The organism is Ornithinimicrobium panacihumi, assembly GCF_052073805.1.
In the GTDB taxonomy this organism is placed as follows: domain Bacteria; phylum Actinomycetota; class Actinomycetes; order Actinomycetales; family Dermatophilaceae; genus Ornithinicoccus; species Ornithinicoccus panacihumi.
In genome coordinates this window covers 55,330-111,669 of record NZ_JBQGWG010000009.1, presented here as the reverse complement: position 1 = coordinate 111,669, position 56,340 = coordinate 55,330, and the positions used below count along the sequence as shown (strand labels likewise).

The 56,340-nt window shown below is 71.7% G+C and carries 51 protein-coding genes and 1 pseudogene (2 of these 52 cut by a window edge); 35 read left to right on the top strand and 17 right to left on the bottom strand.

The genetic code is table 11. The features are described 5' to 3' along the window. Positions 1 to 763: the 3' portion of a Y-family DNA polymerase gene (locus ACTMMA_RS10370; protein WP_441190051.1), read on the top strand. The gene continues 269 nt to the left of window position 1, outside the view; only the last 763 of its 1,032 coding nucleotides appear in the window; the start codon falls outside the window, past its left edge; its stop codon occupies positions 761 to 763. Positions 764 to 793: 30 nt separating this feature from the next. Here ACTMMA_RS10370 and ACTMMA_RS10365 read toward each other — a convergent pair. Beyond that, a pseudogene (locus tag ACTMMA_RS10365) lies at positions 794 to 1,189 on the bottom strand (alcohol dehydrogenase catalytic domain-containing protein); the annotation flags it as partial. 169 nt (positions 1,190 to 1,358) lie between these two features. On the opposite strand from ACTMMA_RS10365, the gene ACTMMA_RS10360 reads away from it, so the two are divergent. After that, positions 1,359 to 2,693 carry a hypothetical protein gene (locus tag ACTMMA_RS10360; protein WP_441190050.1) on the top strand — a complete coding sequence of 445 codons (1,335 nt, stop codon included), beginning with the start codon at positions 1,359 to 1,361 and terminating at the stop codon, positions 2,691 to 2,693. 15 nt (positions 2,694 to 2,708) lie between these two features. Here the strand turns inward: ACTMMA_RS10360 and ACTMMA_RS10355 are convergent, their stop codons facing one another. Continuing rightward, positions 2,709 to 4,367, bottom strand: coding sequence for a DUF5671 domain-containing protein (locus ACTMMA_RS10355; protein ID WP_441190049.1), 1,659 nt, complete (start codon positions 4,365 to 4,367; stop codon positions 2,709 to 2,711). After that, positions 4,364 to 4,816: an LpqB family beta-propeller domain-containing protein gene (locus ACTMMA_RS10350; protein ID WP_441190048.1), complete on the bottom strand. Its 453-nt coding sequence runs from the start codon at positions 4,814 to 4,816 to the stop codon at positions 4,364 to 4,366. Before ACTMMA_RS10350 ends, ACTMMA_RS10355 begins: the two co-directional genes overlap by 4 nt. A 160-nt stretch (positions 4,817 to 4,976) precedes the next feature. On the opposite strand from ACTMMA_RS10350, the gene ACTMMA_RS10345 reads away from it, so the two are divergent. The 4 genes from ACTMMA_RS10345 to ACTMMA_RS10330 all read left to right on the top strand — a co-directional run bounded on the left by ACTMMA_RS10345 (position 4,977) and on the right by ACTMMA_RS10330 (position 8,372). Further along, complete coding sequence (locus ACTMMA_RS10345; RefSeq protein WP_441190047.1) at positions 4,977 to 5,750, top strand: hypothetical protein; 774 nt, start codon at positions 4,977 to 4,979, stop codon at positions 5,748 to 5,750. Beyond that, positions 5,747 to 6,976, top strand: coding sequence for a TIGR00725 family protein (locus ACTMMA_RS10340; RefSeq protein WP_441190046.1), 1,230 nt, complete (start codon positions 5,747 to 5,749; stop codon positions 6,974 to 6,976). Before ACTMMA_RS10345 ends, ACTMMA_RS10340 begins: the two co-directional genes overlap by 4 nt. A 71-nt stretch (positions 6,977 to 7,047) precedes the next feature. Then, a complete protein-coding gene (locus tag ACTMMA_RS10335; protein ID WP_441190045.1) occupies positions 7,048 to 7,389 on the top strand; it encodes a PadR family transcriptional regulator in 342 nt (113 codons plus the stop codon). Continuing rightward, the gene (locus ACTMMA_RS10330) at positions 7,386 to 8,372 is read left to right on the top strand and encodes an HAAS signaling domain-containing protein (protein WP_441190044.1); all 987 of its coding nucleotides are present in this window, start codon (positions 7,386 to 7,388) and stop codon (positions 8,370 to 8,372) included. The genes ACTMMA_RS10335 and ACTMMA_RS10330 overlap by 4 nt, the downstream gene beginning before the upstream one ends. A 132-nt stretch (positions 8,373 to 8,504) precedes the next feature. Here ACTMMA_RS10330 and ACTMMA_RS10325 read toward each other — a convergent pair whose 3' ends face one another. After that, on the bottom strand, positions 8,505 to 10,976 hold the full coding sequence (locus ACTMMA_RS10325) for a DNA gyrase/topoisomerase IV subunit A (protein WP_441190043.1): 2,472 nt from the start codon (positions 10,974 to 10,976) through the stop codon (positions 8,505 to 8,507). A 186-nt stretch (positions 10,977 to 11,162) separates the two neighbouring features. Between ACTMMA_RS10325 and ACTMMA_RS10320 the strand changes: the two genes are divergently transcribed. The 5 genes from ACTMMA_RS10320 to ACTMMA_RS10300 are packed head-to-tail and all read left to right on the top strand — an operon-like array spanning position 11,163 to position 14,837. Further along, positions 11,163 to 11,495 (top strand): PadR family transcriptional regulator, encoded by a 333-nt coding sequence (locus ACTMMA_RS10320; RefSeq protein WP_441190042.1) that lies wholly within the window; start codon positions 11,163 to 11,165, stop codon positions 11,493 to 11,495. A gap of 8 nt (positions 11,496 to 11,503) precedes the next feature. Then, the gene (locus ACTMMA_RS10315) at positions 11,504 to 12,136 is read left to right on the top strand and encodes an HAAS signaling domain-containing protein (RefSeq protein WP_441190041.1); all 633 of its coding nucleotides are present in this window, start codon (positions 11,504 to 11,506) and stop codon (positions 12,134 to 12,136) included. Positions 12,137 to 12,165: 29 nt separating this feature from the next. Then, positions 12,166 to 12,903 (top strand): 3-hydroxybutyrate dehydrogenase, encoded by a 738-nt coding sequence (locus tag ACTMMA_RS10310; protein ID WP_441190040.1) that lies wholly within the window; start codon positions 12,166 to 12,168, stop codon positions 12,901 to 12,903. 24 nt (positions 12,904 to 12,927) lie between these two features. Further along, the gene (locus tag ACTMMA_RS10305) at positions 12,928 to 13,536 is read left to right on the top strand and encodes an SHOCT domain-containing protein (RefSeq protein WP_441190039.1); all 609 of its coding nucleotides are present in this window, start codon (positions 12,928 to 12,930) and stop codon (positions 13,534 to 13,536) included. Then, on the top strand, positions 13,533 to 14,837 hold the full coding sequence (locus tag ACTMMA_RS10300; protein ID WP_441190038.1) for an MFS transporter: 1,305 nt from the start codon (positions 13,533 to 13,535) through the stop codon (positions 14,835 to 14,837). Before ACTMMA_RS10305 ends, ACTMMA_RS10300 begins: the two co-directional genes overlap by 4 nt. Before the next feature lie 214 nt (positions 14,838 to 15,051). On the opposite strand, the gene ACTMMA_RS10295 is transcribed toward ACTMMA_RS10300, so the two are convergent. After that, positions 15,052 to 16,344 (bottom strand): amidohydrolase, encoded by a 1,293-nt coding sequence (locus ACTMMA_RS10295; RefSeq protein WP_441190037.1) that lies wholly within the window; start codon positions 16,342 to 16,344, stop codon positions 15,052 to 15,054. A gap of 26 nt (positions 16,345 to 16,370) precedes the next feature. Here ACTMMA_RS10295 and ACTMMA_RS10290 point away from each other — a divergent pair, with 26 nt between their 5' ends. The 3 genes from ACTMMA_RS10290 (at position 16,371) to ACTMMA_RS10280 (ending at position 17,772) form a co-directional block, all read left to right on the top strand. Beyond that, positions 16,371 to 17,291, top strand: coding sequence for a PfkB family carbohydrate kinase (locus tag ACTMMA_RS10290; RefSeq protein WP_441190036.1), 921 nt, complete (start codon positions 16,371 to 16,373; stop codon positions 17,289 to 17,291). Next, positions 17,288 to 17,419 (top strand): hypothetical protein, encoded by a 132-nt coding sequence (locus ACTMMA_RS10285; RefSeq protein ID WP_441190035.1) that lies wholly within the window; start codon positions 17,288 to 17,290, stop codon positions 17,417 to 17,419. The genes ACTMMA_RS10290 and ACTMMA_RS10285 overlap by 4 nt, the downstream gene beginning before the upstream one ends. Positions 17,420 to 17,523: 104 nt before the next feature. Beyond that, on the top strand, positions 17,524 to 17,772 hold the full coding sequence (locus tag ACTMMA_RS10280) for a hypothetical protein (RefSeq protein WP_441190034.1): 249 nt from the start codon (positions 17,524 to 17,526) through the stop codon (positions 17,770 to 17,772). Here the strand turns inward: ACTMMA_RS10280 and ACTMMA_RS10275 are convergent. Further along, complete coding sequence (locus tag ACTMMA_RS10275; RefSeq protein WP_441190033.1) at positions 17,753 to 18,379, bottom strand: nitroreductase family protein; 627 nt, start codon at positions 18,377 to 18,379, stop codon at positions 17,753 to 17,755. The two genes, ACTMMA_RS10280 and ACTMMA_RS10275, sit on opposite strands and share 20 nt — an antisense overlap. 183 nt (positions 18,380 to 18,562) lie before the next feature. On the opposite strand from ACTMMA_RS10275, the gene ACTMMA_RS10270 reads away from it, so the two are divergent. From ACTMMA_RS10270 to ACTMMA_RS10245, 6 genes are all read left to right on the top strand, one after another. Further along, complete coding sequence (locus tag ACTMMA_RS10270) at positions 18,563 to 19,066, top strand: RNA polymerase sigma factor (protein WP_441190032.1); 504 nt, start codon at positions 18,563 to 18,565, stop codon at positions 19,064 to 19,066. Continuing rightward, positions 19,063 to 20,865, top strand: coding sequence for a WD40/YVTN/BNR-like repeat-containing protein (locus ACTMMA_RS10265; RefSeq protein WP_441190031.1), 1,803 nt, complete (start codon positions 19,063 to 19,065; stop codon positions 20,863 to 20,865). Before ACTMMA_RS10270 ends, ACTMMA_RS10265 begins: the two co-directional genes overlap by 4 nt. 23 nt (positions 20,866 to 20,888) lie before the next feature. After that, entirely contained in the window at positions 20,889 to 23,573 is a 2,685-nt protein-coding gene (locus ACTMMA_RS10260; RefSeq protein WP_441190030.1) for a bifunctional acetate--CoA ligase family protein/GNAT family N-acetyltransferase, read from the top strand. A 44-nt stretch (positions 23,574 to 23,617) separates the two neighbouring features. Next, a complete protein-coding gene (locus ACTMMA_RS10255; RefSeq protein ID WP_441190029.1) occupies positions 23,618 to 24,196 on the top strand; it encodes a DUF5998 family protein in 579 nt (192 codons plus the stop codon). After that, entirely contained in the window at positions 24,193 to 25,371 is a 1,179-nt protein-coding gene (locus tag ACTMMA_RS10250; protein ID WP_441190028.1) for an alkaline phosphatase family protein, read from the top strand. Before ACTMMA_RS10255 ends, ACTMMA_RS10250 begins: the two co-directional genes overlap by 4 nt. A 118-nt stretch (positions 25,372 to 25,489) precedes the next feature. Beyond that, the gene (locus ACTMMA_RS10245; RefSeq protein ID WP_441190027.1) at positions 25,490 to 26,197 is read left to right on the top strand and encodes a thymidine kinase; all 708 of its coding nucleotides are present in this window, start codon (positions 25,490 to 25,492) and stop codon (positions 26,195 to 26,197) included. Positions 26,198 to 26,384: 187 nt separating this feature from the next. Here the strand turns inward: ACTMMA_RS10245 and sepH are convergent, their stop codons facing one another. Beyond that, positions 26,385 to 28,004, bottom strand: coding sequence for a septation protein SepH (gene sepH / locus ACTMMA_RS10240; protein WP_441190026.1), 1,620 nt, complete (start codon positions 28,002 to 28,004; stop codon positions 26,385 to 26,387). An 80-nt stretch (positions 28,005 to 28,084) separates the two neighbouring features. Here sepH and ACTMMA_RS10235 point away from each other — a divergent pair, with 80 nt between their 5' ends. From ACTMMA_RS10235 to ACTMMA_RS10190, 10 genes are all read left to right on the top strand, one after another. After that, positions 28,085 to 28,753: a trimeric intracellular cation channel family protein gene (locus ACTMMA_RS10235; protein ID WP_441190025.1), complete on the top strand. Its 669-nt coding sequence runs from the start codon at positions 28,085 to 28,087 to the stop codon at positions 28,751 to 28,753. Beyond that, positions 28,753 to 30,030: a ferrochelatase gene (locus ACTMMA_RS10230; protein WP_441190024.1), complete on the top strand. Its 1,278-nt coding sequence runs from the start codon at positions 28,753 to 28,755 to the stop codon at positions 30,028 to 30,030. The genes ACTMMA_RS10235 and ACTMMA_RS10230 overlap by 1 nt, the downstream gene beginning before the upstream one ends. A gap of 1 nt (position 30,031) precedes the next feature. After that, entirely contained in the window at positions 30,032 to 30,967 is a 936-nt protein-coding gene (locus tag ACTMMA_RS10225; protein ID WP_441190023.1) for an inositol monophosphatase family protein, read from the top strand. A gap of 118 nt (positions 30,968 to 31,085) precedes the next feature. After that, positions 31,086 to 31,385, top strand: a complete 300-nt coding sequence (locus ACTMMA_RS10220; RefSeq protein ID WP_441190022.1) for a DUF4193 domain-containing protein — start codon at positions 31,086 to 31,088, stop codon at positions 31,383 to 31,385. 72 nt (positions 31,386 to 31,457) lie between these two features. Next, complete coding sequence (gene dut, locus ACTMMA_RS10215) at positions 31,458 to 31,940, top strand: dUTP diphosphatase (protein ID WP_441190021.1); 483 nt, start codon at positions 31,458 to 31,460, stop codon at positions 31,938 to 31,940. Between the two features lie 7 nt (positions 31,941 to 31,947). After that, positions 31,948 to 32,928, top strand: a complete 981-nt coding sequence (locus tag ACTMMA_RS10210; protein ID WP_441190020.1) for a DUF3710 domain-containing protein — start codon at positions 31,948 to 31,950, stop codon at positions 32,926 to 32,928. Continuing rightward, entirely contained in the window at positions 32,925 to 33,653 is a 729-nt protein-coding gene (locus tag ACTMMA_RS10205; protein WP_441190019.1) for a DUF3159 domain-containing protein, read from the top strand. The genes ACTMMA_RS10210 and ACTMMA_RS10205 overlap by 4 nt, the downstream gene beginning before the upstream one ends. Next, positions 33,650 to 35,026 carry a class I SAM-dependent RNA methyltransferase gene (locus ACTMMA_RS10200; RefSeq protein ID WP_441190018.1) on the top strand — a complete coding sequence of 459 codons (1,377 nt, stop codon included), beginning with the start codon at positions 33,650 to 33,652 and terminating at the stop codon, positions 35,024 to 35,026. Before ACTMMA_RS10205 ends, ACTMMA_RS10200 begins: the two co-directional genes overlap by 4 nt. A gap of 176 nt (positions 35,027 to 35,202) precedes the next feature. Further along, positions 35,203 to 38,037, top strand: coding sequence for an aconitate hydratase (locus ACTMMA_RS10195; RefSeq protein ID WP_441190017.1), 2,835 nt, complete (start codon positions 35,203 to 35,205; stop codon positions 38,035 to 38,037). A gap of 140 nt (positions 38,038 to 38,177) precedes the next feature. Continuing rightward, positions 38,178 to 39,305 carry a YkvI family membrane protein gene (locus ACTMMA_RS10190; protein WP_441190016.1) on the top strand — a complete coding sequence of 376 codons (1,128 nt, stop codon included), beginning with the start codon at positions 38,178 to 38,180 and terminating at the stop codon, positions 39,303 to 39,305. A 175-nt stretch (positions 39,306 to 39,480) separates the two neighbouring features. Here the strand turns inward: ACTMMA_RS10190 and ACTMMA_RS10185 are convergent, their stop codons facing one another. The 3 genes from ACTMMA_RS10185 to ACTMMA_RS10175 are packed head-to-tail and all read right to left on the bottom strand — an operon-like array spanning position 39,481 to position 41,736. After that, positions 39,481 to 40,350, bottom strand: a complete 870-nt coding sequence (locus ACTMMA_RS10185) for a 5-oxoprolinase subunit C family protein (protein WP_441190015.1) — start codon at positions 40,348 to 40,350, stop codon at positions 39,481 to 39,483. Further along, on the bottom strand, positions 40,347 to 40,979 hold the full coding sequence (locus ACTMMA_RS10180) for a 5-oxoprolinase subunit B family protein (protein WP_441190014.1): 633 nt from the start codon (positions 40,977 to 40,979) through the stop codon (positions 40,347 to 40,349). The genes ACTMMA_RS10185 and ACTMMA_RS10180 overlap by 4 nt, the downstream gene beginning before the upstream one ends. Beyond that, the gene (locus ACTMMA_RS10175; protein ID WP_441190013.1) at positions 40,972 to 41,736 is read right to left on the bottom strand and encodes a LamB/YcsF family protein; all 765 of its coding nucleotides are present in this window, start codon (positions 41,734 to 41,736) and stop codon (positions 40,972 to 40,974) included. The genes ACTMMA_RS10180 and ACTMMA_RS10175 overlap by 8 nt, the downstream gene beginning before the upstream one ends. Before the next feature lie 98 nt (positions 41,737 to 41,834). On the opposite strand from ACTMMA_RS10175, the gene ACTMMA_RS10170 reads away from it, so the two are divergent. After that, entirely contained in the window at positions 41,835 to 42,740 is a 906-nt protein-coding gene (locus ACTMMA_RS10170) for a VOC family protein (protein ID WP_441190012.1), read from the top strand. A gap of 4 nt (positions 42,741 to 42,744) precedes the next feature. Further along, positions 42,745 to 44,313: an LLM class flavin-dependent oxidoreductase gene (locus ACTMMA_RS10165; protein ID WP_441190011.1), complete on the top strand. Its 1,569-nt coding sequence runs from the start codon at positions 42,745 to 42,747 to the stop codon at positions 44,311 to 44,313. A gap of 70 nt (positions 44,314 to 44,383) precedes the next feature. Here the strand turns inward: ACTMMA_RS10165 and ACTMMA_RS10160 are convergent, their stop codons facing one another. From ACTMMA_RS10160 to ACTMMA_RS10135, 6 genes are all read right to left on the bottom strand, one after another. Further along, entirely contained in the window at positions 44,384 to 45,535 is a 1,152-nt protein-coding gene (locus ACTMMA_RS10160; RefSeq protein WP_441190010.1) for a DUF2218 domain-containing protein, read from the bottom strand. After that, positions 45,532 to 46,575 carry an iron chelate uptake ABC transporter family permease subunit gene (locus ACTMMA_RS10155; RefSeq protein WP_441190009.1) on the bottom strand — a complete coding sequence of 348 codons (1,044 nt, stop codon included), beginning with the start codon at positions 46,573 to 46,575 and terminating at the stop codon, positions 45,532 to 45,534. Before ACTMMA_RS10155 ends, ACTMMA_RS10160 begins: the two co-directional genes overlap by 4 nt. Beyond that, positions 46,572 to 47,579 carry an ABC transporter permease gene (locus ACTMMA_RS10150; protein WP_441190008.1) on the bottom strand — a complete coding sequence of 336 codons (1,008 nt, stop codon included), beginning with the start codon at positions 47,577 to 47,579 and terminating at the stop codon, positions 46,572 to 46,574. The genes ACTMMA_RS10155 and ACTMMA_RS10150 overlap by 4 nt, the downstream gene beginning before the upstream one ends. After that, entirely contained in the window at positions 47,576 to 48,604 is a 1,029-nt protein-coding gene (locus tag ACTMMA_RS10145) for a siderophore ABC transporter substrate-binding protein (RefSeq protein WP_441190007.1), read from the bottom strand. The genes ACTMMA_RS10150 and ACTMMA_RS10145 overlap by 4 nt, the downstream gene beginning before the upstream one ends. Before the next feature lie 210 nt (positions 48,605 to 48,814). Further along, complete coding sequence (gene ppk2 / locus ACTMMA_RS10140) at positions 48,815 to 49,720, bottom strand: polyphosphate kinase 2 (RefSeq protein ID WP_441190006.1); 906 nt, start codon at positions 49,718 to 49,720, stop codon at positions 48,815 to 48,817. Positions 49,721 to 49,860: 140 nt separating this feature from the next. After that, positions 49,861 to 50,220, bottom strand: a complete 360-nt coding sequence (locus tag ACTMMA_RS10135; protein ID WP_441190005.1) for a hypothetical protein — start codon at positions 50,218 to 50,220, stop codon at positions 49,861 to 49,863. A gap of 442 nt (positions 50,221 to 50,662) precedes the next feature. On the opposite strand from ACTMMA_RS10135, the gene ACTMMA_RS10130 reads away from it, so the two are divergent. From ACTMMA_RS10130 to ACTMMA_RS10120, 3 genes are all read left to right on the top strand, one after another. Then, positions 50,663 to 52,630, top strand: coding sequence for a 13E12 repeat family protein (locus ACTMMA_RS10130; RefSeq protein WP_441190004.1), 1,968 nt, complete (start codon positions 50,663 to 50,665; stop codon positions 52,628 to 52,630). A gap of 198 nt (positions 52,631 to 52,828) precedes the next feature. After that, the gene (gene dxs / locus ACTMMA_RS10125) at positions 52,829 to 54,706 is read left to right on the top strand and encodes a 1-deoxy-D-xylulose-5-phosphate synthase (RefSeq protein WP_441190003.1); all 1,878 of its coding nucleotides are present in this window, start codon (positions 52,829 to 52,831) and stop codon (positions 54,704 to 54,706) included. 83 nt (positions 54,707 to 54,789) lie between these two features. After that, positions 54,790 to 55,764: a diacylglycerol/lipid kinase family protein gene (locus ACTMMA_RS10120; protein WP_441190002.1), complete on the top strand. Its 975-nt coding sequence runs from the start codon at positions 54,790 to 54,792 to the stop codon at positions 55,762 to 55,764. Positions 55,765 to 55,885: 121 nt separating this feature from the next. On the opposite strand, the gene ACTMMA_RS10115 is transcribed toward ACTMMA_RS10120, so the two are convergent. Then, positions 55,886 to 56,340, bottom strand: partial view of a serine protein kinase RIO gene (locus tag ACTMMA_RS10115; RefSeq protein WP_441190001.1) — the final stretch only. It continues 484 nt past the right edge of the window; only the last 455 of its 939 coding nucleotides appear in the window; its start codon lies off the right edge, out of view; it ends in the stop codon at positions 55,886 to 55,888.

Below are 56,340 nucleotides of genomic sequence, written 5' to 3'. Positions count from 1 at the left end.
CGAGCCGGGGTCGATGGAGGAGGCCTTCCTCGACGTGGAGGCCGTGGGCCTGGACCCGGTGGACACCGCCCGCACCCTGCGCGAGCGGGCCCGCGCCGAGCTCGGGCTGCCGGTGAGCATGGGCGTGGGCACGACCAAGCTGATGGCCAAGGTGGCTTCCCGCCGCGCCAAGCCCGACGGGATGGTGGTCATCGGTCGCCGCGAGGACCGGACGGTGCGCCACGCCCTGAGGCTCGAGGAGGTATGGGGTGTCGGTCCGGCCACGGTGGAGGCGCTGAGGCAGCAGGGTTGGCGCACCGTCGGCGACCTCGCCGCGCTGGAGGTCAGGGAGCTGAGCCCCATCGTGGGCACGACGGCAGCCCGACGGCTGGCCGCCGTCGCGGCGGGGCTCGACGACGCCAGGGTGAAGGTGCCGGGGGAGCGGCGCTCGGCCGGGGCGTCCCGCACAATCGCCCCGACCCGCAGCCGCAGCGTGGTGGAGGGCACGGTGCAGGAGCTGCTGGCCGCCGCCGACGGCCGCCTCCCCGCCGCGCTGGAGGTGGCCAGGATCGACCTGGCGCTCCGCTTCGACGACGGCGTGGTCGTCGAGCGCACCCACCAGCTCCGGTCCGCGGTGCGGGACACGGACCTGGTCGGCGGCCTCCTCCGCGAGCAGCTCGCGAGCACCGGGTGGATCGACGACGGGCGCGGCGTCACCTTCCTGGGGATCGGCCTGCAGGGGCGGCCGCGCACCGTCGCCGAGGGTCAGCTCACGATCTTCTGAGCGGCACCCTGCGATCCGTCAGGCGATCAGCGCCGGCGCGGTCATGTATTCCGCCATGCCGCCGTCACGACCCAGGCCGGTGGCCGCATAGCCGACCTCGTGGGGACGCTCGCAGTAGGTGTCCTGGCCGCGCGAGCACGCCTTGCACCGGCCGCAGCCGATCGGCCCGTAGACCAGGTAGGCCTCGCCCTTCTCGAAGCCCTTGACGCCCTCTCCGACCCAGCCGGAGGCCTCGTGGCCGAGGATGAGGGGCGGGGCCAGCAGGCCGTTGGGGTCGGACTCGAAGTCGTGGAAGAGACCGACGTCGGAGTGGCAGGCGCCGGAGCCGGCGACCTTGAGCAGCACCTCACCCGGTCCAGGGGTGGGCCGCTCGACGTCCTTGAGGACGGGGAACTGCTTGTAGGCCTCGAACACGACAGCGCGCATCGCTCACTCCCGGGTCTCCCGGAACGCCGGCGCGGTGGCCCGTGCGACCAGCCGCTGGCGACCGGTCGTTCCGCCTCCATCCTTGGCCTCGGACGCCGCTCCGGCAGGTCGTGCCCCGCCCCGCTGGCTAGGGTGGTGGCCCAGGGCTGCCGACGAGAGGGGATCACCGATGCGGGGTGGTCGCGCTGGCCGGTGGCTGCGGGGGATCGTGGCCGGAGCCGGGGCGTTGGCGCTGGTGGCCTGCCAGCTCAACGCCGGCACCAAGGGCGAGGAAGAGTTCACCGAGCACATCCGCGCAGCCTTCGGTGCCCACGTCTCCGAGATCCCCGTCCGGAGCTCCAACGACATGCCGGGCGCGGGGTCGCTGTGGGGCGAGGTGGTCCTGCGGCCCGACACCCCTGCCGACGTCTTTGCCGAGGTGCTGGACGCGGTGGAGACCTTCGAGCCCACGGCCCGCGTGAGCTACCACCCCGTCGGCGTGCGCGCCAACGGCGTCAGCGTCTGCGTGGACGATCCGCAACGGGCGCGGGCCCAGGCCCTACGCGACGGGCTCCTGGCCAGGTCGGCCTCGCTGCAGGGCGGGTGGGTGTGCGGCCCGCGCAACGCACCCTCCGCCGCGGGCTATCGGGGCACTTTCGGCGCGTTCGTCGCCGACACCGAGCTGGTCAGGAGCATCGGCAGCGACCTGGAGCTGGTGGGCGGGCTGACCCGCCCCGAGGGCCACCTCTCCGGCCGGTGGGTCGAGGTCCCGACGACGGTGGGCCCGGTGGTGGAGACCGTGCGCAGCCGCCACGACCTGGTCGCACTCGCGATCGACGGGCCGAGCCTGCGGATCGCCGTCGATCCCACCACCGACCTGTCCGGGACGGAGGCCGCCGTGGCCACGGTCGCGGGGGAGGGGCTGCGGGTCGAGCTCGCCCAGGGCGCCCTCTCGCCAGACGCTGCGCAGCGGTATGCGGCATTCGGGCCGATCGCGGACCTCGCCCGGGCGCAGCCCGGCGTCGAACGGGCTGCGGTGCGCTCCGTCCACCTGGAGCTCACCGTGCCCGCCGTGGCCGACGTGGTGGAGGTCTACCGCGCCGTGACCGAGGGCGTCGTGGACCGTCCGGACGGCTCGAGCCTGGTCATCATCGTCCCCGGCGCCGACGGGAGGTCGGGGAGCGAGTCGATCTACACGCGGCACGCCTCGGCCAGGGGCGAGAACGTGGAGCTGTTCACCGAGCTGGTGCCCAACCGGGAGATCGCGAGGGTCCGTCTCACCGAGGACTCCGACGTGCAGCAGTGGTGGTTGCAGCTGCAGGTGGCCACCTCCCTGGAGCAGACCCTGCCCACGCTGCGCGGCGTGATCCCGGAGGGTCGGGCCGTGAACCTCTTCGGGGCCGGCCCCGACAGCTCGATCACACTGACCGCCCGCGACCGGCTCACCGCCGAGGACATCACCCGCTCGCGCCTCGACGTCTCGGCCCGGCAGCGGCTGGCCGAGGCCTGGAACGCCGGCGGCTGACCGACGCCCGCGCGCTCAGCCCTTCCGCGCAGCCTCGGCCAGCACCCTTCGCACATACTCCTCGACCGGCACCCCGGCCTCGGCGGCACGGGCCACGAGCCCGTCGCGCACCTCGATGTCGATGCCCGGCACCGTCATCCGGACCGTGCGTGGGTCAGCATCCACGGGAGTCCGCGGCCCGATCCGCTCGGCCTCCGCACGGTCCGCCCGGAAGACGGTCCAGTGGTAGGCCGAGAGCAGCCCGGTCGTGACCAGGATCCCGACCACGAACCGGATCCGCCGCAGGGTCTCGGCGTCCACTCCGCCCTCGAGCACGTCCTCGAGGACCAGGTAGACCAGCATCAGGAGGGCGATCACCGCAGCCACGCCCATCACCCCGAAGAGCACGAGCAGATAGGCGCGACGGGTGGGCGAGCCGACCTCGCCGCCGGGGTCGGCCTTCCTGGCCCGCTGGGCCTGACGCCAGTGCCACCACCACACCGGCAGCCCGACCGCGAGCAGGACGAGCGCGCCGAGCAGGGCGTTGAGCGCCGTGCCGCCGACGACCAGGTCCGCCCCCGAGGCCACCGCCTCGACGATGGTGACCAGCACCATGACCAGCCCTGCGGAAGCCGCGAGGAGGCCGACCGCCGAGAGGAGGTACTCGTAGACCCGGCGGACCTCGGTGCGGGCGTGCCGCGGACGCGCGTCGAGGACCTCGCGGTGGTACCACCAGACCAGCAGCCCCACGACGACGGCGGCCAGCTGGGCCGGGGCGGCGTGGAAGTGCCGCGCGGCGGTCGCGTGGCGGGGATCGCCGACGAGCCAGACCAGCACGTCCCAGCCCAGGATGCTCGCGGTGAGCACGGCCAGCAGCAGCCCGCCGGCGACCCCGGCGAGCAGCACGATCGCCAGCCACCCCGTGTCGCGACGGCTGTGCAGCATGTGGCGGAGCCAGTAGGTGGACCAGGCCAGACCCGCGACGAGGAGCACGGCGGCACCGGCCGCGATCGAGGGCCAGACCGGCCGGCCGACGACGACCGAGGCGTTGAGGCCCAGGAGCTCGCCGAAGGCGGGCGTGAGCACCATACCGAGCCCGATCCCTGCCCCCACGAGCGAGACGAGGGAGCCCAGGAGGTGCAGCGGACGCAGGTGGCTGGTGGGCGTCACCCGGTGGCTCCACCAGTGGTGGCCCAGCCAGACGACGGTCCACACCAGGGTCTGCCCCGGGGGGTCGCCGTGCAGCGGGTGGAGCCCGGCCAGGCCCCCGACCGAGCGGTGCCACCCGACGAGGGCGACGACGAGCGAGACGAGGCTGACCAGGGTCAGGTAGACGACCCACCCAACCGCCCGCGGCTCGGCGGGATCGGTGCGCAGCCGTCGGTGGGTCCACCACGCCAGCGCGGCCCAGAGCGGCAGGGCGATGAAGGTGAAGGTGAGCTGGAGCGCGAGCGCCGTGTCGTCGCGCAGAGGACCCTGGTCGGACTCCAGGAGGCGGCCGACGAGGCCGCTGACGCCGGATGCGGAGGCGAAGAGGAGCCCGGAGAGGAGGGCGTACTGGAAGAACCGCCGGATCGAGTGCCCCGTGATGCCGGGCGAGTCGTACCCGTCGTGGCCGCGACGCGCGGAGAGGACGCCGCCGACGAGCGCGGCGATGATGATCACGACGGCGGCGGAAAGGGTGATGCCGATCATCGTCCGCCCTCCTCGCAGATCTGGAGCGGCCACGGGACCTCGGTGAGCCGCCAGCCGTCTGGTCCGTGCACGAGGACGAAGGTCTGCTCCTCGGTCCAGCCGTCCTGCCCGAACGGGCCGCCGTCGCCGTGGACCACCTCCACGTCGACGAGGGCCCGGTCCGCGCCTCCCGGGTGCCGGGTCCCGCGCAGCACCACGCGGGAGGCAGGGTCGACCCAGACGTCCGCGAACTGACGCGAGCTGCGGCCACCCTCCGGGTCCAGGTATGTGGCAGCCCTCCCGTAGTCCTCGGCGTAGACCGCCTCCAGGTAGGCCTGGACGGTCGCCTCCGGCGAGCCGTCGGGGAGAAGGTCGTTGCCGCGCGTCGTCGACAGGACCGCGCCCACGACGGCGAGCAGCAGCAGCGCCGCAACGGTGATCGCCAGGATCCGTCCTGGTCTGGTGCTCATGAGGCCAGTGTGCTCCCTGCCGGGAGTCCGTGGTGGGATGCGCACGGGTGGGCGGCGGGGCGGACGCGGGGGTGGACGTGGGGCATGTGCACCTTGCCCGCGACGCGGTCCGTGGCTCCCGACAGATGGGTCGGTACCGTTGGGTCGGAGGTGATGTCCGGTGTGGGTGCGCTACCTGATGTTCGTGGGGCTGATGCTGGTGGTCGCCCTCATCGTGCTGGGCGTGCAGGCGGCGCAGCGCCGCCTGGCTGCGGGCTCGAGCACCGAGGATGAGATCGGAGCCCGTCACTCCGAGGCCGTGACGAGCGCCCGCAAGCAGCTCAAGCGCGCCGAGCGCACGCACCGCCGGGGCATCCGCAGGGCTGAGAAGGCCTTGGCGAAGGCCGGGCAGGACCCTGCCCTGGTGTCCGTGGGGCCGGTCGCCCTGCACCCCCTCGCCATCGTCCTGCGCGGTGTCGAGCACCAGCTCAGCGCTCGGACCCGTTTCGAGGTCGAGGTCACCGGCACGGTGCAGAGCCTGGTCAAGAACGGCAACGTCGTCAGCGAGGACCACCGGGAGGTCTACCTCACCGTCACGGACCCGGCCTGGGGCGACGTGGTCAAGCTGAAGCCCGCCCAGCTCGAGGGTGCGCGCCGGCTGGTCGTGGCCGGTGAGGCCGCCGTCCGCAATCTCGACTCCGCGCGGGCGACCAGGGACGAGCGGGTCGCGCTGGCCAGGGCGGAGCTGGAGCGGGTCAGGGCCGACACGACCGCCGTGGACGCCGCCCGCCTCACCCTGGAAGACCTGGAGGGGGCACCCCCGAGGCGGCTGGACCTGCCCGGGCCACCCGAGCTGCCGACACATGACGAGGGCGGGGGCGGTCCGGGAGACGGTCCCCGCAGGATCGACGGCGACGCCGGTGACGAGGTCGACGGTCAGGACGGCGACAGGTGAGCTACGTCGGCGTGGTGGGACCGGGCCAGGGCGCGACGGCCGAGCTGGTGCAGCTGGCGGTCGAGGTGGGCCGGCTGCTGGCGCGCCAGGGCTTCGTCGTGGTCACCGGTGGCCTGGGCGGCGTCATGGCCGGCGCGGCCCGCGGGTGCTCCGAGACGGGCGGGACCAGCATCGGCCTGCTGCCCGGTGACGACCGGGCCACGGCCAACCCGCACCTGACCCTCACGATCCCGACCGGGATGGGCGAGATGCGCAACGCGCTACTGGTCCGCTCCAGCGACGCCATCATCGCCGTCGGCTCCAGCTGGGGGACCCTCAGCGAAATCGCTCTCGCCCGGCGCACCGGGGTCCCCGTGGTGCTCGTCGAGGCCGACCACCTGCTCACCCTCGAGGACGAGACGGACGGCGCGCCGAGCCTGGTCCTGGCGGATGGGCCGGAGCAGGCTGTGGAGCAGGTGTGCGCCCTGCTGCGGCCGGAGAGGTCATCTGCCCCGGCAGCAGATCCGAGCGGCTCTCGCGGGCGGATGGTCGACCCCTGGGTCCTGGGTGCCGACGGCTCGCGAGGTGGCTGGGTCGGGGCGCTGCTGCCGATCTCCGGCACGGGGGAGGTGCGGCTGGTTTCGGCGCCGGACATCCGCACGCTCGTCGACCGGGCCACCCAGCAGGCGACGCTGGCCGCGGTCGGCATCGACACCCCGATCGGGCTGCCCGAGACAGGCCCGCGCCGGGCCGACCAGCTCGCCCGCCAGCGGCTCGGGCACAAGGCCAGCTCGGTCTTCAACACCCCGGTCCGGGACGCCCTCAGCGCCGAGACCTACGCCGAGGCCCGCGCCATCAGCGTCGAGCGCACCGGTGGCACGAGCCTCAGCGCCCAGAGCTACGGCCTGCGCCGGGCCATCCTCGACGTGGACGGGTTCGTCCGCAGCGGCACCCGGCTGCGGGTGGTCGAGGTGCACCCCGAACTCTCCTTCGCCCGGATGGCCGGTGAGCCTCTGCCGACCAAGAAGCGCCAGGTCGAGGGGGCCGTCGAGCGGCTCGGCGTGCTGCGTGCCAGCGGCATCACCGTCCCCTCCTCGGTCGACCTGGAGGGCAGGGACGTCCACGACCTGCTCGACGCGGCCGCCGTGGCCTGGAGCGCGGCGAGGGTCGCGCGAGGTGAGGCGGACCGCATACCGGATCCCCCGGAGCGTTTCGGCGACGGGCTCGACGCAGCCATCTGGGTCTGACCCCGGACCGATCACGGCGATGGTGATCCCCACCTCGCCCAATAGTGTGTGTCACACTGTATAGTGTGAGCATGGGCACCGAGGACACGCTGGCGATCCACGCGCAGGAGCTGCGGCGCGGATCTGTCGTCGTGGCCGTCCTGGCGCTGCTGGGGGAGCCGAAGTATGGCTACTCCCTGCTCCAGGAGCTCGAGGCCGCCGGGATCCACGTGGACGGCAACACGCTCTACCCGCTGCTGCGCCGGCTGGAGGGCCAGGGGCTGCTCTCCAGCGAGTGGAACACCGACGAGTCCCGGCCCCGCAAGTTCTACTCCCTCACCGCCGCAGGGCTGGCGGCGCTCACCGTGCTGACGGGGGAGTGGCGCGCCCTGAGGACCTCGCTGGACCGTGTGATCAGAAAGGCATCGTCATGAGCACGCTGACCGACCGCTATATCGACGCTGTCGCCGCTCACCTGCCCGAGGGGCAGCGGGCCGACATCGCCCGGGAGCTGCGCTCCCAGATCCTGGAGGCCGTCGAGGGCCGGGCTCCGGGGGTGGATCCGGAGGCCGCTGAGCGGGAGGCGATCATGGGGCTGGGGCATCCCGCCACGCTCGCGGCCGGTTATCGAGGCACCCAGCGCTACCTGATCGGGCCGGCGTTCTACGACGCGTGGCTGGCGGTCCTCAAGATCCTCCTGGCGATCCTTCCCGTCACGGTCGCCCTGGTGATCCTGGTCCTGGGGGTGGTCGAGGGCCGGAACGCCGCCGGAATGGTCAGCGACGCGCTCTGGGGCGCAGTGGGGGCGGCCCTGCAGGTGGCCGGCTGGGTCACCCTCGGCTTCGTCATCGCCGAGCGCACCGGCGCCGACCCCGACCAGGTCTCCCACCTCGTGCCCACCCGGGACTGGACGCCCGAGCAGCTGCCGGACGGTCCCCAGGCGCGGCAGGTGGGCTGGGGCGATGCGGCCTGGATGATGGTCTTCACGGTCGTCGGCATCGCCTTGCTGTCGGCCGCCGACCGCCCGCTCCGCTTCGAGGGACGGACCTACCCACTGCTCACCGACACTGCGCTGCAGTGGCGGTGGGTGGCCGTGGCCGGGCTGGTTCTCGGAGTCGTGGCCCTCGCGGTCGTCATGGTCCGGGGGCGATGGAGCATGACTACGGCGCTCATGAACATGGCGTCCAACATCCTCGTCGGGCTGCCGATCCTGGTCCTCCTGGCCACGGGCACGCTCTTCACGCCGGAGGCCTTCGAGCTCGTCCGCCCCGAGCAGGCGCGCGACTGGCTCACCTTCAACGGGTGGATCTTCGGGGTGATCTTCGCACTGGTGCTGCTCTGGGACGTCATCGACCCCTTCCGGCTGATGCGGAAGGCTCGCCGCTCCGGCGACCAGGGCGCCGCCTCCGCCGGCTGAACGGACCAACGTCGCCCAGTGACGCCCCCGTGCCGCCAATTTTTCAGAATCGGCAGCACAGGGGCGTCACTGGGCGGAGTTCTGCTCCGGCTCACCCGGCGCTGAGCCGCGGCACCTGGGTGACGGGCGACCTCAGCCGACCGCGGCGATCGGTGCCTGCGCCGGGACTCCTGAGCCGTCCCGCTTGTCGTTGGTCTCCGGCAGGTCGACCGCGGTGCCCGAGCTGGTCGCCGCCATCGGCGGGGCCGCACCGGTCCACCCCAGGATCAGGGCGGCCTCGCCCTTGAGCAGGCGGTGGCAGCGCACGCCGCCGGTCGCCCGGCCCTTGGCGGGATAGGCCCACAGGTCGGTCACCTTGACGGTGCCGGCCTCGGTCCCGGGCAGGGCGCCCTCGGAGCCGGCCACGGTGACCACGACGTTCTCCACGCCGGTGTCGACGGCGTGGAAGCCGACGACCTTCGCCCCGGCGGCCAGCTTGATGCCGGCCATCCCACCGCCGGCCCGGCCCTGCGGCCGAACCAGCGAGGCGGAGAAGCGCAGCAGGTGGGCGTTGTCGGTGACGAAGACCAGCTCCTCCTCGCCGGTGGTCAGCTCGACAGCGCCGACGACCGTGTCGCCGTCCTTGAGCCCGATGACCTCGAAGGAGTCCTTGTTGCCCGGGTAGTCCGGGTGGACCCGCTTCACCACGCCCGCCCGCGTGCCCAGCGCCAGCCCCGGGCCCTCGCCGGTCAGGGTGCACAGCGCCAGTGCCTTCTCCCCGGGCGGCAGGTCGAGATAGGCCGACAGCGGCGCCCCGCCGGACAGCGAGGGGGAGTCGTTGGTCGGCGGCAGCGTCGGCAGCTCGATGACCGACAGCTTCAGCACCCGCCCGGCCGTGGTGACCACGCCGACCTCGCCACGGGCCGTCGCACGCACGGTGGAGAGCACGACGTCATGCTTCTTGCGCCGACCGCCGCTGCCGAGCTCGTCGTCGGTGGTGGTCCGCGCGAGCAGCCCGGTGGAGGACAGCAGCACCCAGCACGGGTCGTCCGGGACCTCGAGGGAGGCGCCGCCGCCCTTGACGGAAGCGGCGCCCGCGGCGGACTGCATACCCGCCGCCCCGTCGCTCTCCAGGAGCACCGTGCGCCGGGGGGTGCCGTGCTCCTTGGCGACCTCGGCCAGCTCGTCGGAGACCACCCGCAGCAGCAGCTGCTCATCGCCCAGGATCGCCTCCAGGGCCTCGATCTCACGGGCCAGATCGTCGCGCTCGGTCTCCAGCTCGATCCGGCTGAACTTGGTCAGGCTGCGCAGCGGGATCGCCAGGATGTCGTTGGCCTGCACCTCGGAGAGGTCGAAGACCTGCATCAACCGGGTCCGCGCCATCGCCGTGTCGTCGCTGGAGCGGATGAGCTGGATGACCTCGTCGATGTCCAGGATCGCGATGAGGCGACCCTCGACGATGTGCAGGCGCTCCTGCTTCTTGCCCAGCCGGTGCTGGGTGCGCCGCCGCACCACGTCGGTGCGGAAGTCGACGTAGACCTGCAGCAGCTCCTTCAGACCCAGCGTGCGCGGCTGCCCGTCGACGAGCGCGACGTTGTTGATCGAGAAGGACTCCTCCAGCGGGGTCAGCTTGTAGAGCTGCTCCAGCACCGCCTCTGGGTTGAAGCCGGTCTTGATCTCGATGACCAGCTGCAGGCCCTTCTTGCGGTCGGTCAGGTCGATGATGTCCGAGATGCCCTGCAGCTTCTTGGACTGCACCAGCGTCTTGACCCGCTCGCGGACCTTCTCCGGCCCCACCAGGTAGGGCAGGTCGGTCACCACGATGCCCTTCTTGCGGGCGGTGATGTTCTCGATCCGCGCCGTCGCCCGCGTCCGGAACGACCCGCGCCCCGTCTCGTAGGCCTCGCGGATGCCCTCCAGCCCCACGATCCGCCCGCCCAGCGGCAGGTCCGGGCCGGGCACGAAGCGCATCAGCGCCTCCAGATCGGCCTCAGGATTGGCGATGAGGTGGCGCGCCGCGCCGATGACCTCGACCAGGTTGTGCGGCGCCATGTTGGTCGCCATCCCGACCGCGATCCCGGAGGCGCCGTTGACCAGCAGGTTCGGGTATGCGGCAGGCAGCACCTCGGGCTGCATCAGCTGCTCGTCGTAGTTGGGGACGAAGTCGACCGTGCTCTCGTCCAGGCTGGTCGTCATCAGCAGCGCGGCCGGGGCCATCCGGGCCTCGGTGTAGCGGCTGGCCGCCGGCCCGTCGTCCAGCGAGCCGAAGTTGCCGTGCCCGTCCACCAGGGGCAGGCGCATGGTGAAGTCCTGCGCCATCCGGACCATCGCGTCGTAGATCGCGGTGTCGCCGTGCGGGTGGTACTTACCCATCACGTCACCGACCACCCGCGAGCACTTCACGTGGCCGCGGTCGGGCCGCAGCCCCATCTCGTTCATCGAGAAGAGGATCCGCCGCTGCACCGGCTTGAGCCCGTCCCGGGCGTCCGGCAGCGCGCGGGAGTAGATGACCGAGTAGGCGTACTCCAGAAACGCGCCCTCCATCTCGTCCTGGACGTCGATCTCGACGATCTTCTCCTCGACGTCGAAGAGGTCCTGCTCCTGCGGGGGCTTGCGGCGGGCCATGGTGGGGCGGGCGTGCCTTTCGGTGTCGAAGCTGCGCTGTCGTGCCTGCGGGCTGCGCCCGCACCGATTCAGGGTATGCGGTGCCCGCGCCGGTCCCGGGGAGGCTGGGGAGCGCGTGGCGGGGTGACGCACGAGACATCCCCAGATGCTTGCGGTGCAAGGTAGGCATCCAGTACCTTGTGAGACATGAGAGAGGCACCCGCGATGACGCAGCTGCGCAGGGGAGTGATCGAGCACTGCGTCCTCGCCCTGCTCGAGCACGAGGAGCGCTACGGCTACGACCTCGTCACCGAGCTCTCGGAGGCCGGCCTGCTCGCCAGCGAGGGGACGATCTACCCCCTGCTGAGCCGGCTGCGCAAGGACGGGACCGTCCAGACCTCGTGGCGCGAGTCGCCGACGGGTCCGCCCCGTCGCTACTACTCCCTGACCGACCAGGGCAGACGCGCCCTGGCCGACTTCACCCGCTCCTGGACCGACTTCAAGAACTCGGTGGACCAGATCCTCGGAAAGGACCTCTGATGATGAGCATGCTCGACCACCCACTCGTGCGTGACTACCTCGACCGGCTGCACCAGGAGGCGACCCGGCTGCCCGCCCATGAGGGGCGAGAGCTCGAGGCCAACATCCGTGAGCACTTCGCCGAGGCCCTCGGGCCGCAGGCCGACGAGGCCACCGTCCGGGACACGATCGACCGTCTCGGCGACCCGGCCGAGCTCGTCGACGCGGCGGTCGGCGCCCGCCCGGAGCCCGGCCCGGTCCCGGGCACCGACAGGCCCGACACGGGGGCGCGCGAGGCCGCCGCCATCGCGCTGCTCCTCGGTGCCGCGGTGCTCTTCATCCTCTGGCCGCTCGCGATCCCCATGTGGATCGTCGGACTGGTCATGGTCTTCACCGCCCGGCGCTGGACACCGACCCTCAAGGCATGGGCGGGGATCGTCCTGGGCGCCGCCATGCCGATCGCCATGGTCGTGGTCGGCTTCGCGGGCATGACCGCCTGGGAGCAGTGCGAGGTCACCTCCGAGGGGGTGGACACCTGCGCGGACAACGACATCACGACCGTGGGCTGGGTGATCATCGCCCTGCTCATCGCCTACCTGGTGGTCCTGGCGTGGACCGTGGTCAAGCTGGTCCGCGGGATGCGGCTCCCAGATGCACGCTGAGCCCCGCACGATGGTGTAGACCTACTTCCATGACGACACGCACAGTTCTGGTCTCCGGAGGAGCCAGCGGGATCGGGGCGGCCATCGCCCACCGCGCCGCGGCGGACGGGCACACCGTCGTGGTCGCCGACCGAGACGCCGACGCCGCCCAGAAGATGGCTGACGAGGTCGGAGGTCGGACCTGGGTCGTGGACCTCGCCGACACCGCGGCGCTGGAGGACCTCAAGCTCGAGTGCGACGTCCTGGTCAACAACGCCGGGATCCAGCGGGTCGCGCCGATCCACGAGTTCGTGCCCGACGACTTCCGGCTCATCCAGAGGCTGATGCTGGAGTCGCCCTTCCTGCTCATCCGCGCCGCGCTGCCGCACATGTACGAGCAGGGCTGGGGCCGCATCATCAACGTCTCCTCGGCGCACGGCCTGCGGGCCTCGGCCTTCAAGTCGGCCTACGTCTCGGCCAAGCACGGGATGGAGGGACTGTCCAAGGTGACGGCCCTGGAGGGCGCCCCGCACGGCGTCACCTCCAACTGCATCAACCCCGGCTACGTCCGGACCCCGCTGGTCGAGGCGCAGATCGCCGACCAGGCCAGGACCCACGGGATCCCCGAGAGCGAGGTCGTGGAGAAGATCATGCTGACCCGGTCGGCGGTCAAGCGGCTGATCGAGCCGGCCGAGATCGCCGCGCTGGCCTCCTTCCTGATGACCGACGACGCCGGGATGGTGACGGGCACCTCATACACGATGGACGGGGGCTGGACCGCCCAGTAGACCCGTGTGGGGCAGGATGGGGGCGTGCGCGTCGATCCCACCCTGGCCAGGTCCAAGCTCGCCGAGATCCGCACCTCCGCGCAACGTGAGTGCCGCGCGGGGGAGCAGGTGGTCGGGATCTTCGCGCTGTCGCGCTTCAGCGGTGACGTCGAGGTCCTCGTGCTCACCGACGCACGCGTGTTCAGCCTGAGCCCGGTCAGCAACGGCGCCCGCCACCTGGTCGAGTCGCTGGAGCTGTCCGAGCTGCAGGAGGTCTTCGTGCAGCGCAAGGGCGTGCTGCGCTACGGCACGGTCCACGCCGTGCCGCTCGAGGGTGACTCTCTGCCCCTGGGCTACCTGAACACCAAGGCCGAGACGCTGGACCTGTTCGAGGAGACGTGGGCCGCGGCCCGCGCCGGGGGCCGGATGCTCCGCCTGGAGACTCCTGGGCTGGGGCCGCTTCGCCATGGTCCCGACCCGCAGGACCACGACCCCCAGGCCGGTGGCCCGCCGGAGGTCCAGGAGGGCGACGAGCGGGTGGCTCAGGCCGACCTGCTCATCGGCCACCTGACCGAGCTGGGTCGCCTGCGCGAGGCCGGGCTGCTGACCGAGGAGGAGTTCAGCGCCGCCAAGGCGCGGGTGCTGGGGACGTGACGGGGGCCGCGACCGGGGCGCCCCACCCCTCGATGTATCGCCGCCTCCTCTGGCCCGTCCTGGCCCCCTCGGTCCTCTTCGGCGTGGCCGCCGGTGCGACCGTGCCCGTCTCGGTGCTGGCCGCGATGGACCTGGGCGCCTCGGCCTCGCTCGCCGCCCTCATCGTGGCGATCGTCGGCGCGATCTCGTTGGCCACCACCGTCCCGGCCGGCCACCTCATCGACCGCGTCGGCGACCACCGCGCGATGACCCTGGCCACCCTGGCCGCCGCCGCGCTGACCGCGGTGGTCGTGGCGTCGATGGTGTGGGGCGGGGGAGGGGCGCTGGCGCTCTTCATGGCCGCGACCTTCCTGCGCGCCCCCGCGGTCAACGTCTGGAGCCTGGCGCGGCAGGCCTATGTCGCCGAGCGCGTCCCCACCCGCGAGGTCGGGCGGGCGATGACGGCGCTGGGCGGCACGATGCGCATCGGCGCGCTTGGGGGACCGTTGCTGGGCGGGTTGCTCATGCTCGTCGCGCCGCTGTGGTCGGTCTACGTGCTGTCCACGGTATGCAGCCTCCTCGCCGTCGCGATCCTGCTCAGTCCGCGCCTCGGGGGTGAGGCGGCCGAGCAGCGCCTAGCCCGGGCGGCACCGGAGTCCCCGTCGCTGAGCGCCCCGTCGCTGAGCGCCCCACCGCTGAGCGGCCCGCCGCCCACGGGGACGGGGAACGGGTCCCGCTTCATGGGGCGTCTGGACGTGCGGTGGGACGCGGTGCTCCTGGCGGGCATCGCCATCAGCACCCTGGCCGTGGCGCGCGTCGCCCAGCCGGTGCTGATCCAGCTCTGGGGCGTGCACGTCGGTCTGACCGCCTCGCAGATCTCGCTGGCGGTCGCCATCGGTGCCGCGGTCGAGGTCGTGCTGATGTTCCCCGCCGGGCGGCTCAAGGACAGCCTGGGACGCTCGCCGATCCTCATCACCTGCCTGGTCGTCTACGGCAGCGGGTTCCTCGTGCTGCCGCTGGCGCACGGCTGGTGGGGCGTCGTCGCCGCGGTCGTGGTCATGTCGGTCGGCAACGGGCTCGGCGCCGGGATCAACATGACGATCGGTGCCGACCTGAGCCCGGCCGTGGGGCGTGCCCGCTTCCTGGGGATCTGGGCGCTGTTCTCCAGCGTGGGTGTCCTCGGCGGACCTGGCCTGGTCTCCCTGCTGCTCGTCGTCGCCTCCACCCAGGCCGCGGTCCTGGCCGTAGGTGGCCTGGCGCTCGCCGGCGCCGGCTGGATGGCCGTATGGGCCCGCCGCATCGCCCTCCCCAGCCGCCTCTAGGCGAGAGACGCGCTGTTCCGTCCCCGGGCTGAACCTGCCGTCAGCGTCAACCAGCCAGATGTCGGCCCGACCGGCCAGTTATAACCGGCCGGTCGGGCCGGTATCTGGCCGGTTGACGTGCTGGTCAAGCCCTGCGGCACCGCCGATGTCGCCAAACCTGCCCGATGGCGCCAGATCTGGCATCTGCCGAGGTTGCAGTTGGGCGGATCGCCGGTCAGCGGCCCACCCAGGCCATCGTGGCGGCGACCATCGCCCGCACGCCCGTGTCGAGCATCGGCTGCATGACGGGGGCGAAGTAGGGGGAGTGGTTGTCGGGGAAGTCGCCGGTGCGGCCCTCCGCCTCCTTCGCCGCCCACTCGACGGCGTCGAAGGCGCCGAATCCCCAGTAGCAGTAGGGCACGCCCCAGGCGTTGGGCAGCTCGGAGAAGTCCTCGCTGCCCATCTCCGGCTCGAACTCGCGGACCATCTCGGCCCCCAGCTCCTCGGTCAGCGCCTGGCGGACCCGGTCGGTGGTGGCGGGGTCGTTGTCGGTGACGGGCAGGTGGTCGAAGGTCTCGAAGCCCGGCTCCGGGGCGCCCCAGGCGGCGGCCTCGGCGCGGGCGGTCCGCTCGATGACCTCCAGGCAGTGCGCGGCCACGGCGTCGTCGTAGGTCCGCACCGTCCCTTCCAGGACCGCGTGCTCGGGGATGATGTTGGTCTTGGTGCCGGCCACGATCCGCCCGACCGTGACCACCGCCGTCGCCCGCGGCGACACCTGACGCGAGACCACGGTCTGCAGACGCATCACCAGGGAGGCCGCCATCACGACCGGGTCGATCGCGGTGTGCGGCGCCGAGCCGTGACCGCCCTTGCCGCGCAGCGTGATCCGGAAGTCGTCGCAGCTGGCCATGATCGGCCCGCCCGCCACCTGGACCGACCCCGCCGGCCCGGGCAGGACGTGCTGGCCCAGCGCGACGTCGGGGCGGGGGAGCTTGTCGACCAGGCCGTCGGCGACCATCGCCTCGGCGCCGTTGTACTGCTCCTCCGCCGGCTGGAAGACCGCGACCAGCGTCCCCGACCAGCTCTCCGGCTCGGCCAGCAGCAGACGCAGCGACCCGAGCAGGGTCGCGACGTGGGTGTCGTGCCCGCACGCGTGCATCACCGGGACCGTCTCGCCCTCACGGTTGGTCGTGCGCACCGTCGAGGCGTAGGGCAGGCCGGTGTCCTCCTCGACAGGGAGGCCGTCCATGTCGGCGCGGACGAGCACGGTCGGACCCTCGCCGTTGCGCACCACGACCCCGACCCCGGTGCCCCCGATGCCGGTCACGGTCTCGACCTCGGGGCGTGACCCCATACCCGCAGATCCCAGGCCCTCCACGAAAGCCTCCACCTCGGCAACGACCCGAGCGGCCGTCTCGTGCTCGGCCATCGACAGCTCGGGGTGGGCGTGCAGGTGGGTGTAGAGGTCCTCGAGCCAGGGACGGATCTGGTCGAGGCCGGACAGGACGCGGGAGGTAGCGGTGCTCATGGGGACATCGTGGCAGGCTGGCTCCCGTGAGCGGCAGAGTGATCCACACCGGGCAGGCCCTGGTCGACGTCGTCCTCGAGGTCCCCGGCCTCCCGGTGCGAGGGGGCAACGTCAACGCCTCGAGCTACCGGCGCTACGCCGGGGGAGCGGTGAGCATCCTCCTCGCGGCCGCCCGGACCGGTGCCGAGGCGCTGCACGCCGGTGCCCACGGTGACGGACCCAACGGCGAGCTCATCCGCCGCGCGCTGGCCGACGAGGGCGTGGTCGTGACGGCGCCGCCCGTCGAGGGTCAGGACACCGGCATCTGCGTCGTGCTCGTCGAGCCCAGCGCCGAGCGGACGTTCGTGACGACCTACGGCGCCGAGCGGCAGATCAGCGTCGGGTCCCTGCAGACCAGCGCCCCGCGGGCGGGCGACCTGGTGTGCGTGACGGGCTACAGCCTCTACCCGCCCACCCGTGATCCCCTGCTGGCCTGGCTCGAGGGCCTGGAGGAGGGCGTCGACGTCGTGCTCGACCCCGGCGCCGCGCTCGCCGACATGCCGACCGACCTCGCCGGACGGATCCTCGCGCTCACCGACGTGTGGACCTCCAACGCCCAGGAGGCCCGCGAGCTGACCGGCGTCGAGGACGTCGAGGCCTCCTGCGCCGCGGTGGTCGAGCGGCTGCCCGAGGATGCCGTGGTGATCGTTCGCGACGGGCCCGAGGGCTGCTTCGTCCGGGTGGACGGCTCGACGACCTACGTCCCCGGCTTCCCCCGGACGCCGGTCGACACCAACGGGGCGGGCGATGCCCACACGGGGGTGCTGTGCGCCGAGCGTGCGCTCGACACCCCCTGGCTGGAGGCGGCGCGCCGCGCCAACGCCGCGGGGGCGATCAAGGTCACCCGTCGTGGTCCCGCGACGGCGCCGACGCGGGCCGAGGTGGATTCCTTCCTCTCCTTGGTATGAGGAAGCTCACCCCTGCGCGAAGCTCACCACGGGAGCAGCTCACCACCGCCCAGCTCACCACCGCACAGCTCACCACCGCACAGCTCACCCCCGCACAGCTCACCCCCGTGAAGGTCACGTTCCGGTAACGGTTGACCGGGAGGCACAACCAAACCACCCCCTCCGGACATCTATGGGTGTGAGGACGGCGCGCAGGGGGCGTCGTCCCCCACCTCACGGAAGGGGTATCGGCATGACCACCGCAGAGAGCGTCCGACCGCAGCACCGCAGGAACGATTCGATCGCCGCCCAGCTGGCCCATCCGTTCGACCACAGTCCCGAGATCCTGCTCGCGCTCGCCGCGCTGCTCATCGTCGTGGCCGGCCCCGTCATGAAGGCTTTCGCGCCCGACGGTGTGCTCATGAGCGCGGCGTCGGTCCTGGTGCTCGGGGTCGGTGTGGTGCTGGCCGTCGGGGCGGCCGTCAGGATGGTGCGTTCCTGACCCACGGGGTCCCGAACCGCCCCTCGTGGGCCACCTCCTCCACCGGGCGACGCCCGCGCCTCAGCGAGGGGGAGCGCCGGTCGGGCGCCGGGTAGCCCATCGCGACCACGCCGACGAAGCGCCGACCGTCCGGGATGCCGAAGGCCTCACGGACGGTCCCGTGGTGCTCGACCGGGACGCCGAAGAACAGCGCGCCCAGGCCCTCGTCCACGGCGGTGAGCAGCATCAGCAGCGCGGCCATGCCCGTGTCCACGTCCCAGAAGGGGACCGGCCAGCGGCTCTCGTCCCGGTCGGTCCAGCCCTTGTCCGACTCGGCATAACGGTCGAGATAGGTGTCGGGATCGGACAGGCACACGATGAGCACGGGGGCCGTCATGAGCCCCCGGAGCCATGAGTCCGGGTCGCCCCCGTCGGTCGTGCTCGTCCAGAACAGCTCCCGGTCGGCAGGCTCACGCAGCACGAGGAAGTCCCAGCCCTGGGAGAAGCCCGCGCTGGGCGCGCGGATCGCGTGCCGCAGCGCGGTGTCCACCAGCTCGTCCGGCACCGGCCGGCCCGGGTCGTAGGCCCGCACCATCCGGCGCTTGCGCACCACGTCCTTGAACTCCATGACAAAGATCCTGGCACGCCCCCAACCGCCGTGGCTCCTGCGGCGTCTCAGAAGGTGCAGACCCCTGTCGGTCGTGCACCTAGCCGGGTCAGATCCGGTGCTCGCTGCCTCGCGAGTCGCGTGCACGGGCTGTGGGCGGTGTGTGAAGGTAGGCGTCAGGGCGGTCAACCAGGAGGGACTTCGATGGTTCCACCAGTCGTCACGGCGCACGACGGTGTGAGGGAGCTGTACATGGCCCACTTCGGCATGCTCGCAGGCTGGGCGAGTCACCTGGTCGACGACCGGGACCTCGGGCACGACTTCGCCACGGAGGCGTTCGTCCGCCTGGTGCAGAAGTTCGACGACGTGCAAGAGCCCCGGGCCTGGCTCTACGCCACCACCGGCAATCTCGTCCGCGACCACTGGCGCAAGCGGGGCCGTGAGGCGTCCGCCTACCAGCGCTACCAGGACGGTGTCGTCGACCCCGACGTGGCCACGCCCGGCGCCGACCTGGCGCAGGTGCTGAGCGTGCGCGACGCCGTCGAGTCCCTCCCGGAGCGGCAGCGGATGGCCGTGCTGCTCCACTACTTCGCCGACCTGACCGTGGGTCAGGTCGCGCGAGAGCTCGGCCGTGCGGAGGGGACGGTCAAGCGTGATCTGTTCGATGCGCGGGCCCGGCTCGCGCGACTGCTGGAGAGTGCACGATGAGCACCGGCGACTACCCCCCTCAGGGCCCCCGCGACCCCCGCCACCGTGACTGGCGCGACCGCTGGGACGAATCGGGCGACTCCCCGGACGAGGGATTCGACCACGATGGCTTCCGGGACGACGGCGGAGGGTATGCGGACGCGACCGAGCGTCTGTCCGTCACCGGCGACTCCGGTGACCGCGACTACCGCGACGACTACCGCGACGACTACCGCGACGCGTACGGCGACGACCACGGCGATGGCCATAGCGACGGACATGGCGGCGACGGCCACCGCGGCTACGGCGGAGAGCTCGACGAGGGCGGACCAGACATCGTCCGCGACTTCTTCGAGGCCCACCGGGCCCAGATCCGCGAGCACCAGGCCGACGACCTGACCTGGCAGCACATCCGTCGCCAGGCACGGGGCGGCGGCAGCTCACGCCGTCCGGCCTGGCTGGCCGGAGCCGCCGCGGCGGCCGGCATCGGCGTGATCGCGCTCGTGCTCTCCCAGGCCTTCAAGGGCGGCGACGAGCCGCCCTCGCCCGCGCCGCCGAGCGTCTCCATCTCCGACGACGCGCCGTCGACCGGGCCGCAGGAGACGGAGGAGCCCTCCGACGACGGGACGACCGGGCCGACCACGGAGGAGCCCACCGACGACGGTGGCACCGCCCCGGCTCCCACGACGGAGGAGCCGACCACGGACGCGGCGGCACCCGGCACCACCGACGCGGGCGAGGAGACCACGGGTGGTCCCGAGACACCCGGGGACGAGCCCACCGACACCGAGGACCCTCAACCGCCGGCGGTCGACGGTGGCTGGGCCTACCCGGCGATGGGCCTGGGCAACAGCCTGGCCAGCATCCGCACCCAGCTCTGCGACGACGGCTCCGGGGCCATGTGCACGATGCTCTACCTCAGCGAGGACGGGGGCGAGACCTGGGGCGAGCCCGTCGGGCTCGACGCCGAGGGCATCAGCAACGTGGACCGCACCGAGGACGTCCTCTGGGGCTGGGGCGAGGGTGGCCTGAAGCGCTCCGACGACCTCGGCGCCACGTGGACAGAGGTGCCGCACCGCGGCGAGCAGGTGCTCAGGGTCAACATCTGGCCCGACGAGATGATGGTGCTCACCGGAGACTGCCGGGAAAGGTCGTGCACGGACGTCGAGCTGGCCATCCTCGACCCGCAGACCGAGGACGCCACCGAGGGCGAGGCGACGACGCTCGGCGACATGATGACCATCCCCGACGGGATCCGTCGGACCGAGTCGGCGGTCTACCTCACGGTGCCGGGCCAGGTGCCGGAGGACGGCATGCTCTGGCGTGTCCCCGTCGACGGCGGCGAGGCGACGAGCATGCGGCCCGCCGCGCAGTGCTCCGGTGGCCCCCTGGCCTGGGCGGACGTCACCGGTGTCCCGCGCAGCGAGGACGACCTGATCATGGCCTGCCAGGCCTACGGCCCGGAGGGGGCCCCGACCGACGTGGAGCTGCTCCGCTCCGAGGACGGCGGAGCGACCTGGGAGCCGCTGGGCACCCCGCCCGTGCCGGCCCCGGGCATGTGCGGACTGGCCTCCGGCAACGGCGAGGACATCATCCTGGCCGCGCAGGACGGCGTCTGGGTCAGCCACGACGCGGGTGACACCTTCCGCCAGACCCTGGAGCACCCGCGCTCGACCGAGTGCCGGCTGTCGTCCCCCGTCTTCGGCTCGGGGACGACCTACCTGGCCAGGGCCGCGTCCGGGACGGGCGACGGCAACCCGGCCGCCTACTACCGGAGCACCGACGCGGGTGACACCTGGCACTACGTCATCGTGGACTGACCCCGTGGTGGGATAGTGGAGGCATGACGGACCAGGCGCAGCAGCCAGCCGGAGGAGCCTCCGAGTTCCCCCCTGGATACCCGCAGGAGTGGGAGGCTGACGTCGTCCTGTCGGACGGCATGGTCGGGCACGTGCGCCCGATCCGCCCCGACGACGTCGACGCCATCCACGAGTTCCACGCGGGGCAGTCCGAGGAGTCCATCTACCTGCGCTTCTTCGCGCCGATCAAGCGTCTCTCCGACAAGGACGTGCACCGGTTCACCCACGTCGACTACGTCGACCGGGTCGCCCTGGTGATGATGATCAACGGCAAGCTGGCGGGCGTCGGGCGCTACGACCGTCTCGAGTCCGGCGGCTCGGTCGCCGAGGTCGCCTTCAACGTCTCCGACCACCACCAGGGCCGCGGCATCGGGTCGGTCCTGCTCGAGCACCTGGCCGACATCGGCCGCGAGGCCGGCGTCAAGAAGTTCGTCGCCGACGTCCTCCCGCAGAACCGCAAGATGATCGGGGTCTTCAAGGACGCGGGCTACGACGTCGCCCACGAGTTCGACGACGGCGTCATCGCGGTCTCCTTCGAGATCGAGCCGACCGACGCCTCCCGCGCGGTGCGGATGTCCCGCGAGCACCGCTCCGAGGCCCGCTCGGTGCGCGCCGTCCTCCACCCGCGGCGCGTGGCGGTGATCGGCGCCAGCCGGCGGGAGGACACCGTCGGTCGGGCCTTCTTCGACGACATCGTCGCCGGCGGTTTCACCGGCGAGGTGTATGCGGTGAACAACCGCGCCCCGGCCGGCACCATGATCGGTGGTCACCCCAGCCTCGTCTCGGTCAAGGACGTCGAGGGCGGGATCGACCTGGCCGTCATCGCCGTCCCGGCGGCCGACGTGCTGGCCACGATCGACGAGTGCGCCGACGCCGGCGCGCGCGCCGTGATCGTCGCCTCCGAGGGCTTCGCCGAGGCCGGCAGGGAGGGCGTGCGCCTGCAGAAGCGCCTCCTGACCCGGGCGCGCCGGCACGGCATGCGCGTCCTGGGGCCCAACAGCTTCGGCCTGATCAACAACGACCCCGAGGTGCGGCTCAACGCCTCGATCGCCGCGCCCGAGCACGTCCCGCCCGCCGGCGGACTGGGCCTGTTCGCCCAGTCCGGCGCGCTCGGCATCGCGGTGCTGGCCTCGGCCACCCGCCGCGGCCTGGGCATCTCCTCCTTCGCCTCGGCCGGCAACCGCGTCGACATCTCCGGCAACGACCTGATGCAGTATTGGCTCGACGACGAGAAGACCACCGCCGTCGGCCTCTACCTGGAGTCGATGGGTAACCCCCGCAAGTTCTCCCGCATCGCCCGCAAGCTGGCCTCGATCAAGCCGGTCGTGGTCATCAAGTCTGGCTACAGCGGCGAGGAGCTGCCCGCCGGGCACCGGGTCCGGCTCACCCAGGAGCGGCCCGAGGCCTTCGACCAGATGTTGCGCCAGTCCGGAGTCATCCGGGCCGACAACACCCACCAGATGTTCGACGTGGCCCAGCTGGTCCTCAGCCAGCCGCTGCCGGAGGGTCGCCGGGTCGGGATCGTGACCAACAGCGACGCCCTCGGCTCCCTGGCCGCCGCCGCGGCCCGGTCCCGCAAGCTGGAGATCGCGCACGGCCCGGTCGCCGTGCACGCCGAGGCCCAGGTCGACGCCTTCCGTGGCGTCGTGGAGGCGGCGCTGGCCGACGAGAAGGTCGACGCCCTCATAGCCTGCTTCATCCCGCCCGTGGCCCACATCGACCCCGAGGTCGTCGAGGCCGTCGGCCAGGCCGTCGCGGCCAGCGGCAAGCCGTGCGTCGCGACCTTCCTGGGCATGCGCGGGGTCACCCCCGGCTCGGGCGTCCCCACCTATCCCACACCCGAGGACGCCGTCCGCGCCCTGGCCGCAGCGACCAACTACGCCGACTGGCTGCGCACCGACCACGGCGAGCGGGTCCGCCCCGAGGGGATCAACCGGCGCACGGTCCACGACATCATCGAGTCCGCCCTGGCCCGCTCGCCCAAGGGGGTCGACCTGACCCTCGAGGAGACCTCTGCGCTCCTGGAGGCCTACGGCATATCCCTGTGGCCCGTGATCCCGCTGGGCTCCGACGAGGAGGCGGTCGAGGCCTACAAGGAGGTCAAGGGCACCGTCGTGCTCAAGGCGACCTCGCCCTTGCTGCAGCACCAGCCGGGGCAGGGCTGGATCCGGACCGGGCTGCGCCACCCCAAGGCGGTCGGCGCGGCCTACCGGGACCTCGATGCGGTCCTGAGCCCGATGGGCGCCGATGGGATCGCGATGCAGAAGATGGCTCCCGCCGGCGTCGCCGTGGAGATCACCTCGGCCGAGGACCCGCTGTTCGGCCCGGTCATCTCCTTCGGCGTGGCCGGGGTGCCGGTCGACCTGTTGGGGGACGTCGCCCACCGCTTCCCACCGCTGACGGACGTGGACATCACCGACATGGTCGGTTCGATCAAGGCCGCGCCGATGCTGGACGGATACCGCGGCGCGATGCCGGTCGACCAGGCGGCGCTGCACGACTTGATCGCGCGCGTCTCCGTGCTGGCCGACGACCACCCCGAGCTGGCCAGCGTCCGCCTCAACCCGGTCATGGCCCACCAGGACGGCATCGAGGTGCTGGGCGCGGCGATCCGGGTGGCGCCGGCGCCGACCCGCACCGACGCCGAGCGTCGGGCGATGGTCTCCTGACCCGGCGCTGACGCGTCCCGTGCCCCAGGTGGCACCATGGGTCCATGGTCCGTCGTCTGAGGTCGCCCCTTCCTGACTCGCTCGTCGCCGACATCGAGAGCGCCGGCTACCTCCCGGCCGTCGTCCACGACGTCGTCCTGACCGCGGTCGGCCGGGACCAGGTCGTCAGCCACCTCGTGCACGCCGAGACCACCTTCGACGAGCTCGCGGTCCGCAACCACCTCACCGTGCTGGTCCTCACCGACCGGCGCCTCGTGATCGCCCACGCCGACGACCACGAGGGTCCCGAGCACCAGCGGCTGGCCACCGCGACGAGCGAGACCGTGCCGCTGCGGCAGGTCCGCGGCGTCATGCTCACCCATGTGGTGCCGGACCCGGAGAACTACGACGGCAGCCTGGAGGGGCGCGCCGTCACCCTGACCCTGGGCTGGGGCGCGGTCGCCCGCGTCGACCTGATCCCGGCCGGGTGCGAGGACCCCGAGTGCGAGGGTGACCACGGCTATGAGGGCACCGTGGCCGGTGACGACATCTCCGTGCGCGTATCCGCCGGCGCCGACGGGGTCCAGCGGCTGGAGCAGGCGCTGACCTTCGCCCAGGAGCTCTCGGCCCGCCTCGGTCGATGAGCCGCGAGTCCCACCAGGTCGAGGCGGGGCGCGCCGCATACCAGCCCCCCGCGCCCGGCACGGGCCTGTCCTCCGTGGTGCCGGCAGCCCTGCTCGCCCTGGGTGGCCACCTCCCCGACGGCGTCGCGAGCCCGCTCTGGCAGCTGCCGGAGACCCGTCGGGTCGTGATCCTGCTCGTCGACGGCCTGGGGTCGCGCCAGCTGGCCCGCCGCAGCGGCCACGCGCCGTTCCTGCGCACGATGCGCCCCGCGGACGAGGACGCCCGGTGCGGCTTCCCCTCGACGACCGCGACCAGCCTGACCAGCCTCGGCACCGGACGCCTCTGCGGCGACCACGGTGTCATCGGCTGGCAGACCGGGCTCGACGGCGGGCAGCGTCTGTTCAACCACCTGGCCTGGAGGCAGGGACCGACGCCGGAGGACTACCAGCCCCACCGCACCCTCTTCCAGGAGGCCGGCCGGCTCGACATCACGATGACGACGGTCTCCCGCGGGCTCTTCGACGGCTCCGGCTTCACCCGGGCGGCGTTGCGCGGCGGGGGATACCGGCACGCGGAGACGGTCGACGAACGTCGCGACGGCGTGCTCGCTGCCCTCGCCGGGGCCGGGCGCAAGGGGCGCGCGCTGGTCTACTCCTACTGGGACGAGGTCGACAAGACGGGTCATGTCCATGGGCCCGACGGTCTGGAGTGGGGCGAGGCGGTCGAGGCTCTGGACCGGTATGCGGCTTCCCTCGCCGACACCGTGCCCGAGGGCACCGTCATCGTGCTCACCTCGGACCACGGCATGATCGAGGCGCCCCATCACCGGCGCCGCGATCTCGCGATCGACGACGTGCTGGGGCACGGCGTGCGCCTGCTGGCGGGGGAGCCGCGCGCTCCTCAGGTGTGGTGCGAGCCGGGTGCGGTCGAGGACGTCGCGGCCTGCTGGCGGGAGGAGCTGGGGGAGGACGCGATCGTGCTCCGGCGTGAGGAGGCCTTCGAGGCCGGCTGGTTCGGTCCGGTCGTGCGCGACGGGGTGCAGCGGCGCGTGGGGGACCTGGTCGTCGCCATGCTCTCCGACGCCACCGTGCTCGACTCCACCCTGCTGAGGCCGGAGGTCCTCCGGCTGCGGGGGCACCACGGGTCGATCACCGACGCCGAGACGGCGATCCCGCTGCTGGTGCACCAGGCATGAGCGGGGAGGGGGCCGCAGGGTCGCGATCGGGCCCTGTGACTCAGTGACTGTCGGAGTCACCTGCTCCCTGTCCGGTCCGGCCGGGCCTGGCGTGAAGGGCCGTGCGTAAACTGCCCCGGTGGCCGAACTCGTCTTCTTCACCGGGACCATGGACTGCGGTAAGTCGACCCTGGCGCTGCAGATGGACCACACGCACGCGACCCGGGGGCGGGCCGGGCTGCTGTTCACCAAGCACGACCGCTCCGGCGAGGCGGTGCTCTCATCCCGGCTCGGGCTGACCAAGCCGGCGCTCGAGGTCACCGACGATCTGGACTTCTGGGACCTGGTGGTGGAGCAGCGCACGAACGGCCGGCGGATCGACTACCTGATCTGCGACGAGGCCCAGTTCTACACCCCCGACCAGGTGGAGCAGCTGGCCCGGCTGGTGGACGAGATGGCCATCGACGTCTTCGCCTTCGGCATCACCGCGGACTTCCGCACCCAGCTCTTCCCGGGCTCGCAGCGGCTCATCGAGCTCGCCGACCGCACCCAGCAGCTGCAGGTGCAGGCGTTGTGCTGGTGCGGCAAGCACGCCACCGTCAACGCCCGCGTGGTCGACGGGGTCATGGTCGTCGAGGGTGAGCAGGTCGTGGTCGGCGACGTGGCGGCGGACGGTGACGACGCGGAGGCCGCGCCCACGGTGGAGTACGAGATGCTCTGCCGACGCCACTACATGCGTCGGATGAACGCCTCTGCCGCACGAGCCCAGTCGATGTCGCCGGACGTGCTGCCCTTCGACCTGGACCTGTGCCCCTTGCCCGCCGCGCCGGAGCAGCGCACCGACTGAGCCTTCCCCTCGGCCTGCCCGCAGCCTGCCCTCGGCCTGGCCCCCGGCCTGCCCCCCCGGCCTGGCCCCCGGCCTGCCCTCGGCCTAAATCGCGGTCCCGGATGGCCATGTCGCGGCCCCTACGGGTTTGCTCGCTCCTGGCGAGCAAACCCGTAGGGGCTGAAAGAGGCCACCTGATCCCTGGGAGCTAGCGCTTCTTGCCGCCCGAGCCGAACATGATGTCGTCCCAGCTCGGCACGCTCGGCCGGCCAGAGCGTCGTGAGGGCTGGGTCTGGGGCTTGGCGGGCTCATCCGCCGGCTCCTGCCCGTCCTTCACCTCGTCCTGGTCCTCGACCTCGTCGTGGTGCTCGTCCTCGTCCTCAGCGCCGTCGTGCGCCCCATCATCCGCAGGGTGGTCGGCCTCCGAGGTGGCGTCTGACATGGCGTCCGACTCGTGCTGCGCCACGGCGTCGTCCTCGGCGGCGAGGCCGGTCGCCTCCTCGAGCTCGCCGTCGGCGAGGTCGTCGCCCTCGTCCGCCAGCTCATCGTCGAGCTCGTCCTGAAGAACGTCCTCGCCCTCGTCCTCGTCGTCATAGTCCTCGTCGGTGCCGAAGAACTCGTCGAAGCTGACCTCATAAGGGTCGTGACGGGTCCGGGCGTAGACGCCCTCGACCGACTCCTCCGGCTCCTCCACGTCCTCGAGCGCCCCGTCGACGTCGAGCTCGTCCTCGGGATCCGGGTGCACGGGGGTCGGGGACTCGGCGGAGGATCCGCGCGGGTGCGCCGCCGGGGGCGTGCCCATCGTGGCCTCGTCCATGGCAAGGTCCTCCAGCGGGAGGACCTCATCGACCATGCCGCCGCCTCCGGCACCGGTCTTGGCACCGCGGCCCGGACGGGAGCGCTTCGACGGCCGGCGTCCCTTGGCCTTGCCACCCTCGGTCTTGCCACCCTTGGTCTCGCCATCCTTGGTCTCGCCACCCTCGGTCTGGCCCGGCCCGGCCTGCCACACAGCCTGTGCAGGCTCAGCAGCAGCATGCTCCTCTGCGGCCTTCGCGTCGCTGGCCTGCGTCGAGTCGTCGCCAACCCGCTCGTCGCTGGTCTCCTCGCCCTGCTCCGGCCCGTCGGACGGCGCAGCCTTGCCCGTCGATCGACGGGAGCGCCGCTGGCGTCGGGCCCGCATCGTGGCCATGAGGTCGTTGCTCTCGTCCTCGGCCGTGCTGGTGCCCAGGAGGGGGTGCCCGGCCAGGCCGCCGGGGAGGGCCTGCTCGTCCTCGCTCAGCCAGCGCGCCTCGTCGTCGAGGGCGTCGATGGAGCGGTCGACGACGTCGTAGTGCCAGGCGGCCCGACGCTCGCGCCCACCGGCCTCAAAGATCACCAGCACGGTCCACGGTCCGTGCGCCTCGCTGCGGGCGGCGTCCCAGGAGATGTCGGAGGGGTTCACCCCGCGGGACTGCAGACGCTCCCGGACCCGACGGTCCAGCGTGTGCGAGCCGTCGGTGCGCCCGTGGGCCCGCACCGCGGCAGCCTTGGCCAGACCCACCACGTGCTCGCGCTCGGCCAGCACCGGCCCCTCGAAGCGCTGCACCCGCACCAGCTCCCAGCCAGTCGCGGTCGCCACCTCCTGCGCGCTCTGGCCGGCCCGGATCATCGCCTGCACCTCGCGCGGCGTGGCCGAAGCCTGCGCGCGCTCAGGGTCGGAGCCGACCCGTCGTGGGCGGAGCGCGGCCCGGATGCGGTCGTCGACGGGCAGGGCGAACCTGGTGCCCGACTCGTCCTCCAAGACCAGGCGACCCTGTTCGTCGAGCTCGGTGAAACGCAGCTGCTGCATGCTTCCCAACTCTGCCATCACCACAGGCCCGTCGCGGGCAGGCCACGCCGCCCAGGACCGGCGGATACGCTGTGCCCGCCATGTCCGACGCCTCCGACAACGTGCTGCTGGTCCTCGACCTGGTGGGCATCTTCGCCTTCGCCATCTCCGGGGGCCTCGTCGGCGTGCGCGCCCGCCTGGACCTCTTCGGCATCGCGGTCCTGGCCTGGATCACGGGGCTGGGCGGCGGGATGATCCGCGACGTCTTCCTCGGCGACGTGCCCCCGGTGGGCATCACCAACCCCTGGTACATCACCAGCGTCCTGCTCGCCGGGGTCGTCGTGGTGACCTTCCAGCCGACCCTGGCCAACCTGCGCCGCCGCAACCCGGACCTGCGCCTGGGTCTGATCTCCCAGTCGGTCAAGTACCTCGACGCCGTCGGCCTGGCGGTCTTCTCGGTCTCCGGGGCGATGAAGGCGCTTTCCCTCGACGCCCCGCCGTTGGCCGCGATCCTCGTCGGCGGCATCACCGCGGTCGGCGGGGGAGCGCTGCGCGACGTCCTCGCCCGCCAGGTCCCCGAGGTCCTGCGGCGCGAGGTCTATGCGGTGCCCGCCCTCCTGGGCGCCACGGCCGTCGTCGTGGCCGACTCCTTCGACGTCCTCACCGTCCCGGTGATGTGGCTGATCGTCGGCCTCGTGCTGATCATCCGCGTCGCTGCCATCATCTTCGACCTGCAGATCCCGACCGCCCCCACCCAAGGAGCACGCTGATGACCCAGCCCGTCGCCGACCCCTCCGACCCGGCCGAGCCTGGCGCAGAGCCCACCACCGCCCCCGACGCAGGGCCCACCACCGCGCCCGGCGCGGAGCCCACCCCCGCCGACCCCACCACGATCGAGGAGGACGAGACCCTGGCCGTGCTGGAGGAGACGCTCGTCGAGAGCCGGGACACGGGGCTGGAGCCCTACCAGGCCATCGTCCTGGTCTCCTTCGGCGGCCCTGAGGCGCCCGAGGAGGTCATGCCCTTCCTCCGCCGCGTCACCGCGGGCCGCGGCATCCCCGACGAGCGCCTCGCCGAGGTGGCCGAGCACTACCTGCACTTCGGCGGCAAGAGCCCGATCAACGACCAGAACCGCGCGCTCATCGCCGCCCTCAACGCCGAGCTGGAGCGTCGGGAGATCTCGATGCCAGTGCTCTTCGGCAACCGCAACTCCGAGCCCTTCCTGACCGACACCCTGCGCCAGGCGCACGACGAGGGGATGACGCGCATCCTCGCCGTGACCACCAGCGCCTACTCCAGCTACTCCTCCTGCCGGCAGTACCGCGAGGACATCGCCACCTCCCTCCAGGAGCTGGCCGACGAGGGCCGCACGGTCTTCGTCGACAAGATCCGCCAGTACTGGAACCACCCCGGCTTCTCGGGCACCAACACCCGGATCGTGACCGAGGGCGCCCGGCAGCTGATGGATCGAACGGGCGCGGCCCCATACCTGGTCTTCGTCACCCACTCTCTCCCCGACGCCATGGACGACACCTCCGGCCCCGGCGACGACGAGGGCAACCTCTACTCGGCGCAGCACCAGGAGCTGGCCGCCGCGATCACCGCCGAGGCCTCCCGGACCCTGGGCGTGGAGCTCGAGCACGACCTGACCTACTGCTCGCGCTCCGGCCCGCCGAGCCAGCCGTGGCTGGAGCCGGACGTCAACGACCACCTCGCCGTGCTCAAGGAGCGCGGTGTCGAGCACGTCCTCCTGGCCCCGATCGGCTTCGTGTCCGACCACATGGAGGTCGTCTTCGACCTGGACACCGAGGCCGTCGAGACCGCCCAGGAGCTCGGGATCGACCTGCTGCGCGTGCCCACCGTCGGCACCGACCTGGAGTTCGTCGCCGGGCTGGTCGACCTCGTCCTGGAGCGGGCGGCGCAGGCCCGCGGGGCAGACGTGGCCATGCCCACCTGGCCCGGCCAGGACCCGCGTCCGGCGGTCTGCCTCCCGGGGTGCTGCCCCAACCTGCGGGTGGACAGGCCGGCGGCCTGCGGGAGCGACTGACGTGCCGGGAGCTCCTACGGCAGACGGCCCCGACGCCGAGCGGGGGGGTGAGCTGCGCGACCTCGGCCAACTCGCCCTCGGCCTCGCCGTCGGCGCCGCGCGGTTGATCTCGCAGGAGCGCCCCGACAGCCTTGGCGTCGCGCGCACCAAGAGCACCGACCTCGACGTCGTGACGGTCATGGACACCCGCTCCGAGGAGCACCTCCGTGCCCGGCTGGCCGAGCTGCGCCCGGACGACGGGGTCCTCGGTGAGGAGGGCACCGGGATCACCGGCACCTCCGGCCTGACCTGGGTGCTCGACCCCATCGACGGCACCGTCAACTATCTCTACGACCTGCCCGGGTATGCGGTGTCCGTCGCCGTCGTCGAGGGCGACCCGACCACGCCCGGGGCGTGGCGACCGATGGCCGGGGCCGTCGCCAACCCCGCCACCCACGAGGTCTTCCACGCCCACCGGGGAGGAGGTGCGTGGCTGTCCTGGTTCGGCACCGAGGCATTCCCGTGGGCGGGGCGCGGACCGGCCGGCAGCGGTGGTCCGGTGCCCCTGCACGTCACCGACGTGGCGGACCTGGGCGAGACCCTCCTGGCCACCGGTTTCGCCTACGACCGTGGCGTGCGCACCGGCCAGGCAGCGGTCGTGGCCGACCTGCTGCCGCGGGTGCGTGACATCCGCCGGCTCGGTGCGGCCGCGGTGGACCTGTGCCACGTCGCGGCCGGGCGGGTGGACGCCTACTACGAGGACGGCTGCCACGTCTGGGACCTGGCCGCCGGCGTCCTCATCGTCACCGAGGCGGGCGGCGTGGTCACCGGCCTCGGCGCCCAGGACGCGCCGTCGGAGGCGATGGTGGTCGCCGGTGGCGCTGCCGCGCAGGAGCTCCTGCGCAGCGAGGTGGAACGTCTCCGTGGCGCCCCGGGTCGCACGACCACCCTCGGATAGGGCACAATCCCGCCGGACGACACACATCGGAGATCGCTTCCTGCAGTGCGGGCACAAAACGGGGGCGATATGCGTTCTGCCGGGCGAGAACCCCTGGACGCCGACTGAAGGAGAGACGATGGCGACCGACTACGACGCCCCACGCAAGACCGACGACGAGCTCAACGAGGACTCGATCGAGGAGCTGAAGGCACGCCGCAACGACAAGGCCTCCGGCAGCGTCGACGTCGACGAGACCGAGCAGGCCGAGGGCTTCGAGCTGCCTGGTGCCGACCTGTCCAACGTCGAGCTGTCGGTGCACGTGCTGCCCCGTCAGCAGGACGAGTTCACCTGCTCCAAGTGCTTCCTGGTGCACCACCGCAGCCAGCTGGCCAAGGAGGTCGGCGGACTGCCGGTCTGCTCCGAGTGCGCGGCCTGACCCCGCGACAGCGGCGGACCGGCACCACCCATCCACCATCACCCATCCCACACCAACGATCTGACTCCCACGATGCTCACCGTCCCGGTGGCGCTCCAGCGCCTCGACCCTGACCTGCCGGTCCCCGTGCAGGCCAGGCCGGGCGACGCCGGGGTCGACCTGCACGCCCGTGAGGCCGTGCGGCTCGCCCCCGGCGAGCGTGCCCTCGTGCCGACCGGGATCGCCATTGCCCTGCCCGAGGGCTATGCGGCGTTCGTCCACCCGCGCAGCGGCCTGGCGGCCCGCCACGGGATCTCCGTGGTCAATGCGCCCGGGACGGTCGACGCCGGTTACCGTGGGGAGATCCTGGTGAACCTCATCAACACCGACCGCACCGAGGCGTTCGAGGTGGGCCGGGGAGACCGCATCGCCCAGCTCGTGGTGCAGCCGGTCGTCGCTCCTCGTTTCGAGGAGGTCGCCGAGCTGCCGTCCTCGAAGCGGGGGACCGGCGGGCACGGGCACACCGGAACCGGCGGGACCGCATACCCGCCGGCCGACAACAAGACGAAGGACTGACCCAGCAGTGGCACTCTTTGGCCGTAAGAAGCGCGACGCCGACGCCGCGGTGGACCTCACCGACGAGGGACCTGACCTCCTCGAGGACGGGACGCCCGCCCCGGTCCGGCCGACGCCGGCCGAGGGCGTGCCGGGCAAGGACCGGGACTGGGACCGCGCCGGTGACGGCCCCTACGACATCACCGAGTGGCCCGAGCTGGACGGCCGCATCGACCTGGGCGCCCTGCGCCTGCCCGCGGTGGCCGGCATGCAGATGCGCCTGGACCTGGAGCAGGGCAGCGACCGCGTCGTCGGTGCGACCCTGACCTTCGGGCCCTCCCACGTGCAGCTGCAGGCCTTCGCCGCGCCCCGGACCATCGGGATCTGGGACGAGCTGCGCCCCGACATCGCCCGGAGTCTGGTCGAGGCCGGCGGCGCCGCCGAGACCGAGCCCGGCGTGCTGGGCAAGGAGCTGCGCGCACGGATGCCCGGCCGCGCCCAGGACGGCCGCGTCGCCTTCCAGCCGGCGCGCTTCCTCGGTGTCGACGGCCCGCGCTGGTTCCTGCGCATCGTGGTCAACGGTCCCGCCGCCGCCGACGACGCCCAGCTGGCCCCGATCCTGGAGTACGTCCGCAAGATCGTGGTCAAGCGCGGTGACGAGCCCCGTCCTCCGCGCGAGGTGCTCGTGCTGACCCCGCCGGCGGGAGTCATGGAGGCCGCCGCGCAGCAGGCCCAGGCCCGCCGTCAGCAGGCCGCCCGGGCGGCCGCGGCCAAGATCGCCCAGCAGGCGCCAACCCTGCGCAAGCCGGACGCCACCGGTGTGGCCGGCATCAGCGCCTCGGCTCCGGCCGCGCCGCAGGCCGCCCCGGCCCAGGGTGGCCCCGCCCAGGCAGGGTCCGCCCAGGGTGTCCCCGCCCAGGGTGCCCCCGCCCAGCCCGCCCCCGGGCGTGAGCCGGACCAGGGCACGCCCGAGGCACCGCGACCGCCCAGCAACCCCGAGTTCACGTGACCGCAGGGGGCGGGACCGCCGAGCACACCGTCGAGCAGGTCATCCGCGCGCGGGTCAGCGCCGCGCTGGGCGGCTGGTACGGCTCCCTCGAGACCGCCCTGCCCACGATCGCCTTCGTCGTCACCTGGCTGGTCACCAAGGACGTCCGCACGGCCGTCCTCGCCGCCGGTGGTCTGCTCGTCGTCCTCGCCATCGTCCGCCAGCTCGTCGGCGGGTCCTGGCGCTATCTGGGATCGGCCGTCGTCGCCACGGCCCTGGCCGCCTTCTTCGCCCTCCGCTCCGGGCAGGCCGAGGACGCCTTCCTGCCCGGGATCATCACCAGCGCCGCCTACGGCGTGGGGGCGCTGGTCTCGATCCTGGTCCGGTGGCCGCTGGTCGGCTTCATCGTCGGGATGGGCGACCCGAACTACCTGGAGCAGCCGACCGCCTGGCGCAAGGACGCCGGGCTGGTCCGCGTCGTCTCCCGCCTGACCTGGGTCCTGGTCGCGCTCTTCGCGATCCGCGTGGCCATCATGCTGCCGCTCTACCTGGCCGGGGAGGTCGCCTGGCTGGGCGTGGCCAAGATCGCCCTGGGCTGGCCGGCCTACCTGCTGGCGATCGTCGTCATGGGGATGATGCTGGCCGCCGGCCACACCCCCCAGACCGAGGACGAGATCGACGTCACCGAGCGGATGGAGGCGGCCGACCGGGACAGCGAGCGGCACGAGCCTCGGGCGGAGGCATGACCTCCTCGGACCCGACGTCCCAGAACGCGAGTTCAGCGGGCACGAGCTCGCAGAGCCTGGCTGTCGGCGACGAGGTCACCGTCGAGGTCGGCCCGGTCGCCCACGGCGGGCACTGCGTGGCCAGGCACGAGGGAGATGGCATCGTGCTCTTCGTCCGCCACTGCCTGCCCGGTGAGACCGTGCGTGCCCGCGTCACCGAGGTCGGCTCCGGGGCCCGCTTCGTGCGCGCCGACGCGGTCGAGATCCTCGACGCCTCGCCCGACCGAGTCTCAGCACCGTGCCCGTTCTCGGGCCCGGGCCGGTGCGGCGGCTGCGACTGGCAGCACGCCTCGCTGGACGCCCAGCGCCGGCTCAAGCTCGACGTGGTCGCCGAGCAGTTCCAACGCCTGGCCGGTATGCGGCTCTCCGACACCTTCCCGCACCTCACCTGCGAGCCCGTCCCCGGCGACCGGGACGGCCTGCGCTGGCGCACCCGCGTCGAGGCCACCGTGGTGGGGGCAGCGGTCGAGGGCCGCACCGGCCTGCGCGCCCACCGCTCGCACGAGGTCGTGCCGGTCGACGACTGCCTGATCGCCCACGAGGGCGTCCTGGCGACCGGCATCTTCCACGATGGCCCCGGCGACCCCGCCGTCGTCGCCCTCGACGCCGTGGCGCCCTCGGTGGGGGAGCCGGTCCTCGTGCCCCTGACGGCCCCGCCCGCCCCCGCACGCCGCCCTGGCAGGCGGGGGAGCCGGGACGGCCGGCGAGAGAGCGCGAGGCGAGGAGAACGGCATACCCCCGTGCCCCTGGACGCGGTCCCCGTGGTGACCGAACGCGTCGGCGCCCACGAGTTCACCCTGTCCGCCCGCGGGTTCTGGCAGGTGCACCCGGGCGCGGCGACGACCTTCACCGAGCAGGTGCTGGCCTGGCTGGACCCGCAGGTGGGGGAGAGTGCGCTCGACCTCTACGCAGGCGTCGGGCTCTTCGCCGTCCCGCTGGCCGAGCGGGTGGGGGAGTCGGGCAGGGTCCTGGCCGTGGAGGCCGACCGGGAGGCGGCAGCGGCCGCCGAGCGCCACCTGCAGCCCTGGACCACGGCGGGGGTCTGGGCCGAGCCGACCGAGCGCGCGCTGGCCGAGCTGACCGCCCAGGGCGAGCACGCCGACCTCGTCGTCCTCGACCCGCCCCGCTCGGGCGCGGGCCGCGCCGTGATGGAGTCGATCGCGGCGCTGTCGCCGCGCGCCGTGGTCTACGTGGCCTGCGACCCGGCCGCCCTGGCCAGGGATGTCGCGACCGCCCGCGACCTCGGCCTGGAGCTGGTCGAGCTGCGTGTCCTGGACGCCTTCCCGATGACCCACCACATGGAGTGCCTCGCGCTGCTGCGCCCTCGGGCCTGAGCACACACCTGAGCGGACCCGACCCGGGCGCCCCGTGCGGAATCGCGGGACCGGCCACACCCCATACCCGCTCCGGTGGCAGGATGGGACACAGCTCGGCAGAGGTTTGATCTAGGACCCCTCCGTGAGATATCTTGACGTCAAGATAAATAGTCCGGTGAGCGAAGGAGCGAGCAGTGGCCACACAGAACCCCGACAGCTTTGGTGCCAAGGGCACGCTGGAGGTAGGTGACAAGAGCTACGGGATCTTCCGCATCGGCGGACTCGAGGGCGCCGACAACCTGCCCTACTCCCTGAAGGTGCTGCTGGAGAACCTCCTGCGCACCGAGGACGGTGCCAACATCACCGCCGACCACATCACCGCCCTGGCGAAGTGGGACGAGAACGCCGACCCCGACACCGAGATCCAGTTCACGCCGGCGCGCGTGATCATGCAGGACTTCACCGGCGTGCCCTGCATCGTCGACCTGGCCACCATGCGTGAGGCGATGGGCGACCTGGGCGGCGACCCCACCAAGATCAACCCGCTCGCCCCTGCCGAGCTGGTCATCGACCACTCCGTCATCATCGACGTCTTCGGCCGCCCCGACGCCTTCGAGCGCAACGTCGAGATCGAGTACGAGCGCAACGGCGAGCGCTACCAGTTCCTGCGCTGGGGTCAGACCGCCTTCGAGGACTTCAAGGTCGTGCCCCCGGGCACCGGCATCGTCCACCAGGTCAACATCGAGCACCTGGCCCGCACCGTCATGACCCGTGAGGTCAACGGCGAGCTGCTGGCCTACCCGGACACCTGCGTCGGCACCGACTCCCACACCACGATGGTCAACGGCCTGGGCGTGCTGGGCTGGGGCGTCGGCGGCATCGAGGCCGAGGCCGCGATGCTGGGCCAGCCGGTCTCGATGCTCATCCCGCGCGTCGTCGGCTTCAAGCTGACCGGCTCCGTGCCGGCGGGTGCGACCGCGACCGACGTCGTGCTCACCATCACCGAGCAGCTGCGCCAGCACGGTGTCGTCGGCAAGTTCGTCGAGTTCTACGGCGACGGTGTCGCCCAGGTGCCGCTGGCCAACCGCGCCACGATCGGCAACATGAGCCCCGAGTTCGGCTCGACCTGCGCCATCTTCCCGATCGACGAGGTCACCCTCGACTACCTGCGCCTCACCGGCCGCTCGGACGAGGACGTCGCCCTGGTCGAGGCCTACGCCCGCGAGCAGGGTATGTGGCTCGAGCCCACCGGCAACGCCGAGGCCCGCTACAGCGAGTACCTCGAGCTGGACCTGTCCACCGTCGTGCCCTCCATCGCTGGCCCGAAGCGTCCGCAGGACCGCATCGAGCTGTCCGGGGCCAAGGAGCAGTTCCGCAACGACCTGAAGAACTACGTCGTCAACGGCAACGTCATCGAGAAGAGCTCGGTCGACAAGGAGCTGGCCGACACCTTCCCGGCCTCCGACGCGCCCAGCCACGACCCGCACCAGGAGTCCGAGGAGGCCGGCCACCCGCAGCACTCGGGGCAGCGCACCAACGGCGACAGCCGCGCCAGCCAGCCGACCCCGGCGACCCTGGACGGCGAGCAGGTCGAGATCGACCACGGTCACGTCGCGATCGCCTCGATCACCTCGTGCACCAACACCTCCAACCCCTCGGTGATGATGGCCGCCGCGATGCTGGCCAAGAACGCCGTCGAGAAGGGCCTGGACGTCAAGCCCTGGGTCAAGACCTCGATGGCGCCCGGCTCCAAGGTGGTCACCGGCTACTTCGACAAGGCCGGCATGTGGCCCTACCTGCAGGAGCTGGGCTTCCACCTGGTCGGCTACGGCTGCACCACCTGCATCGGCAACTCCGGCCCGATCATCGAGGAAGTCTCCAAGGCGGTCAACGACGCCGACCTGGCGGTCGTCTCGGTGCTCTCCGGCAACCGCAACTTCGAGGGCCGGATCAACCCCGACGTGAAGATGAACTACCTGGCCTCCCCGCCGCTGGTCATCGCCTACGCCCTGGCCGGGACGATGGACTTCGACTTCGACGCAGAGCCGCTGGGTCAGGACAAGGACGGCAACGACGTCTACCTGAAGGACATCTGGCCCTCGTCCGAGGACGTGGAGTCCACGATCGCCTCCTCGATCAACCGCGAGATGTTCACCGAGGACTACGCCGACGTCTTCGCCGGCGACGAGCGCTGGCAGTCCCTGCCGACGCCCGACGGCGACACCTTCGAGTGGGCCCAGGAGTCGACCTACGTCCGCAAGCCCCCCTACTTCGAGGGCATGCAGGCCGAGCCGGCCCCGGTCGAGGACATCACCGGCGCGCGGGTGCTGGCCAAGCTGGGCGACTCGGTCACGACCGACCACATCAGCCCGGCCGGCTCGATCAAGGCCGACAGCCCCGCGGGCAAGTACCTCGCCGAGAACGGCGTCGAGCGCAAGGACTTCAACTCCTACGGCTCGCGTCGCGGCAACCACGAGGTCATGATCCGCGGAACCTTCGCCAACATCCGGCTGCGCAACCAGCTGCTGGACGGCGTCGAGGGCGGCTTCACCCGCGACTTCACCGTCGAGGGCGGTCCGCAGGAGACCATCTACGACGCGGCCCAGCACTACGCCGAGGCCGGCACGCCGCTGGTGATCCTCTCCGGCAAGGAGTACGGCTCAGGTTCCTCCCGCGACTGGGCGGCCAAGGGCACGCGCCTGCTGGGCGTCAAGGCGGTCATCGCCGAGTCCTACGAGCGCATCCACCGCTCCAACCTCATCGGGATGGGCGTGCTGCCGCTGCAGTACCCCGAGGGCCAGAACGCCGAGTCCCTCGGCCTGGACGGCACCGAGACCTTCTCCATCACCGGCGTGACCGAGCTCAACGAGGGCCGCACGCCCAAGACGGTCAAGGTCAGCGCCGAGAAGGAGGACGGCTCCACGGTGGACTTCGACGCGGTCGTGCGCATCGACACCCCCGGCGAGGCGGACTACTACCGCAACGACGGCATCCTCCAGTACGTCCTGCGGAGCCTGGTCAACGCCTGACCTCTCCCCGCACGGTCCACGGCCGGGTCGCTCTTCCCGAGCGGCCCGGCCGTCGCCGTCCCGGTGGTCCAGCGGTCCGGTCCCGAGCCCTACCCCGAGCCCCTGTCCCGCCTCCCCGACCCGTGTGAGAGGTTCGGGGGATGGCCGCCTTCCCCTCCGCGACGCCGGGCACCGCCCGACATCGCCTCTCCGCCTTCGGCATCGCCGCCACCTTCGTGGGCACCACGATCGGCGCCGGCTACGCCTCGGGCCAGGAGATCCTGCAGTACTTCGTCTCCTTCGGCACCGTCCGCGGCCTGCTCGCGCTCGGCGTCGCCGGGGTGCTCTTCCTCGTGCTCTCCTACGCGGTGCTGTGGCTGGCGCACCGGCTGCGCACCGACGAGGTCCACGACCTGGTCAACCCCTTCCGCAACCGGTGGCCCACCCGGTTCGCGGACCTGTCGATCGCTGCGTCGCTGATCGGCACGCTCGTCATCATGGTCGCCGGGGCCGGCGCGGCGCTGCAGCTGCAGCTCGGCATGCACCCGCTCCTCGGGGCGGCGCTGCTGGCGCTCTTCTGCTGGCTCGGCGTCATCTTCGGGGCCCGCGGGCTGCTCGCGATCCAGCAGATCGTCGTGCCGGCGATCATCGTGGTCGCGGTCGGCGTGGCGGTCTGGGCGATCCTCAACCCGGTCGAGTCCAGCGGCGAGGTCGCCTCCGAGCTGGTCAACTCCTCGCCCCTGATCAACACCTGGTTCATGGCCGGGGTGCTCTACGTCGCCTTCAACATCCAGCTCGTGTATGCGGTGTTCGCGCCGCTCGGTCGGGACTCCCAGGGCGGGCGGACCCTCTTCGCCGGGGCCCTCGTCGGCACCCTCGGGATCGTGGTGATGGCCGGCGCGCTCATCCTGGCGCTGACCGCCAACGCGCCCGTCGTGGGTCGCGCCGAGCTGCCGATGGTCGAGCTGGCCGGGCGGATCGCGCCGTGGGCGATGGCGGTCTACACGGTCGTCCTCCTGCTGGCCCAGCTGACCACCGCGGTGTCCTGCCTCTACGGGCTGGTCGAGCGTGGCGCCAAGGTGCCCGGGCTGTCCCGGATGAGCCCCTGGCTGCTGGGGCTGGTGATCGCGGTGGCTGCCGTGCTGCTGTCTGCTGTCGGCTTCAGCTCCCTGGTCGGGACGGTCTACCCGATGCTCGGCTACGCCGGGATCCTCATCATCGTCCTCATGCTGTGGACCGTGGTGCGAGCCTGGAAGGACCCGGACGACCCGCTCCTGCACGACAGCTGACCCCCGAGGTCTGGCCGACGGCCTCCGTCACGGATGACTTCCGCACTTCATGCGCCCTGGCCCACTTCACGCCGGTTATAACCGGCACCTAGGTTCAGTTCCCGCATGAAGTGGGCCGAGTCCCCCGCAGGGCGTGAGCTGGAGTCGGATCGCTGCTCCAAGCTTGCTCGGCCAGTCAGGGTCCGCCTCCGCCCGCCTGGAACCGCAGCTCCTGTCCCGGTCTCAGCTGCCCGCACCGGTCGACATCCTCGTCGTCGACGTAGGCGATCACCGGATAGCCTCCGGTGACGGGGTGGTCCGCCAGGAAGAGGACGGGCTGGCCCTCCGGCGGGATCTGGACCGCGCCGCGGAGCATGCCTTCGCTCGTGAGCTCGCCGTCCCTGACCCGGGGGATTGGCTCACCCTGAAGACGCACACCGACGCGGTTGGAGCGCTCGTCCACCGTGTAGGTCTGGGAGGTGAGCAGAGCCCAGGCGTCGTCGTCGAACCAGTCACGGCGCGGGCCGGGGGTCACGCGCACCGTGAGGAGCCCGGACGTGGGCTCCGGGACGGGTGCCACCTCCACGGACGGGACGGGACGGTCGGTCACACCGACGGGCAGCACGTCGCCGGCCTCGACGACCTTCGGGCCGACGCCGGCGAGGATGTCGGTCGCGCGGCTGCCCAGCACCGGCTCCACGTCGATCCCTCCGCGGACGGCGACATAGGTCCGGAGCCCCGCAGAGGGGGTGCCCAGGCTCAGGCGTTGGCCGGGGGAGAGGTGGAAGGCTGACAGGTGCGGGGCCCCGGGGCAGCGGGCGCCTGCGGTGGCCAGCACCACCTCCCGGTCCGTCTCCAGCACCAGCCCGCCCAGGGTGACCTCCAGCGTGGCCAGGGTCGGGTGGTTGCCCACGAGGGCGTTGGCGAGCCGGTGGGCCGAACGGTCGCACGCCCCTGACCTGCCGATGCCGAGGGAGGCCTGGCCCACCCGCCCGAAGTCCTGGACGGTGGTCAACGGACCCGCCTCCACGACGCTGAGGCTGGTCCTGGGTGCCGGGGTGCTCATGACGCCTCCACGAAGCGGACCTGCATGCCTGGAAGCAGGAGCCCCGGCGGATCACGGTCGAGGTCGAGCACCTCGACGTGCGCCGTGCCGATGAGCTGCCACCCGCCGGGGGACTCGCGCGGGTAGACGGCCGAGAACTCTCCGGCCATCGCCACCGAACGGGCCGGAACCTTGATCCGAGGGCTGGACCGGCGGGGGACCGACCACGCGAAGGACGAGCCGCTCAGGTAGCCGAAGCCCGGTGCGAAGCCGCAGAAGGCCACCGTCCACGTCTCGTCCTGGTGGCGGCGTACGAGTTCATCGACCGAGCAGCCCAGCGCCTCCGCCACATCGGCCAGGTCCTCGCCGTCGTAGGTCACCGGGACCTCGATGACGTCGGCCGAGCTCTCGTCTCGGGCTACGGGCTCGACGGCCAGAAGACTCTTCTCCAATGCGGCCAGGTCCGTGCCGCGGTCGGCCACCACGAGGATGGTCCGGCCGGCGGGCACGAGGTCGAGGACGCCCAGGTCGGTGTTCTCATGGGTGGCGGACCGGAGAGCCGCATACCGATCCAGCACCGCGTCCAGGGAGTCGAGCTCGAGGAGCAGGCCGTGGGTGCCGCTGGGCAGCACCCGCAGTTCGTCAGCCATGGGCGAAGGGAGCCAGCGTGATGCCGGCCTCCTCGAGCGCGGCGCGCACCTGACGGGCGATCTCCACCGCACCGGGGGTGTCACCGTGGACGCAGATCGAATCCGGACGCAACGTGATCGGGTCGCCGTTGATGTCGTCGATGGGCTCGCCGCGGGCGATGGAGACGCAGCGCTGGGCGATCGCGGCCGGATCGTGGAGCACAGATCCTTCGGTGCTGCGGGGGACCAGGCGCCCCTCGGGGGTGTAGGCCCGGTCGGCGAAGGCCTCGTGCGCGGTCGCGAGGCCGGCCTCGTCGGCCAGGCGCAGGACGGCCGAGCCGGGCAGTCCGAGAAGGACCAGGCCCGGGTCGCACTCCTTCACCGCGGCCACCACCGCCGCCGCCTGGGCCTCGTGCGTGACGATCGTGTTGTAGAGACCACCGTGTGGCTTGACGAAGGCGACCTGGCCGCCGGCACGTCGGGCCATGCCCTGCAGGGCGCTGATCTGGTAGGCGACCTCGTCCTGCAGCGTCCGGGCGTCGACGTCGATGAACCGGCGGCCGAAGCCGAGGAGGTCGCGGTAGGAGACGTGCGCCCCGATGGCCGCACCCTTGGCCACCGCCTGCTGCGCCACCGAACGCATGATCGTCGGGTCCCCGGCGTGGAAGCCGCACGCGACGTTGGCGCTGGTCACGACCTCCAGCAGCGCGGCGTCATCGCCCATGGGCCAGCTGCCCAGGCCCTCGCCCAGGTCGGAGTTGAGGTCGACGGTGGACATCCTCAGAACCTAGCGTGTGGATCGCGCCGCACGGAATGCGGTGCGAGAAACGTCGGTTATGATTGGTGACGCGTCAACCACATACCCCTGGAGCAGCCATGACCCAACCCACCACACCCTCCGTCTCCGAGCCGCGCCCCGACCGTCTCGCCGCCGACACCGCCATGGGTCCGGTGACACTCGACGTCGCCGACCTGGAGGGCATGACCGCCTTCTACCGCGACGCGGTGACCCTGCAGGTCATCTCTGCGGAGGGCCCGGTCGTGACGATGGGCCGGGGGACGACGCCGATCATCGTGCTGCGGCACAGCCCGACGCTCAAGCACGCCGCCGCGGGCTCCGCAGGCCTGTTCCACACCGCGATCCTCTTCCCGACCCAGGCCGACCTCGCCGCGACGCTCGCCTCGATGGCACGGCGCCGCGCGCCCTACGTCGGCAGTGCCGACCACCTCGTGAGCAAGGCCTTCTACTTCGAGGACCCCGAGGGCAACGGCATCGAACTCTACTGGGACCGTGAGCGCTCGGAGTGGAGCTGGGTGCACGGGCAGGTCGAGATGGACAACAAGTTCCTCGACGCCAACGCGTTCCTGACCGAGCACCTCACCGAGGAGGGCGCGGCGACCCCGGACGCCGGCGACGCCGTCGTCGGGCACGTGCACCTGTCGGTGGGCGACATCCGCACCGCGCGCGAGTTCTATGTCAACCTCCTCGGCTTCGACACCACCCTCGACTGGGGCGGCCAGGCCCTCTTCGTCAGCGCCGGCGGCTACCACCACCACATGGCGATGAACGTCTGGAACAGCCGCGGCGCCGGCCCCCGCTTCCCCTCCCTCGGCCTGGGTCAGGTCGACATCGTGCTGCCGACCAGCGACGACGTGGGCGCCCTCGTGGAGCGCACCGGCCACTACGGCATCCAGAGCGCCGACGACGGCCGCTCGGTCACCCTCCTCGACCCGTGGCGCAACACGATCAAGCTGGCCACCGCCGGCACGCAGGGAGCCTGATCGCATGACGGACTACGGCCACGACGTCCGGCTGGGCATCTTCCCCTCGCCCGACGCGCGAGACCCGCACCGCGCGGTCGAGCTCGCCGTCGTGGCCGACGCCTCCGGCATCGACCTGGTCTCGGTGCAGGACCATCCCTACAACAAGGACCACCTCGACACCTGGACGCTGCTGACCTGGATGGCCGCGCGGACCACCTCGGTGCGGCTGTCGCCCAACGTCGCCAACCTGCCCCTGCGGCCGCCCGTGGTGCTCGCCCGCTCCGTGGCCACCCTCGACCTGCTCTCCGGCGGACGCGCCGAGCTGGGCCTGGGGACCGGCGGGTTCTGGGACGCCATTGCCGCGGCCGGCGGTCCCCGGCGGACGCCCGGCGAGGCCGTGGACGCACTCGTCGAAGCCATCGACGTCCTCCGCCAGGTATGGGGCAGCTCACCCGATCCTTCCCGTGCCGGTTCGGTCCGGGTCGAGGGGGAGCACTACCGGGTCAAGGGTCTGCGTGCCGGACCGGCGCCCGCGCACGACCCCCAGATCTGGATCGGGGCCTACAAGCCGCGGATGCTGCGCGTGACCGGTCGGCTGGCCGACGGCTGGCTGCCGAGCATGGGCTATCTGTCGCCGGACAAGCTGCCCGACGCCAACGCGATCATCGACGGCGCGGCGGTCAAGGCGGGTCGGCGGCCCGAGGACGTCCTCCGTCTCTACAACGTGCACGCCGGGCGTGGCGGACTGACCGGGTCGCCCGCCGACTGGGCCGAGCAGCTGGCCGGGCTGACGCTCGAGCACGGCATGTCGACCTTCATCCTGGCCACCGACGACCCCGATGCGGTCCGCCGGTTCGGCCTGGAGGTGGGCCCCGCCCTGCGTGAGCTGGTCGAGCAGGAGCGGTCCAGGGCCGCGGAGCTGACGTCGGAGCAGGTGACGTTGGCCGAGGTGCCCTCAGAGGACGAGATGGCGTCGGAGCAGGTGACACCTGAGCAGGTGACCGCAGATCAGGTGAGGGACGGGGGCGGGGGAGCTGCCGCATACTCCGGAAGAGGTGGTCAGCAGGCCACCGAGGGTGAGTTCACCGAGCAGCAGCTGGCCGCGCCGCGCCACCTGGTCGAGGTGCACGACCATCTGCGGGCCGAGCTCGCTCAGCTGCGCCAGGTCGTCGAGCAGGTCCGGGAGGGCCATCTGTCCGTGGGCCAGGCCCGGTCGGTCATCAACACCATGTCGATGCGGCAGAACAACTGGACGTTGGGGGCGTTCTGCGAGTCCTACTGCCGCATCGTGACCGGCCACCACACCCTCGAGGACCGGTCGGTCTTCCCCCACCTGCGCCGGGCCGAGCCCGAGGTGGGCCCGGTGCTGGACCGCCTGCAGGAGGAGCACGAGGTGATCCACGAGCTGCTCGACGCGGTCGACCGGGCCCTGGTCGGGCTGGTGTCGGTGGAGGGCTACGGGGCGGAGGGCCGCGACGCGCTCGAGGACCTGTCGGGGAGCATCGAGGAGCTGGCCGACAACCTGCTGGCCCACCTCAGCTATGAGGAAGAGGCGCTCTTCGGGCCGTTGGCCCGGCACGGGTTCTACTGAGCTGCAGCGGGTCTCGGGACGGCTGGGACATGTCGTCACCCTGGTCGCCGGCGGCCCGCGGGCCCGTCGGTCAGGCCGACTCCCACCGGACGGCAAGGCCGGCCCGCTCGCCGAAGCGCTCCAGGTGGGAGCCGACGACGTGCGCCATGCGGTCGACGACCTCCTGGTCCTCACCGCGGACCTCCAGGCGCAGGATGTCCGCGCGCGAGCTGTCGAGCAGGCAGGTGGCGGTGCCGACCTCGTTGCTCATGGTCAGCTCCGGCCCCACGGCGGTCTCGGTGACCGTCATCTTGCGGCCGAGGTGGGAGGCCAGCTGCTTGGCGTAGCGGCCGGGCGCGGTGGTGGCGACGTCGGCCGTCGTGGTCAGGTGGGCCATCAGGATCTCCTCGGAGGGTAGGTGGAGGTCGGTGGGGGAGTGGTCGCCCGTCGCGGCCAGCGGTTCGACCTGGGGCACGGGGGCGCCGGGCGTCCAGAAGATGCCCAGCCGCATGCCGTGCAGGTCCTGGACGTGGATGTCCATGTCGAAGACGGTCTGCAGCACCCCGCGGTGCATGATCTGCTCAGGCGGGCCCGCCGCGACCACGGCACCGTCGCGCATCGCGACGACGTGGTCGGAGTAGGCCGAGGCGAAGTTGATGTCGTGCAGCACGATGACCGCGGTCTTGCCCAACTCGTCCACGGCCCGCCGGACCATCGACATCATCGAGGCCGAGTGCTTCATGTCGAGGTTGTTCAGCGGCTCGTCCAGGAGCAGGTAGTCGGTGTCCTGCGCCAGCACCATCGCGATGAACGCCCGCTGCCGCTGGCCGCCGGAGAGCTGGTCCAGATAGCGGTCGGCCAGGTCCTCCAGCTCCATCCACCGCAGCGACTCGTCGACCTTGGCGTGGCACTCGGGGGTCAGGCGGCCCTTGCTGTGCGGGAAGCGGCCGAAGCAGACGAGGTCGCGCACCGTCAGTCGGGCGGCCACGTGGTTGTCCTGCCGGAGCACGGCGAGCCGGCGGGCGACCTCGTCGTCGCGCGCGCTGAGCACCTCGAGGTCGTCGACGTGGACCTGCCCGGCGGTCGGCCGCAGCAGGCGGGCGACGACCGACAGCAGCGTCGACTTGCCGGCGCCGTTGGCGCCGATGATCGAGGTGAGCTGGCCCCGGGGCAGCTCCAGGGTGACGTCATCGAGCACCGTCGTGGTGCCGTAGCGATGGGTGACGTTGTCGATGCGGATCACAGCGAGACGGTCCTCATGAGGAGGCGGAGGAAGTAGATCCCTCCGACCAGGTTGACGACGACGGACAGGGTGGTGGACAGGTCGAAGACGTGCACGACGACGAACTGCCCCAGGACGCAGGTCAGGACACCGACCAGCGCTGAGACGGGCAGCAGGACGAGATGCCGGTGGGTCGGCACGATCTCCCGGGCGAGGTTGGCCACGATCAGGCCGAGGAAGAGCATCGGGCCCACCAGCGCGGTCGCCGACGCCACGAGCAGGGTGACCACGGCCAGGGTGATCCGCACGACCAGGTGGTAGGGGACGCCCAGGGCGACGGCGTGGTTGTGCCCCAGGGCGATCACGTCGAGGCGCCGGCACAGCGGCACGAGCGCAGCGATCCCCAGCGCCGTGACGATGCCTGCGGTCCAGAGCAGCTCCGGGGTGGCGGTGCTGAAGCTGGCGAACATCACGTCCTGCAGCGTCAGGAAGTCGTCCGGCGACAGCAGCCGCGAGGCCAGCGAGGTCAGCGACCCGAAGAACGAGCCCAGCACGACGCCGACGAGCACGAGCATGAGCAGGTTGCGGCTCGAGCGGCGGAACAGCCACGCGAAGAGCAGCCACCCGAAGACGGTCAGCAGCAGCGCGTCGATGAGGAAGTGCTGCCCGGCCGTCAGGGCGAGGAAGGTCGTGGAGCCGAGGGCGTAGACGATGACGGTCTGGATGAGCATGTAGAGCGCGTCGAAGCCCATCACGCTCGGGGTCAGGATCCGGCTCCCGGTCACGGTCTGGAAGACCACGCTCGAGGCGCCGACGGCCGCGCCGGTGATCACCAGCGCCGCCAGCTGGCGGGTCCTGAGGTCCATCGCGTACGCCCAGCTCCCACGGACGTCGAAGAGGAGGTATGCGGCCGCCGCGGCGACCGCGAGCACGCCCAGCAGGGTCAGGACGAGGCGGATGCGACGCTGCCGCTGCGCGACGGTGAGGGTCGTGTGCTCGGGGAGCTGCCCCATACCCCCGCGGGGTCGTGCGCGCACGGGATCCTTGACGACGGTGCTCACCGGTTGCCTACCTTCCCCGCACGCAGGATGAGGGCGACGAACACCACGGCGCCGATCGCCCCGGCGATGGTCGCGACGGGGATCTCGTAGGGGTGGACGATGGTGCGGCCGATGACGTCGCAGAGCAGCACGAAGCCGGCGCCGGCGAGCGCGGTCGCGGGCAGCACGCGGCGCAGGTTGTCGCCGAGCAGGAGGGTCACCACGTTGGGGACGATCAGGCCGAGGAACGGGATCGCGCCCACGACCACGACGACGACGGCGGCCATCACGGAGACCACGACCAGGCCCATGTAGAGGGTGCGCCGGTAGTTGACGCCCAGGTTCGTGGCCATCGAGCGGCCCATCCCGACGACGGTGAACCGGTCGGCCCACAGGTAGCCCAGGACGCCCACCGCGAGCACGACGTAGATCGGCTCGTAGCGGCCCTGGAGGATGCCGGAGAACGAGCCGGTGGTCCAGACGTCGAGATACTGCACCAGGTCGCGCTGGTAGGCGATGAAGGTGGTGACCGCGCCGATGACGCCGCCATACATGAGGCCGACGAGGGCGACCACGATCGGGTCGCGCTGGCGGATCTTCTCCAGCAGCTGCAGGAAGATCATCGTGCCGGCGATCGAGGTGATGATCGCGATCACCATCTTGACCAGCAAGGACGCCTGGCCGAAGACGAGGGTGGCCACGAGGATGCCGAGGACGGCGGCCTCGACGGTGCCGGAGGTGGAGGGGGAGACGAAGCGGTTCTGGGTGATCCGCTGCATCACCAGGCCGGCCACGGACAGGGAGGCTCCGGCGAGCAGGACCGCGACGGTGCGCGGGATGCGGGAGATCGTCAGGATCTGCCACTGCTCGCGGGTGGGCGCCAGCAGGTCACGGATGCCCAGCTCGGCGACGCCAACGCCCAGGGAGAGATATGCGGCCACCGCCAGGAGCCCGGCCCCGCCCAGGAGGGCGAGGGCCGGGCTGCGTGTCGCCCTGGTCGGTGAGGTGGTCGCCGGTGCGGTCACAGGCCCTTCCGCACGTCCTCGATCATCGTGGTGATGGAGGAGGGGGCGTTGTCGGCGATGTACCAGGAGAAGCCCTCGACCTCGACGATCTTGTCGTTCTTGGCCGCGTTGGTGGTGTCGACGAGGCCGTTGTTGAGCACCTCGAGCGCGCCCTGGGCCTGCTCGCCGATCGTCTTGGAGCGGTCCAGCACGTAGATCACGTCGGGGTTGTACTGGGTGAAGAACTCCTGGCTGATCTCCTGGCCGTGGGAGTTCTCGGTGTCGACGGGGGCACCGGTGTCGGCGAAGCCGAAGGCCTCGTGCAGGATGCCGAAGCGCGAGCCGGGGCCGTAGGCGCTGACGGTGCCGCCGGAGACCTGGACCATCATGGCCTTGGTGCCGGCCGCGGTGACCTCGTCGTGGATCTCCTCGACGGCCGAGGTGGCCTCGTCCATGAGGGCCTGGGCCTCGGCCTCCTTGCCGAAGATGCTGCCGAGGTCGACGGTGCGCTCCTCGATCAGGCCGAGCTGGTCGGCCGGGTCCTCCCAGCGCACGGACATGTCGATGACGTTGGGGGTGATCTTCTTCATCTCGGCCAGGACCTCGGGGGTGCCGCTGCGGCCGGCGATGATGACGAGGTCGGGCTCCAGGGCGCTGATGCCCTCGAAGTCGGGCTCGCGCACGGTGCCGACGGTGGTGACGTCGGCCAGGCCGGCCAGGTCCTCGGGGAGGCCGGCGGTGGAGGCGGGGATGCCGTCCAGCTCGACGCCGAGGTCGTTGAGGGTGCGGGTGACCGACCAGTCGGTGACGACGACGGTCTCCGGGTTCGCCGGGACCTCGACCTCCTCGCCGGAGGAGTCGGTGATGGTGACGGTCCCGCCGGTGGCGCCCGATGCACCGTCGCTGCCGGAGCCGGCGGAGCCGCCCTCGGCGCCACTGTCGGAGCCGCAGGCGGTGAGGGTCAGCGCGAGGCCGACGGTCAGGGTGGCGATGGTGGCGGACCGGGCCCGGGTGGGCTGGAGGGGCCTGTGGAGCTTCAGCTTCATGGTTCCTCTGACGTTTGGAAACTAGGCAAGGCAAACCTAACCACGGCGTCTGAGGAAATACAAACAGCACTCTGTCGTAAATGTCACAATCGTCCGGAGGTGCCCGTGCCTGCCTGGCGGTGCCCGCCTGGCGGTGCCTGCCTGGCGGTGCCTCCAGCGTGAGGTGACGAGCACCCCATACCCGGACGGTCGTGAATCTCGAGTGGGGACTCAGCCCATGTCTTCGCGGGAGGGGCGCTTGACCGGCTTGCCCTCGCGGAGCGCCACCTCGGCGGCGTGGTCCGGCACCGGGTTGAGCAGCGAGCGGTCGGTCCGGCGGTAGCCCGTCGACGGCGGGCGCTCGGGCATGGTCAGCTCCTGCTGCTCGACCTCCTCGTAGGGGATGGTCGAGAGCAGGTGGGAGATCATGTTGAGCCGCGCCGAGCGCTTGTCGTCGCTCTCCACGACGTTCCAGCGTGCCTCGGGGATGTCGGTGTGGACGAACATCTCGTCCTTGGCGCGGCTGTAGTCCTCCCAGCGGGTCAGCGACTCCAGGTCGGTGGGGGAGAGCTTCCAGCGGCGCATCGGGTCCTCCATGCGGGAGCGGAAGCGGCGCTCCTGCTCGGCGTCGGAGACGGAGAACCAGTACTTGCGCAGCATGATCCCGTCCTCGATGAGCATCCGCTCGAAGACCGGGCACTGGGCCAGGAAGCGACGGTGCTCGGCCGGGGTGCAGTAGCCCATGACGCGCTCGACGCCGGCGCGGTTGTACCAGGAGCGGTCGAACAGTCGGATCTCGCCGGCGGCCGGGAGGTGCTCGACGTAGCGCTGGAAGTACCACTGCGTCTTCTGGCGCTCGGTCGGGGTCGGCAGCGCCACGATCTGGGTCTGGCGGGGGGAGAGGAACTCGGTGACCCGCTTGATGGCTCCGCCCTTGCCGGCGGCGTCACGGCCCTCGAAGACCACGACCAAGCGGTTGCCGGTGGTGCGGATCCACTCCTGGGCCTTGACCAGCTCGCCCTGGAGGCGGAAGAGCTCGGCCTCGTAGACCTTGCGGTCCACCTTGTCGATCTTCTCGGGCTTGCCGTTCCCGTTGCCGCCGTTGCTCTTCGAGTCGTTCCCGTTGGTGGATGCCATGAGGTCCATCGTGCCATTACTACTGCCGGTAGCAGAAACTCGCGACAGTGCAGCCGTCATGCCGGCGCCTCCACGCTGTCGGCATCACCATCTCATCATCGGTGCGACTGGTGAGCCATCTCGTCAGTGCCACTGGTGCGTCATCTCATCGGTGCGCGCAGGCGGAGCGCCTCCAGGAGCAGCGTCGCGCCCCGGTGGGCGGCGCGCAGCCGCAGTCCCTCGCGCGCGAGCGAATCGAGCACCTCGGCGATCGTGCCCGGCGGCAGGAGGGGGCCGAGCTCGGGCCTCACGTCCCGCCAGGCGCCCCGCATAGCGTCCAGCTGGGCCTCGAGGTGGCGGGTCGAGACCCAGGCGAGGGCGGCAGGGTGGCGCCGCCATGCCGCATACCCGCGGTAGTCGGCGGGGCAGTGGTCGAGCAGCCAGGAGACCGCAGCCTCCTCCCAGCCGGGCACCCCGGCCGGCGGCACGCGCTCCGGCCAGCCGGGAGGTCCGTTCGACATGCGAACAAGTGTACGACGTGATCATGGCGACGAGTCGAGTCCGCCGAGAGCGTAATCCGCAGAAACCCTGTGGATATGCGGGATTGGTGTCGTACGAATGTTCTAGTATGGGGGTGTCGAAGAGATCGTTGACCGCTTCAACTGTCGCCGGGGGGTGACGCAGATGACAGCACGACCAGAGGATCCGTCGGGCGAGGAGTGGGAGGAGCTTCTGCGTCCCATCGCGGGGGCGGCGGTCGAGCAGGGACAAGGGGCAGAGCTCGCCGGGAAGACGGGTCCTGATGCAGACCTTCGCACAGCCCTTGCCAGCATCGGCCTGGCAGATGGGCGTGCACAGACCTGGGCGGAGGTGATGTGCACCCAGGTTGCCGTGGACGGCGTCGAGGCTGCCGGGGTTCCGGTGCCGTCGAGCAACGGTGAAGTGCTCGGTGCCCTCCGGGCCATGTCTCGTGCCACGGCGTCGCTGGAGGCCTCGCTCCTGGTCTGGGTCCAGGAGCTGTTGCTGCGGACGGCATCGGAGCTGCTGGGCAGCCGCGATGTGCAGGATCACCTGTCGATGTCCAAGAGCGCCCGGCAGACCTGGCGCGCCCAGGTGAAGGCCTCGGTCGCCGGTGAGCTGCAGGTGGCTCTCGGCGTCGGCGTCGTCGAGGCCCGCCAGATGGTGGCGGTCGCCGCCAGCCCCGGAGCGATCCGGACCCACGTCCTGGAGGCGATGCGCCGCGGTGAGGCGGTCTGGCGGTTGGTCCGCGTCTTCCAGCGCAGGACCCGTCGGCTCACGACGGACCAGGCGGCGCGCGTGGCCGAGGCCATGTTCGGGACCAACGCCGCCAGGGCGGCCGTCGAGCGGCTGGACGCGGATGGCGAGCTGGAGCTCGGTCGCCCTTGGCACCATGCGGAGTACTACGACGCACTCGACCGTGAGATCGCGCACGTCAAGGACGAGGACGAGGAGCACGAAGAGCGTGCCGCGGCTCTCGAAGCCCGGGACACCCGCCTGGAGATCAACGATGACGGCACGGCCGTGTTCTCCTGCACGACATCTCTCGCCACAGGCATCGCGATCCATGAGCGGATCGACGGCGCTGCCCGACGTGCCCGGCACGGCGGAGACCCCCGCACTCTCGCGCAGCTGCGCACCGACATCGCGGCCGCGCTCCTGATCTACGGGACCATCACGGCTCTCGGCGCCCCAGAATCTCCGGGCGGAGAACAGGCCGGCCGTGACGTGGCCCCCGGCGACGGACCCGTCCCCGATCAGGTGCAGCAGGATCTCGCGCTCATGGACGAGGTGGTCACACCCGACGACATCGAGATGCTCCGGGCCATCATCACGGCGACTCCGGCGGGACACGTCGACCTGGTCGTGCCTTGGGATGCCCTGCTCGGTGCCGTCTGTGCCCACTGCAACGCTCCAGCGCTCGGACCAGCCGCGGGACCGCCGGCCTCCAGGGAAGGGGAAGGGGTGGAGTGTGCCTGCAGCCAGGACGCAGGGGCGGAGTGTGCCCAGACCCAGCAGCACGACGGCTTGGACTGTGCCTGCGGCCAGGACCGAGCATCGGAACAGGTCTCGACAGGCGTCGGGGAGCTGGTTGGCTTGCACACCGGATTCGTGACCGCGCGCACCGCACGCCAGATCGTCCTGGCACCCGGCACCGAGCTGTCCCGCATCCTCGCCAGTGCCGCAGACGGCCGGTGCATCGAGCGCTCTACCGCGAGCTACAGCCCCGACACGGACATGAAGAGGCAGATCCGAGCGGCCGACGTCTACGGCCGCGGCCCAGGCTGCCGTCGACCGGCCCGCGACTGCGAGATCGACCACGAGAAGGAGTGGCTCACCAGCGGCTGGACCGCCGAGCCCAACCTCAACTGCAAGGCTCAGCTCGACCACTTCCGCAAGACCAAGAAACTGTGGCGCTCGGTGATGAACTCCCGGCGAGACGTCACCTGGACGACCTTGCTCGGGCAGGTCGCGACCACCCGTGGGCACGACTATCGCCAGTACTTCGCGAGGGTCGACGCACTGGCGCCGTACGACCCCACCGATGTCCATCACGACGGGGTCTGGGTGGGGGACCGGGCGGACCTGCAGGCTCGGCGCGACCTCGTCAACCAACTTCTGTATGCGGCGATCGTCCACCGGGATCCGGGGGAGCGGGCCGAGGCCTTCGACGACGTGGTGGATGCGGAGGACTGGCTCGGGTTGGGCGACTGGGTGCAGGTCAATCACACGGATGAGGACGGTCGGCGCCGTCCGGGTCCTCCGCCGGCCCATCCCACGCCGGAAGAGATCCTGGGTCTCGCGCAGCCAGACGACGACCCGGCCCCGTCGGAAGACAGCAGTTCCGGCACCTCCGGCGAGTGGGGCAGGGCCATCCAGGAACGGGACGAGGAGGATCCACCGCCGTTCTGACCGAGAGGCGCCGCCGAGAGGCGCAGCATCAGGGGGCCCATAGCCAGCCGCCAGGGTCCCACGCCCCTCTCGCTCCATGACCTCAGACGGCCAGCCGATGGGGCCGGATGTCGACGCACAGCGCCCGCCCAGCCGGTTCGCCGTAGACTGGCCAAGTTCGCCAAGGCGGTCGAGACGTTGATTGAAGGACGGCATTTCGTGGCACTCATGCACTCCATCACCGGTCCCAGCGACCTGAAGCGGCTCTCACCGCGCCAGACGGAGCAGCTCGCCCAAGAGATCCGGAACTACCTGATCACCTCCGTCTCCCAGACCGGCGGGCACCTCGGCCCCAACCTGGGCGTCGTCGAGCTGACCATCGCGCTGCACCGCGTGTTCGACTCCCCGCGCGACACGCTCCTCTTCGACACCGGCCACATCTCCTACGTCCACAAGCTCCTCACCGGCCGCCACGACTTCACCAACCTGCGCAAGCAGGGCGGGCTGTCGGGCTACCCCAGCCGGGCGGAGTCCGACCACGACGTCATCGAGAACTCCCACGCCTCCACCTCCCTGTCCTGGGCCATCGGGATCGCCACCGGGCGGAAGCTCCGAGGCGAGCAGAATCGGCATACCGTGGCCGTGATCGGAGACGGCGCCCTCACCGGTGGCATGGTCTGGGAAGCCCTCAACAACATCGCCGAGCACCGCGACCTGCCGCTGGTGATCGTCATCAACGACAACGAACGCTCCTACGCGGCGACCAAGGGCGGCATGGCCGACTACCTGGCCCAGCTGCGCGCCACGCGTGAGTACGAGAGCGTCCTGTCCTGGGGCAAGCGCCAGCTCAACCGCACCCCGGTCGTCGGTCGCCAGGTCTACGAGACCCTGCACGGCATGAAGAAGGGCCTCAAGGACATCGTCAGCCCGCAGGGGATGTTCGAGGACCTCGGCCTGAAATACCTCGGCCCCGTCGACGGCCACGACATCGAGGCGATGGAGACCGCGCTGCGTCGCGCCCACGACTTCGGCGGCGTGGTGCTGGTCCACGCGATCACCGAGAAGGGGCACGGCTACGACCCGGCGACCGCCGACGAGGCCGACCGCTTCCACGCCGTGGGCCAGATCAACCCCGAGACTGGGCTGCCGCTCGAGGTGTCGGGCCGCAGCTGGACCGACGAGTTCAGCGACGAGATGGTCAGGCTCGGCAAGGAGCGCGACGACATCGTCGCCCTGACCGCCTCCATGCTGATCCCCGTGGGTCTGCAGCCCTTCGCCGAGCGCTATCCCGACCGGATCTTCGACGTCGGCATCGCCGAGCAGCACGCGGTCACGATGGCGGCCGGCCTGTCCTTCGCCGGCCTGCACCCCGTCGTCTGCGTCTACGCGACCTTCCTCAACCGCGCCTTCGACCAGCTCCTCATGGACTGTGCCCTGCACAGGCAGGGGGTCACCTTCATCCTCGACCGCGCCGGCATCACCGGCACCGACGGTGCATCCCACAACGGTATGTGGGATCTCACCCTCCTCGGTCTCGTCCCGGGGGTCCACGTCGCGGCTCCGCGTGACGGGCAGCAGGTGGCCCTCGCGGTCCGGGAGGCCGTCGCGATCGAGGACGCACCGACCGTCGTCCGCTTCCCCAAGGGCTCCGTCGGGGCTCCGGTCGAGGCGGTCCGCACCGTCGGGACCGTCGATATCCTGCGCGACCCCAGCGGCGAGGACCCGACCGGTCCCGTCGACCTGATGATCGTCGGGGTCGGTGCGATGGCCGCCACCGCGCTCGAGGTCGCCGACAAGCTCTTCGCCGAGGGCCGGTCCGTGCGCGTGGTCGACCCTCGTTGGGTGCTCCCCGTCAGCGACGACCTCGTGGCGCTCGCCAGGGATGCCCGCTCGGTGGCGGTCCTGGAGGACAGCGTCGTCGGCGGCATCTCCGGACAGGTCCAGCGGGCGCTCGCGAAGGCCGGAGTGTCAGCGCCGGTGCATTCCTACGGCATCCCGGCCGAGTTCCTCGACCACGGCTCACGTGGCCAGGTGCTCGACCGCATCGGTCTCAGCGCGGACTCGGTGGCGACGTCGCTCGCCGCCCAGCTCGTCTGAGGGGCGGCGCCCTGGAGCCACAGCGCGACGAGCCGCGCGAGCGTGGTGCGTCGACGGCCGCCGGACCGGGCGCACATCCGCAGGTGGCCCTGATCCTCAACCCGGTCTCCCGCGGGGCCGCCCGGGCACGGATGGCCGTGCAGCAGGCCTGCGCGGACGCTGGTCTCGAGCCGCCCCTGGTGCTGGAGACGACCATCGAGGAGCCCGGTCCGACCCAGGCCAGGTATGCGGTCGATCACCGCTGTGCACGCGTGGTCGTGGCGGGTGGGGACGGCACCACACGGCTGGTGGCGGGGGCGCTCGTGGGTGCGGATGACCCACGGGTTGATCGCGACGCCGCGGCCGATGCCGCCGCTCGACCCGTGCTCGGCATCGTCCCGACCGGCACCGCCAACCTCTTCGCCCGCAGCGCCCGCCTGGGGACCGGTGACCTCCGCGCCGCGGCACGGACCGCCGTGACCGGTCGCGCCACCCCGATGGATGTCGGCCAGGTGGAGCTGGAGACATCCACCGGAGAGACCAGACGCGAGACCTTCCTCGTCGTCACCGGCCTCGGCCACGACGCAGCGACCCTCGCCTCCGTCACGAGCAGGGCCAAGTCGCGGCTGCGGTGGCTGGCCTACTTCGTGCCGGGGCTGCGCAGACTGTGGCGACCCGGCCATCTGCTGACCATCACCAAGGACGGCCAGCACCTCGACGTCGGTCCGTTGTGGAGCGTGCTCGCAGTCAACGCCGCACGCCTGCCCGCCGGGGCCGAGGTGGTCCCCGGTGCCCGCATCGACGACGGGATCCTCCACCTCGCGCTCGTCTCTCCGCGTGGCCTCATCGGATGGCTCCGCGTTGCCGGCACCGGCCTTCGCGTGGGACGGCGAGCATCCTCCCGGTCCAGGTCCCGGTCCTACCCCCGGGACAGTCGGGCGCTGGCCTACCGCGACGCACAGACGGTCGTGGTCGAGACGCAGCAGCCCGTGAGCGCGCAGGTCGACGGCGATGTCATCACCGACGTGGTCCGTGCCCGCATCAATCTCCTGCCGGGTGCCCTCGACGTGGCGGTGTAGGTCGAGGGGTACAGCACGGTCGGCGGAGCACGAGCGTCCCAGTGCGACCGGCACGGGGTGACCGGCACAGCGCGACCGGCACGGGGTGACCGGCACAGCGCGACCGTCACGGCGCGACCGGTCACAGCGCCACCGCCACCGCCCGCCCGAATAACTCCTCCGCATCCACCTCCAGCCCACGGGACGTGAACCACCTGGCCACGTTGAGGCAGTCCCGGTTCAGCAGCTCGGGACCCTGAGGATTGGCGACGACGTCCACCACCTGGGGCAGGTCGATCACGACCACGACCTCCCCGTGGAGCAGGAGGTTGTAGGGGCTCAGGTCCCCGTGCGCCCACCCGAGCTCGGCCAGGTCGAGCACGATCCCGCAGACCTGCTCCCAGCAGTGCTCCAGCAGCCCACGGCCCGGACGCGACTGGGCCAGCCGCGGCGCCGCGACCCCGTCGGACGTCCCGATGAACTCCATCAGCAGCTCGGTGTCCTGGATGGAGACGGGATAGGGCACAGGCAGACCCGCTTCCCAGGTCGCGCACAACGCCTCCCACTCGGCGAAGGCCCAGCGACCCGAGGCGACGG

Bases quoted from the DNA above. Each gene is read 5' to 3' on its own strand.
- ACTMMA_RS10330 (WP_441190044.1), top strand. From the start codon at position 7,386: ATGAGCACGCTGACCGACCGCTATATCGACGCTGTCGCCGCTCACCTG.
- ACTMMA_RS10190 (WP_441190016.1), top strand. From the start codon at position 38,178: ATGGCCGCCTTCCCCTCCGCGACGCCGGGCACCGCCCGACATCGCCTC.
- ACTMMA_RS10355 (WP_441190049.1), bottom strand. From the start codon at position 4,367: ATGATCGGCATCACCCTTTCCGCCGCCGTCGTGATCATCATCGCCGCG.
- ACTMMA_RS10275 (WP_441190033.1), bottom strand. From the start codon at position 18,379: ATGGAGTTCAAGGACGTGGTGCGCAAGCGCCGGATGGTGCGGGCCTAC.
- ACTMMA_RS10250 (WP_441190028.1), top strand. From the start codon at position 24,193: ATGAGCCGCGAGTCCCACCAGGTCGAGGCGGGGCGCGCCGCATACCAG.
- ACTMMA_RS10230 (WP_441190024.1), top strand. From the start codon at position 28,753: ATGACCCAGCCCGTCGCCGACCCCTCCGACCCGGCCGAGCCTGGCGCA.
- ACTMMA_RS10350 (WP_441190048.1), bottom strand. From the start codon at position 4,816: ATGAGCACCAGACCAGGACGGATCCTGGCGATCACCGTTGCGGCGCTG.
- ACTMMA_RS10170 (WP_441190012.1), top strand. From the start codon at position 41,835: ATGACCCAACCCACCACACCCTCCGTCTCCGAGCCGCGCCCCGACCGT.
- ACTMMA_RS10295 (WP_441190037.1), bottom strand. From the start codon at position 16,344: ATGAGCACCGCTACCTCCCGCGTCCTGTCCGGCCTCGACCAGATCCGT.
- ACTMMA_RS10255 (WP_441190029.1), top strand. From the start codon at position 23,618: ATGGTCCGTCGTCTGAGGTCGCCCCTTCCTGACTCGCTCGTCGCCGAC.
- ACTMMA_RS10135 (WP_441190005.1), bottom strand. From the start codon at position 50,220: ATGTCGAACGGACCTCCCGGCTGGCCGGAGCGCGTGCCGCCGGCCGGG.
- ACTMMA_RS10145 (WP_441190007.1), bottom strand. From the start codon at position 48,604: ATGAAGCTGAAGCTCCACAGGCCCCTCCAGCCCACCCGGGCCCGGTCC.
- ACTMMA_RS10325 (WP_441190043.1), bottom strand. From the start codon at position 10,976: ATGGCCCGCCGCAAGCCCCCGCAGGAGCAGGACCTCTTCGACGTCGAG.
- ACTMMA_RS10270 (WP_441190032.1), top strand. From the start codon at position 18,563: ATGGTTCCACCAGTCGTCACGGCGCACGACGGTGTGAGGGAGCTGTAC.
- ACTMMA_RS10360 (WP_441190050.1), top strand. From the start codon at position 1,359: ATGCGGGGTGGTCGCGCTGGCCGGTGGCTGCGGGGGATCGTGGCCGGA.
- ACTMMA_RS10200 (WP_441190018.1), top strand. From the start codon at position 33,650: ATGACCTCCTCGGACCCGACGTCCCAGAACGCGAGTTCAGCGGGCACG.
- ACTMMA_RS10180 (WP_441190014.1), bottom strand. From the start codon at position 40,979: ATGGCTGACGAACTGCGGGTGCTGCCCAGCGGCACCCACGGCCTGCTC.
- ACTMMA_RS10165 (WP_441190011.1), top strand. From the start codon at position 42,745: ATGACGGACTACGGCCACGACGTCCGGCTGGGCATCTTCCCCTCGCCC.
- ACTMMA_RS10260 (WP_441190030.1), top strand. From the start codon at position 20,889: ATGACGGACCAGGCGCAGCAGCCAGCCGGAGGAGCCTCCGAGTTCCCC.
- sepH (WP_441190026.1), bottom strand. From the start codon at position 28,004: ATGCAGCAGCTGCGTTTCACCGAGCTCGACGAACAGGGTCGCCTGGTC.
- ACTMMA_RS10280 (WP_441190034.1), top strand. From the start codon at position 17,524: ATGACCACCGCAGAGAGCGTCCGACCGCAGCACCGCAGGAACGATTCG.
- ACTMMA_RS10130 (WP_441190004.1), top strand. From the start codon at position 50,663: ATGTCTCGTGCCACGGCGTCGCTGGAGGCCTCGCTCCTGGTCTGGGTC.
- ACTMMA_RS10315 (WP_441190041.1), top strand. From the start codon at position 11,504: ATGCTCGACCACCCACTCGTGCGTGACTACCTCGACCGGCTGCACCAG.
- ACTMMA_RS10285 (WP_441190035.1), top strand. From the start codon at position 17,288: ATGAGGAAGCTCACCCCTGCGCGAAGCTCACCACGGGAGCAGCTCACC.
- ACTMMA_RS10265 (WP_441190031.1), top strand. From the start codon at position 19,063: ATGAGCACCGGCGACTACCCCCCTCAGGGCCCCCGCGACCCCCGCCAC.
- ACTMMA_RS10175 (WP_441190013.1), bottom strand. From the start codon at position 41,736: ATGTCCACCGTCGACCTCAACTCCGACCTGGGCGAGGGCCTGGGCAGC.
- ACTMMA_RS10320 (WP_441190042.1), top strand. From the start codon at position 11,163: ATGAGAGAGGCACCCGCGATGACGCAGCTGCGCAGGGGAGTGATCGAG.
- dut (WP_441190021.1), top strand. From the start codon at position 31,458: ATGCTCACCGTCCCGGTGGCGCTCCAGCGCCTCGACCCTGACCTGCCG.
- ppk2 (WP_441190006.1), bottom strand. From the start codon at position 49,720: ATGGCATCCACCAACGGGAACGACTCGAAGAGCAACGGCGGCAACGGG.
- ACTMMA_RS10235 (WP_441190025.1), top strand. From the start codon at position 28,085: ATGTCCGACGCCTCCGACAACGTGCTGCTGGTCCTCGACCTGGTGGGC.
- ACTMMA_RS10185 (WP_441190015.1), bottom strand. From the start codon at position 40,350: ATGAGCACCCCGGCACCCAGGACCAGCCTCAGCGTCGTGGAGGCGGGT.
- ACTMMA_RS10310 (WP_441190040.1), top strand. From the start codon at position 12,166: ATGACGACACGCACAGTTCTGGTCTCCGGAGGAGCCAGCGGGATCGGG.
- ACTMMA_RS10220 (WP_441190022.1), top strand. From the start codon at position 31,086: ATGGCGACCGACTACGACGCCCCACGCAAGACCGACGACGAGCTCAAC.
- ACTMMA_RS10335 (WP_441190045.1), top strand. From the start codon at position 7,048: ATGGGCACCGAGGACACGCTGGCGATCCACGCGCAGGAGCTGCGGCGC.